Raw genomic sequence first — 57,671 nt, 5'->3', positions numbered from 1 at the left:
CGTGCGCGAAGAAATCGCCCGTGGCCGCGCAATCATCCCGGCCAACATCAACCACACCGAACTGGAACCGATGATCATCGGCCGCAACTTCCTCGTGAAGATCAACGGCAACATCGGCAACAGCGCCCTGGGCTCGTCCATTGAAGAAGAGGTGGCGAAACTGACCTGGGGCATTCGCTGGGGCTCGGACACTGTGATGGACCTGTCCACCGGCAAGCACATCCATGAAACCCGCGAGTGGATCATCCGCAATTCGCCAGTACCGATCGGCACCGTGCCGATCTACCAGGCCCTGGAAAAAGTTGGCGGCGCGGCCGAAGACCTGACTTGGGAGCTGTTCCGCGACACCCTGATCGAACAGGCGGAGCAGGGCGTGGACTACTTCACCATTCACGCCGGCGTACTCCTGCGCTACGTACCGCTGACCGCCAAGCGCGTCACCGGCATCGTGTCCCGTGGCGGTTCGATCATGGCCAAGTGGTGCCTGGCGCATCACAAAGAGAACTTCACCTACACGCATTTCGACGAGATCTGCGAAATCATGAAGGCCTATGACGTCAGTTTCTCCCTCGGCGATGGCCTGCGCCCGGGCTCGATTGCCGACGCCAACGACGCCGCGCAGTTCGGCGAGCTGGAAACCCTCGGCGAGCTGACCAAGACTGCCTGGAAGCACGACGTGCAAACCATGATCGAAGGCCCGGGCCACGTGCCGATGCAGCTGATCAAGGAGAACATGGACAAGCAGCTGGAATGCTGCGACGAAGCACCGTTCTACACCCTCGGCCCGCTGACCACCGACATTGCGCCGGGCTACGACCACATCACCTCCGGCATCGGCGCGGCGATGATCGGCTGGTTCGGTTGCGCCATGCTCTGCTATGTGACGCCCAAGGAGCACCTGGGCCTGCCGAACAAGGATGACGTGAAGACCGGGATCATCACCTACAAGATCGCGGCCCACGCCGCCGACCTCGCCAAGGGCCATCCCGGCGCGCAGATTCGCGATAACGCCCTGAGCAAGGCACGCTTCGAGTTTCGTTGGGAAGACCAGTTCAACCTCGGCCTGGACCCGGACACCGCGCGTTCGTACCACGATGAAACCCTGCCGAAGGACTCGGCCAAGGTCGCGCATTTCTGCTCGATGTGCGGGCCGAAGTTCTGCTCGATGAAGATCACTCAGGAAGTGCGTGAGTACGCGGCCAACCAGCGCATCGACGCGGTGGATGTGGATGTGGCCAAGGGCTTGGCGGAACAGGCGGAGCGGTTCAAGCAGGAAGGCAGCCAGCTTTACAAGAAGGTCTGACCCAGAGTCGGCGCTGATTGTGCCGCCGCCATCGCGGGCTTGCCCGCGATGGCGATCTCCCTAACAACAAAGTGTCCCTCAGAGATACCACCCTTGAGCATTCAACCCAGCACCTACTCCCCTGACATTGCGGTACCGAGTGACAAAAGAGTCTTCGGCGCCCGCGACCTGTTTTCCCTGTGGTTCTCCCTCGGCATCGGCCTGATGGTCCTGCAAACCGGCGCCTTGCTCGCGCCGGGCCTGGGCTTGTCCGGTTCGCTGCTGGCGATATTCCTCGGTACGCTGGTCGGCGTACTGCTACTGGCGGCGGTCGGCGTGATCGGCAGTGACACCGGCTTGTCCGCCATGGCCGCTCTCAAGCTCAGCCTCGGCACCAAGGGCGCGAACCTGCCGGCCCTGTTGAACTTGCTGCAACTGATCGGCTGGGGCTCGTTCGAGATCATCGTGATGCGCGACGCGGCCAGCCTGTTGGGCACGCGGGCGTTCAGTGACGGCAGCCTATTGGCCAGCCCATTGCTATGGACCTTGTTCTTCGGCGGCCTGGCGACCCTGTTGGCGGTCAGTGGGCCGCTAACCTTTGTGCGCCAAATTCTGCGTAAATGGGGTATCTGGCTGCTGCTCGCGGCGTGCCTGTGGCTGACCTGGAACCTGTTCGCCAAGGCCGACCTTGCCGCTTTGTGGGCCCAGGCCGGTGACGGATCGCTGCCGTTTGCAGTGGGTTTTGATATCGCGATCGCCATGCCGCTGTCATGGTTGCCGTTGATCGCCGACTACTCGCGGTTCGGCAAGCGTGCCAGGAGCGTGTTCGGTGGCACGGCGCTGGGGTTCTTCATCGGTAATTTCTGGCTGATGAGCCTGGGCGTGGCCTACACCCTGGCGTTTGCACCGAGCGGTGAAGTGAATGCGCTGCTGTTGGCCCTGGCCGGTGCGGGCCTGGGGATCCCGCTGTTGCTGATCCTGCTGGACGAGTCGGAAAATGCGTTTGCCGATATTCACTCGGCGGCGGTGTCCAGCGGCCTGCTATTGCGCGTCAAGGTCGAACACCTGGCGCTGGCGATCGGCGTGATCTGCACCTTGATTGCCTGCGTCGCGCCGCTGGCCCAGTACCAGAACTTCCTGCTGTTGATCGGCTCGGTGTTCGCGCCATTGTTCGGCGTGGTGCTGGTGGATCACTTCATCCTGCGCCGTCGCACGCCGGGTGTGGTCAGCGCGTTACGCTGGCCGGCGTTGGTGGCCTGGCTGGGGGGCGTCGCCACCTACCATCTGCTGGCCAATGTGTATCCGGATGTCGGCGCAACCCTGCCGGCGCTGGTGCTGGCAGGGCTGTTGCACGTCATCCTTGGCCGGGCCTTCAGCGGCGCGCGGGCACCAGCTCAGGCTTGAGGATACCGTCCAGGCGCGTGTAGGGAATCTGCAGCTCGACGTGGCCCAGGGCATACGGTGCGATGGTGGTGGTGGGGTACTTGAGGACCACGCCGCCGTAGGTCAGCGCCACGTTCGGGGTTTTCTGGAAGGGGTAGGTCTTCACGAACTCCGGCTCCAGGCTCAGGCGGGTGCTGATCAGCCAGCTGTTGTGGGCCACCTGGGCGGCTTTCCAGAACGCGTCTTCCTTGCCAGGCAGCAACATGTCGGTCAGCGTCAGGGCTTTTTGTTGCTGGCGCGAAAAGTTGATGAACGCGCGGCCCGGCTCGCCGTGGGTGGCGCCCTGGTCGAGGTAGCTGGACAGCTCGATGATCACCAGACCGTCATGCTGCTCCCGTAGCTTGGCCTGCAAATACATGCTGTTGCGTGGCGCGGCGGTGCGCAGGAATTGCTCGCGGTAGGTCTCCAGGCTGGTGGGCAGCGTCTCGCCAGGGCTGGTGCGGGTCATTTCCAGCAGGCGCTGTTCGATCAGCGCATCCAGCTTGGGCTCCTTGGCGAAGTGCACGGTGTCGATGTTCACCAGCGGGCAATCGGCGCTGGCGCAGCCCGGCTTGCTTTGCTCGGTGGCATCGCGAGTGGCTTCCAGCGGGGCTTTGTAGCTGGGCTGGAACAGGCTCTGGCAGGCACCGAGGGTTAATGCGATACAGGCCACGGAGGCGATTTTTATAAGCGACATGTAGGGTCTTCGTCCGTCGATAAGCGCGAAATTCGTGGAGCTTCGACTGCCAGCAAGGCAGTCAGTTCGCCACTAAGCTGATTAGAGTGAGTTTGACGCCCGCCGTCTATCCCGGCAACCGGAAAGGGGCTGCACCAACGGGCAGGAGCGCGTTAGGATGGCGCCAATTGCGCAGGGTTAACGAGGAAGGGACATGACGGACATCGCAAAATCGACGCCGAGCACGGTGGAAATTGTTCAGCGCGACAATGCCTACAAGGGCTTCTACCAGCTTGATCGCGTGCAATTGCGCCACGAGAAGTTCGATGGCGGCATGAGCCGGGTGATCAACCGCGAAGTCTTCGTTCGTCATGACGCCGTGTGTGTGTTGCCCTACGATCCGCAGCGCGACGAAGTGGTGTTGATCGAGCAGTTCCGCGTCGGCGCCCTGGGCCGTACCGACAACCCGTGGCTGATCGAGATGGTTGCCGGCCTGATCGACAAGGATGAGCAACCGGAGGAGGTTGCGCACCGCGAGGCCGAAGAGGAAGCTGGGCTGACATTCTCCGCGCTGTGGCCGATCACCCAGTATTTCCCGTCGCCCGGCGGCAGTACCGAATTTGTCCACTTGTTCCTGGGCCGTTGCGACAGCTCGGGCGCCGGTGGTGTCCATGGATTGGAAGAAGAAGCTGAAGACATCCGCGTCACCACCTGGGCGTTCGAAGATGCCCTGCAAGCGGTGCGCGACGGCAAAATTTCCAATGCAGCCAGCATTATCGCCCTGCAATGGCTTGCGCTTAATCGCGCGGAAGTGAGGGGGTTATGGCAGTAAAGGCACGAGAACGATACCGAGTCGACCTGATCGGGCTGCAAGCGGCCTGCGAGGCCAACTATGCGCGGCTGATGCGCCTGTTGCCAGACATGCGCCACGCCCCCGAGGCGCGGCGCATCGGTGTGACCCACGGCGACCAGATGCTTGGCGTGCTGACCCTGGAAGTGATCGTCAATTGCCCGTACACCACCACCCTGCGTGTGCGCCAGGAACACAGCCTGCCCTGGCTGCCGGTGCCGCAACTGGAGGTGCAGGTGTACCACGACGCGCGGATGGCCGAAGTGATCAGCGCCGAACATGCGCGGCGCTTTCGCAGCATCTATCCATACCCGAATGTGTTCATGCACCAGCCCGATGAGAAAGCACAGCTCAATGTGTTCCTCGGTGAATGGTTGAGCCACTGCCTGGCCCTCGGCCATGAGTTCGAAGTCGTGCGGTAGATGTGAACTGTATCTGATTCCTTGTATTTCCTCTTTGGTGTGCTGCCCAGCATAATCACGCCACACGTCCATTCCTGTGATTGCCTTGGGAGAGCGCCTTGCCGAGCGTATCCACTGTGAGTCCCGATGCTGCGGCGTTGCTGGTGCAACTGTCGGACAGCCATCTGTTTGCCGAGGCCGGCGGCACGCTGCTGGGCATGAATACCCGTGAAAGCCTGCAGCGGGTGATCGAGCGGGTGCGCGAGCAGCAGCCGCAGATCGACCTGATATTGGCCACCGGCGATCTGTCCCAGGACGGTACGCTGGCGTCCTACCAGCAGTTTCGCGAGCTGACCGCGTCCATCGGCGCCCCGGCGCGCTGGATTCCGGGCAATCACGACGAGCCGCAAGTGATGGTGAGCGCCGCCGAACACAGCGATTTCCTGGAGCCGGTCGTCGATATCGGCAACTGGCGCGTAACCCTGCTGGATTCGGCCGTGCCGGGTTCCGTGCCGGGCTATCTGCAAGACCAGCAGTTGCAAGTGCTCGCCCGAGCGCTGAGCGAAGCGCCGCACCGTCATCACCTGGTGTGTTTCCACCATCATCCGGTGTCCATCGGCTGTGCGTGGATGGAGCCCATCGGCCTGCGTAACCCCGAGGCCTTGTTCGCCGTGCTGGATCGCTTCCCGCAGGTCAAGGCGGTGCTCTGGGGGCACGTGCACCAGGAGATCGACCGCGAGCGCAACGGCGTGCGGCTGCTGGCATCGCCGTCTACCTGCATCCAGTTCGCACCGGGCAGCGAGGATTTCAAGGTCAGCGAGCAGGCGCCGGGGTATCGCTGGCTGCGGTTGCATGCCGACGGACGGTTGGAGACAGGTGTAGAGAGGGTCCAAGACTTTGCCTTTACGGTGGATTACGGCAGCAACGGCTATTGAGGCTGTGAACCCGGTCAAAATGTGGGAGGGGGCTTGCCCCCTCCCACATTGGTTCTAGGGTGTCCTGTGGATTGAGGTCATCACAGAGGGCTTCGATCCCTGTAAACTGCGCCTCTTTGGCTGAAGTCACGGAGAGCCCGGCATGTCCGCTTCGATCCTGTATATCCACGGTTTCAACAGTGCGCCGGCGTCCACCAAGGCCAGCCAGCTGATCGCCGTGATGGATACTCTCGGCCTGGCCGACCACCTGCGTGTACCGGCCCTGCATCACCACCCGCGTCAGGCAATTCCTCAGTTGGAGGAAGCCATTGCCGAACTGGGTCGGCCATTGCTGGTCGGCAGCTCGCTCGGCGGCTACTATGCAACCCATCTTGCCGAACGCCATGGCCTCAAGGCGCTGCTGGTAAACCCGGCGGTCAGCCCGCACCGGATGTTCGACGGCTACCTGGGCACCCAGAAGAACCTCTACACCGATGAATCCTGGGAATTGACCCACGACCACGTCACGGCATTGGCCGAGCTGGAAGTGGCGGCGCCCCAGGATGCTGCGCGTTATCAGGTGTGGCTGCAGACCGGTGACGAAACCCTGGACTATCGCCTCGCCCAGCAGTATTACCGGGCCTGTGCCTTGCGCATCCAGGCCGGTGGCGACCATGGTTACCAGGGCTTCGCCCGGCAACTGCCGGCGCTGTTGAGTTTTGCCGGCATTGGCGCAGATCAGTATCAATCCTTCGATTTTTCGTCACTGTGAAAATCGCGGGTCATATTTCAATCGAACGACTCACGACGAGACCCCATGGCCACTCCCAGCGCTAGCTCTTATAACGCCGACGCCATCGAAGTCCTCTCGGGCCTCGACCCGGTGCGCAAACGCCCCGGTATGTACACCGACACCAGCCGGCCGAACCACCTTGCCCAGGAAGTCATCGACAACAGTGTCGACGAAGCCTTGGCCGGGCACGCCAAGTCGGTGCACGTCATTCTTCACGCCGACCATTCCCTGGAAGTGTCCGACGATGGTCGCGGCATGCCGGTGGACATCCACCCCGAAGAGGGCGTGCCGGGCGTTGAGCTGATCCTCACCAAGCTCCATGCGGGGGGCAAGTTCTCCAACAAGAACTACCAGTTCTCCGGCGGCCTGCACGGCGTGGGCATTTCCGTGGTCAACGCCCTGTCCACGCTGGTTCGGGTGAAGGTCAAACGTGACGGCAACGAGTACCAGATGACCTTCGCCGATGGCTACAAAGCCACCGACCTGGAAGTGATCGGCACCGTTGGCAAGCGCAACACCGGCACCAGCGTCTACTTTGCGCCGGACCCGAAATACTTCGATTCGCCGAAATTTTCCATCAGCCGCCTCAAGCACGTGCTCAAGGCCAAGGCGGTGTTGTGCCCGGGCCTGTTGGTAACCTTTGAAGACAAAGGCACTGGCGAGAAGGTCGAGTGGCACTATGAAGACGGCCTGCGCTCGTACCTTGAAGACTCAGTCAGCGAGTTCGAACGCCTGCCGAACGAGCCGTTCTGCGGCAGCCTGGCCGGTAATAAAGAAGCCGTGGACTGGGCGCTGCTGTGGTTGCCAGAAGGCGGCGACAGCGTGCAGGAAAGCTACGTCAACCTGATCCCGACGGCCCAGGGCGGCACCCATGTCAACGGTTTGCGCCAAGGCTTGCTGGACGCGATGCGCGAATTCTGCGAATACCGCAGCCTGCTGCCGCGCGGCGTGAAGCTGGCGCCGGAAGACGTGTGGGAGCGCATTGCGTTCGTGCTGTCGATGAAAATGCAGGAGCCGCAATTCTCCGGCCAGACCAAGGAGCGCCTGTCGTCCCGCGAGGCGGCAGCGTTTGTCTCCGGTGTGGTCAAGGACGCGTTCAGCCTGTGGCTCAACGAGCACCCGGAACTGGGGCTGGCCCTGGCGGAGCTGGCGATCAACAACGCGGGGCGGCGCCTGAAGGCCAGCAAGAAGGTCGAGCGCAAGCGCATCACCCAGGGCCCGGCGTTGCCTGGCAAGCTGGCGGACTGCGCCGGGCAGGACCCGATGCGTTCCGAACTGTTCCTGGTGGAAGGTGACTCCGCCGGCGGTTCCGCCAAGCAAGCGCGGGACAAGGAATTCCAGGCGATCCTGCCGTTGCGCGGCAAGATCCTCAATACCTGGGAAGTCGATGGCAGCGAAGTGCTGGCCAGCCAGGAAGTGCACAACATTGCCGTGGCGATTGGTGTGGACCCAGGCGCAGCGGACATGAGCCAACTGCGCTACGGCAAGATCTGCATCCTCGCCGACGCCGACTCTGACGGCCTGCACATTGCCACGCTGCTGTGCGCGCTGTTCGTGCAGCACTTCCGCCCATTGGTGGACGCCGGTCACGTCTATGTCGCCATGCCACCGCTGTATCGCATCGACCTGGGCAAGGAAATCTACTACGCCCTCGACGAAGCCGAGCGCGATGGCATCCTTGACCGCCTGGTGGCCGAGAAGAAACGCGGCAAACCGCAGGTCACGCGATTCAAAGGCCTGGGTGAAATGAACCCGCCGCAACTGCGCGAAACCACCATGGACCCGAACACCCGGCGCCTGGTGCAGTTGACGCTGGGCGAAGACTTCGCCGAAACCTCGGAAATGATGGACATGCTGCTGGCGAAGAAACGCGCGCCAGACCGCAAATCCTGGCTGGAATCCAAAGGCAACCTCGCCGAGGTGCTGGGCTGATGCGCACAGGTTTCGCCCTGGCGATCCTGATGTTGAGCGGGTTGACGACCACCCAGGTGGTGGCCGCGCCCGTGGCTGAGTTGAAGCTCGTGTCTGAACACGCGGTGGACGGCATGCGCGGCGGTAACCTGTCGGGCCTGGCGCTGTGTGGCAAGGCGTTGTGGACGGTTTCCGACCGGGATGACGACCAGATATACCGCCTGGATACCAGCGCGCCGACCTGGCAGGCCGAAACGGTGAAGATCGAGGTGCCGCCGGTGCCGGAGTCCGGGCTGCCCTGGGGGTTGCGTTCGCGCACCAAGGCAGCTTCGTTCATTCGCGGTGGCGACCTGGACTTTGAAGGCATCAGCTGTGATGCGGCCGGCAACCGCTACATCGTCAGCGAAGCGCACGCGGCAGTGTTGAAAGTGCCGGTCAGTGGCGAGCCAGAATGGTTGAAGATCGCCCCCGGCATGGTGCGCGAAGCCCGTGCCAGTGGCATGTTGCTGCATTTCAATGCGTTGTTTGAAGGCCTGGCTGTGAATCCCGAGGGCAATCAGATTTGGCTTGCAGCCGAGCGCGAAAGGCGCGGTTTAATCTCGATCAAGCGTCCGCAAAGCCTGTGGGACTGTGACGGTCCCTGCGTGCTGTTGAGCGAGGCCGGCCAGGAAGTGCAGCCGGCCAAGTTCACCCACGCCAAGGCCGTGTCCAAGGATTTTGCCGACCTGGCCCTGTTCAAGGGCAAGCTGTTTACTCTGGAGCGCAATGCGTTCCAGATTTGCCGGCGCGATGCGCAGACGGCCAAGGTCGAGCTGTGCTGGTCGTTTGCCGACGAAACCCTGACGCCCGAACGCAGTTATCCACAGTCCTATGGGCTGGCCGAAGCCTTGGTGGTGGATGAAAGTGGTGCCTGGCTAGGCATCGACAACAACTTCGGCCCCCGCAACGATGGTGAAAAACGCCCGGTGGTCTATCGTTTCGCCGCCCCGGCCGGTGGCTGGAGTGCCCAGCCATGAACCTGAATTTTCTTGAATTGACCCGGCGCCGCGGCATTTCCGCTGCGTCTTACCAAATGATGAGGCCCGCATGAGTGACATCCTCGCAGACAGCTTAGACGGCGTAGAACGCCGGTCGCTGGCTGACTTCACCGAAAATGCCTACCTCAACTACTCCATGTACGTGATCATGGACCGGGCCTTGCCGCATATCGGCGACGGCCTCAAGCCCGTGCAACGGCGCATCATCTACGCCATGAGTGAGTTGGGGCTGGACGCCGACTCCAAGCACAAGAAGTCGGCGCGTACCGTCGGTGACGTGCTCGGCAAGTTCCACCCCCACGGCGACTCGGCCTGCTACGAAGCCATGGTGCTGATGGCTCAACCGTTCAGCTACCGCTACACCCTGGTGGACGGCCAGGGCAACTGGGGTGCGCCGGATGATCCCAAGTCCTTCGCCGCCATGCGTTACACCGAGGCGCGCCTGTCGCGTTATTCGGAAGTCTTGCTGAGCGAGCTGGGGCAGGGCACCGCCGATTGGGGCCCTAACTTCGACGGTACCCTTGACGAACCGCTGGTGTTGCCCGCACGTTTGCCGAATATCCTGCTCAATGGCACCACCGGTATCGCCGTGGGCATGGCCACCGACGTGCCGCCGCACAACCTGCGGGAAGTGGCTACGGCCTGCGTGCGCTTGCTGGATGAGCCAAAGGCCACGGTCGAGCAGCTCTGTGAGCATATCCAGGGTCCGGATTACCCGACCGAAGCGGAAATCATCACGCCGCGCGCCGACTTGCTGAAGATGTACGAAACCGGCAAGGGTTCGGTGCGCATGCGCGCCGTGTACCACATCGAAGACGGCGACATCATCGTCACCGCACTGCCGCACCAGGTGTCTGGCGCCAAGGTGTTGGAGCAGATTGCTGCGCTGATGCAGGCAAAACCGTCGAAACTGCCGCAGGTCGCCGACCTGCGTGACGAGTCCGACCACGAAAACCCGTGCCGCATCGTGATCATCCCGACCAACAGCCGCGTCGATCACGAAGTGCTGATGCAGCACTTGTTCGCCAGCACCGACCTGGAGTCCAGCTATCGGGTCAACGTCAACATCATCGGCCTGGACGGCAAGCCGCAGCTGAAAAACCTGCGCAACCTGCTGGTGGAGTGGTTGGAGTTCCGTGTACGCACCGTGCGTCGCCGCTTGCAATTCCGCCTCGACAAAGTCGAGCGCCGCCTGCACCTGTTGGACGGTTTGTTGATCGCCTACCTCAACCTCGATGAAGTGATCCACATCATCCGCACCGCCGAGCACCCGAAAACCGAGCTGATCGCGCGTTTCGAGCTGAGTGAGATACAGGCCGACTACATCCTCGACACCCGTTTGCGTCAGTTGGCGCGATTGGAAGAAATGAAGCTGCGTGACGAACAGGACGCGCTGCTCAAGGAGCAAGCCAAGCTGCAGGCCCTGCTGGGCAGCGAAGCCAAGCTGAAGAAGCTGGTGCGCAGCGAGCTGATCAAAGATGCCGAAACCTACGGCGACGACCGCCGTTCGCCTATCGTGCAACGTGCTGAAGCGAAAGCGCTGACAGAAACCGAGCTGCTGCCAAACGAGAAAATTACCGTCGTTCTGTCGGAAAAGGGTTGGGTTCGCTCCGCCAAGGGGCATGATATTGACGCCACCGGTTTGTCGTACAAGGCCGGTGACGGCTTCAAGACGGCTGCGGCCGGGCGTTCGAACCAGTTTGCGGTGTTTATCGACTCGACCGGGCGCAGTTATTCGGTGCCTGCCCATACCTTGCCCTCTGCGCGGGGGCAGGGCGAGCCGTTGACCGGCCGCCTGACGCCGCCGCCAGGGGCGAATTTCGAGTGCGTGCTGCTGCCGGACGATGATGCGCTGTACGTGATTGCGTCGGACGCGGGCTACGGTTTCGTGGTCAAGGGTGAAGACCTGCAGGCCAAGAACAAGGCGGGCAAGGCGCTGTTGAGCTTGCCCAACAATGCCAAGGTGATCCTGCCGCGTCCAGTGGAGGACCGTGAGAGCAACTGGCTGGCCTCGGTGACCACCGAGGGCCGCCTGCTGGTGTTCAAGATCAGTGATCTGCCGCAACTGGGCAAAGGCAAAGGCAACAAGATCATCGGGATTCCCGGTGACCGGGTGGCCAGTCGCGAAGAGTACGTGACCGACATTGCGGTGATTCCAGAGGGCGCCACGTTGGTCTTGCAGGCCGGTAAGCGTACGCTGTCGTTACGGCCTGACGACCTTGAACATTACAAGGGCGAGCGCGGGCGGCGTGGTAACAAACTGCCACGTGGCTTCCAGCGAGTGGATGCTTTGTTGGTGGAAACGCCCGTTTAAGGCGGATTAGAGCCCTCGATCTACGATTTAACGCGTAGATCGACGCTTTGGCGCTGGAGTCATGGCGCATATTCACGGATGATATGGCCTTTCCAGCGCCGGCGTGGCCGAGCGTGTTTAGGTTATTTTTTAGTATTACATTGTGGTTCGCCTTGTGGCAGCCACCTGGATGGGATGATGACTGCTCCACGCCTTCCTTTTATTTTCATGCTCGCTGGCCTTTTGGGGCTGGCGGGTTGCAGCACACACCAGCCGGTGTCGCTGTACCAGCTGGACAGCGGAAGTCCGGCTCAGCCAGTACAAACTGCTGGCATGGCAGTATTGCTGGGCCCGGTAGTCGTCGCTGACTACCTGCAACGCGAAACCCTGCTCCAACGTCAGAACGACGGCAGCCTGCAAGGTTCCACCGACGGCCGTTGGGCGGGTAGCTTGTCCTCCGACATCAACCAACTGATGCTGCGCCAGGTGGCGGGCCAGTTGGACAGCCAGCGCGTGGTGCTGTCGCCTGCACCGGCCGGTTTTTCGCCGGATGTGCAGGTCCTGCTGACCATTACCCGGCTGGATTCCGGCGCTTCGCAACCGGCGATCTTGGATGCGCAATGGCGTTTGATCGACCGTCGTGGCCAGGTGCGCGATAACCGCATCGTGCACCTGCAGGAAGAACATACCGGCACCACCGCGTCCCAGGTCCAGGCCCAGGGTGAGTTGTTGCAGCAACTGGCGCACCAGTTGTCGGTGGCCCTCAAGCCGCTGGCCAACCAGCCGCCGATTGCCGAGGCACCCCGCAAGCCTAGCGCCCCGGTACAGGCCAAGCCGGCAGAGCCACAGAAGCCGAAGATGCCGATGGCCACGCCGATCCGCACGGACATGGAAGTGTTCAGGTTCTGACCTGAATCGCAGCTATAAAAAAGGCCCGCTGACTCAGCGGGCCTTTCTGTTTGTCTGCGATTTGAGCCTTGGCGAAGACCCAATGTGGGAGGGGTGGTGTTCTTCAGGGCTTGGTGCGGGTCTCATGCATGCGCGCCAACTGCCGCTCCAGCATCGACGGATACGGCTCCATCAACCGCTCCACACAGCTTGCGCCTTCTGGGCTGGCAATCGGGCGGATGCGGGCGCGCTGGCGGATCAGCGTGTCTTCGCTGATCTTGCGCTCCACCAGCAGCAGGTTGCGGCTGTGTTGCGACAAGGCCAGGGCGTCCTGGGCAATCTCGGTGAGCAGCAGGTCGATCTGGCTGATGCCGAACAAGTCGTCACCCACCGTCAGGCCCAGTTGCAATTGCAGGGTGATGCCGCTGTCGGCGACTTCAATCTGCAACTCATGGCCCAGGGCGCGCAGCAACTCACCGCAGCAGATGGCGTTGGTCAGGTAGTCTTCGCCGCTGTCTTCGCTGTGGAACAGCATCAGCGTGCTGCCATCGTTGAGGGTGTGCAGCTCGCTCTGGTACAGCGAGGCGGCCTGGTCCAGGCAGTCGCGGTAGCGTTCCAGCAATTCCGTCAGGCGGGTGCGGGGCAGGCGGCGCAGTTGGTCCTGGGACCCCAGTTGCACGGCGAGTACGGCGCTGAACTGCGGCTCGGCGCTCTTCACCGGAGCCGGCTTGGGGGCCACGGCAGGCGTGCTGGCCGAGGTGTCGCGCAGGTCGGCGAAGGGGTCTTCTTCGTCCAGTTCGTCTTCTTCGGCCTGGATCGCCTTGCGGGTCGCGGGCTTGAGGCCTGCAACCGGGGCGCTTTCGGCGAAGCGCGGCTCGTCGGTGTCGAACTCGGGTTCGTCGTCGTAGTCCGGCTCGGGCTCAACGTCACGTACCACCGGCTCTGGCGCGAAGCTGGCGTGCAGTTGGCGGGCGAGGTCACCAATCTCATCCTGGCGGTCGGTGGCCGGGGTGTGTTCGTCGATGTCCCGCAGCCAGATGCGCAGTTGCATCAAGGGCGTGGAGATATGGCGGCCGAGGCGCAGGCTCAGGGCCAGTGCCAATGCCAGCAGGATCGCGCTGAGAATACCCATGCTCTGCAGGCTGATGGTCATCGGCTGCTGGAACTGCTGCATATCGAGGCTGATGCGCAGCTGGCCGGCCTTCACGTCCTGGAACGTGATATTGCTCTGGTATAACCCTTCGGCTTCACCCAGCAGGCCGTTCTTCGGGCGTTGCCCGGCTTCGGCCATGATGCGGTTGTCCACGCTGTAGATGGCCGCGTGGGCCACCAGCGGGTTCTTGGTCAGGTTGTTGAGCAGCACGTTGAGGCTGAGGATGTCGTTGGACACCAACAGCTCGGTCGCCGAGGTGGCGGTTTGCGTGGTCAGGCTCTCGCCCAGGGCGTCGGCTTGCTCGTGCATGGCCTGCTTGAACTGCAAACCCATCACGCAGGCGTAGATGACCAGGGCCAGGGCGACCAGGATCACGTTATGGCTGGCGATGCGTAATGCGATCGGCACACGGCGGTGGCGCAGTGCCCGGAAGATCAGCAGGAAGAAGTTATCGGTTTTTACTGGCGTGGGCCGGTTCACTTGCGCTCGGCTCTTGGTCCGTGAAGTTGACGCGCAGTATAGCGACAGCCCTAGGACCGGCAAAGCGCTGGCTGTGCCCGATGGTCACTGAAAGTGGGTAGAATGCGGTTTTTTTCCAGCCTGGGGGTGCGCCTTGCGCGAAATTGTCCTGATTAACATCACTGGCGAGGACCGTCCGGGTCTGACTGCGGCGATTACCGGTGTTCTGGCCCAGGGTGGTGTGAACATTCTCGACATCGGCCAGGCGGTGATCCACGACACCTTGTCGTTCGGCATCCTGGTAGAAATCCCCAGCACCGAGCAGGCATCCTCGGTACTCAAGGACATCCTGTTCACGGCCTATAAACTGGATCAACAGGTGCGTTTCACGCCGGTGTCCGAAGAGGACTACCAGCACTGGGTCGACGGCCAGGGCAAGAAGCGCCATATCGTCACCCTGTTGACCCGCAAGGTCACCGCCGAGCAGTTGCAGCGCGTCAGCTCCATTACCGCCCACTATGGCTTGAATATCGACCATATCGACCGTCTTTCGGGGCGCATGCCGCTGGATACGCCGGCCGACAAGGGCAAGGGGTGCATCGAATTCTCCGTGCGCGGCGAGCCGGCCGACCCACAAGCCCTGCGCGCTGAATTCCTCAGCGTGGCCCAGGAGCTGAATGTCGATATCGCCTTCCAGGAAGACTCGCTGTTCCGTCGCAACCGCCGCCTGGCAGTGTTCGACATGGACTCCACGCTGATCGAAGCCGAAGTCATCGACGAGCTGGCCAAGGCCGCTGGCGTGGGCGATCAAGTCTCCGAGATCACCGAGCGGGCCATGGCCGGCGAGCTGGACTTCCGCGCCAGCTTCAAGGAGCGCCTGGCGCTGCTCAAGGGCCTGGACGTGAGCGTGCTGGATTCCATCGGTGCGTCCCTGCGCCTGACCGAAGGCGCCGAAACGCTGTTCGCCGAACTCAAGCGTCTGGGCTACAAGACCGCCATCCTGTCCGGCGGCTTCACCTATTTCGCCAAGCAGTTGCAGGCCAAGTTGGGCATCGACTATGTGTTCGCCAACGAGCTGGAAGTGGTGGATGGCAAGGTGACGGGCGTGGCCGTGGAGCCGATTGTCGACGCTCAGCGCAAGGCAGACCTGCTCAAGGAGTTGGCCCACAAGGAAGGTTTGCGTCTGGAGCAGACCATTGCGGTCGGCGATGGCGCGAATGACTTGCCGATGCTGGCGATTGCCGGGTTGGGCGTGGCGTTCCGCGCCAAGCCGCTGGTGAAGCAGTCGGCCAAGCAGGCGATTTCGACGCTGGGGCTGGATGGTGTGCTGTATCTGCTGGGCTTTCGCGACCGTGATGGTCAGCTCTAACTGAACAAATGCGGTCAAAAATGTGGGAGGGGGCTTGCCCCCTCCCACATTTGATCGTCATTTGTTTCTAATTAGGCTTTGGGCAGTGCCATGCCTTGGCCCATCTGCACCGCAGTGCCTGCTGCCAGTTCTTCGGCCCACTTCACCTGATCCGGCCCGAACAGCACGATCGCGGTCGAACCCAGCTTGAAGCGGCCCAGCTCAGCACCTTTCTCCAAATGAATCGGCGCACGTGCCGTTTCGTCGTAGCGGAAGGTTTTCAGCTCGCGTTTCGGCGGTGTCACCAGGCCAGCCCATACGGTCTCGATCGACGCGACAATCATTGCACCCACCAATACGACGGCCATCGGGCCACGTTCGGTGTCGAAAATGCAGGCAACCCGCTCGTTACGTGCAAACAGCTCTGGCACGTTTTCGGCGGTGGTCTGGTTGACCGAGAAGATCCGCCCCGGAATGTAGACCATCTCGCGCAGGGTGCCGGCCAGCGGCATGTGCACGCGGTGGTAATCCTTGGGCGACAGGTAGACGGTGGCGAAATCACCGCCCATGAACGGCGCGGCCACGGCTGCATCACCGCCCAGCAGTTCCAGCACGCTGAAACTGTGGCCCTTGGCCTGGAACACGCGGCCGTGCTCGATCGGGCCCAACTGGCTGATCGCGCCATCGGCCGGGCTCAGTACCGCGCCAGGCGTTGGATCCAGCGGGCGCGCGCCGTCCTTGAGGGCCCGCGTGAAGAAGGCGTTGAAGTGCTCGTAGGCGGTCACGTCTTCCACCAGCGCCTGGGACATGTCCACCTGATAGCGTTTGGCAAACCAGCGGGTGAAGGCATTTTTGAACCAGCGCACACGGCACTCGGCGACGCAGCCGGCCAGGCGCGACAGCAAGTGGTGCGGCAGCACGTATTGGCTGAGGATAAACAACTGCTTTTTCATTAACTGTCCTTAAACCTTAAATCTCGACGGGGGTGTCGGGGTGGTTGCCCCATTCGCCCCAGGAACCGGCATAACCTTTGACTCGCGGATAACCGAGCGCCTTGGCCACCAGGTAGGTGAAGCCAGAGCGGTGGTGAGTCTGGCAGTGGGTGATGATTTCTTTGTCGCGGGTCAGCCCCAGGTCTTCGAGGATCTGCGGCATGTCGCGGCGGATCCGCAGGTTGCGCGCCTTGTCCATGCCCGCCGTCCATTCAAAGTTCACCGCGCCAGGGATGTGCCCACCTTTGGCGGCGAGTACTTTTTCGCCGGAATACTCCAGCGGGCCGCGCGCGTCCCAGATGCCCAGGTCGGCCGCGCCGAGGCGGCTTTGCAGGTACTCGCGGGTGGCGGTGGGGCCGTCATGCAGTGTCAGGCTGACCGGGACGCCAACGGGTGCCGGCACATCGGTGGAGACCGGGTGCTGTTGTTCCAGCCAGGCCAGCAGGCCACCGTCCAGGTAGTGGTATTTCTGGTGGCCGATCACGTCGAGCATCCAGATGAACCGCCCGGCCCAGCCGCCGCCTTCGTCGTCATAGACCACGTAGGTGGCGTCGGGGGTGTGGCCCAGTTCGCCGAAGAGTTTTTCCAGGTCGGCCTTGAGGGGCAGCAGGCCGGGTGCCGGCGGCTGGCCCAGTTGGGTGCGCTTGGGGTCAACGAAATGCGCGCCGGGGATATGCCCTTCGGCGTAGCGGGCGGCACTGGTGAGGTCCACCAGAATCAGGTGTTCGGCATCCAGGCGGCCTTGCAGGTCGCTGGACTCGATCACCAGCGGCAAGCCAGAGAAGTCAGGCATGTGAGGTCTCCTGGGCACAAATGTTGGCGATAAAGGGACCGCGATTGTAACGCAAGCGTCAGGCGCTGCGGTTGGTAAAGCAGTGCAGCGCCTTCTCGATGCATTGGGCGGTCTTGCCGAAGGCTTGCACGGTGGTTTCCGAGAACGGCCCGCCGCCCTGGTCGGCCAGCACCAGCATCACCACCTTGCCGTTGCAGCTCAATGAACGCAGCAGCACGTGTTCGCCGGTGAACAAACGGCGCAGCACCGGCGGCAGCAAGGCCGCGAACTGCGCATGGTTGTCCGGGTTCAGGCGAACCTGGGCGGACTTTTCCAGCAGGCGTTGCAGCAGCGTGCTGTGGGTGACGTCCAGGCTCAGGTTGGCGGCGTCCTTGGGCAAGCCGTCGGCCTGGTGTACGCGCAGGGTGCTCTGGGCGCGATCGGTCATCAGCAGCAAGACTCGCTGCATGCCGCTGGCCACGAGAGCTTCCTTGGCGCAGGTGGTCAGGTGCATGGCATTGGCGAAGCGGCTTGGCTCCACCAGCAGTTCAGTGCAGCGATTGCGCCACACCGCGAGCGCTTCGGCGGTGGGTGGCGGTGCGGGAAGCAAGCCACGATGGATCTTCTGCACATGCCACGGCCAGATCAGCGACAGCGCCGGGTGCCAAAGATCGGGCATCAACGTGGTGCGGGCGCTGGTAACGGCCTGCTGGTGCACCAGTTGCTGCACTTCACCCAGGGGCTGCTGCAGGTACAGCGCGGTCAGGTACTGCCAGCGCTGGGTGTGGGGGCAGGTCCAGGACTCCTGGGCCGACATGGCCAGGCCGTTGGCCAGCAACACGGTGTTGGCCGGCTGGTTCAGCCAGCGGCGCAGATTGGGCTCTGCATCGAGCAGTTGCTGGTGGCGCAGCGGGTCGTCTTCGCGGGCGATATGCAGCGCCTTGACCAGCAAGCGCTGTTCGCCCAGCAGCAGGTTGTAGCCCTGGGACACCCAGATCGGCAGGTGCCAGGCTTCGGTCAAGCCCAGGCACAGGTCCAGCAGGCGCACGCCGAACAATTCCTGCTCGACCTGGCGGGCCGGCTGGCCTTTGTGAATTACCCGCAGCTCCCACTCTTCGAGGAGCTTGGGAAACGCGACTGCCATCGGCCACAGCGGCGACAGAAACAGCAGGCTGCCCCAATGAATGTCTTGCCACAGCCGCGCCAGGCGGCTGCCGAACAAGCCATTGGCTTGCTGCGAAGCGTGCTGGCTCACCAGCAGCAGTTGGCGCAACGCCAGGGGGATTTCGTGGGCCGGCACCGAGGGCAGGCGCGCCAGCAATTCCTCGGCGCGCTTGAGGCCCAGGCGGTTGAGCGCCACTTCGAGGTTTTCCGCCGGTTCCGCTAGGCTGCCCTGGGCGTGGCTGTTGGCCTCACGCATCACGCTCAGCACCAGCGCCGGGCTGCTCTGCATCAGGTCGGCGATGTCTCGCAACGAACTGCGACTGTCACGGATGGCCTTGCACACACGGTCGTGGCTGGCCTGGGGGACGGGCAACAGCACATCGTCCAGGCGCTTGATCCACGCGGCGAGGGAATTGGGTTTTGCAGTGTTTGCTTTCGATTCATTGGCCATGATTGGGGCGCGATCATCACTTGCGGTCAACACGCCCGGAGCGGGCCGAACTGGCTTTTCGCCTTAACGGGCTATAGTCTGGCGCAGTTTTGCCGATAAGTAGAACAAGAGTTTTTCAGTTCCCCCAAATATGTCCATGAACCTGACGGCGCAAGTACTCATCTCCTATGGCTAAAATTATCGGCATCATCGTCGTCTTCGCAAGCGTGCTCGGTGGCTATGTCCTGTCCCACGGTAAAATCGCTGCGCTGATCCAGCCTTTCGAAGTGCTGATCATCGGTGGTGCGGCACTGGGTGCCTTCCTGCAGGCGAACCCCGGCTACATGACCATGCACGTGGTCAAGAAATCCCTGGCCATGTTCGGTTCGCGCTTTACCCACACCTTCTATCTTGAGGTGCTGGGCCTGGTTTACGAGATCCTCAACAAGAGCCGCCGCGAAGGCATGATGGCAATCGAGGCGGACATTGAAGACGCCGCCGCCAGCCCGATTTTCGCCAAATACCCGGCCGTGCTCAAAGACGAGCGCATGACCGCTTACATCTGTGATTACCTGCGCATCATGTCCTCCGGCAACATGGCCCCCCATGAGCTGGAAGGCCTGTTCGACATGGAACTGTTCAGCCTTAAAGAAGAGCTGGAACATCCCTCCCACGCCGTGACCGGCATCGCCGACGGCATGCCTGGTTTCGGTATTGTCGCGGCGGTACTCGGTATCGTGGTGACCATGGCCTCCCTGGGCGAAGGCGACCAGGCGGCCATCGGCATGCACGTGGGTGCAGCACTGGTGGGTACCTTCTTCGGTATTCTCGCCGCCTATGGCTTCTTCGGCCCGCTGGCGACCTCCCTGGCCCACGACGCCAAGGAAGAGATCAACCTGTACGAATCGATCAAGGCCAGCCTGGTCGCCTCGGCGTCCGGCATGCCGCCTTCGCTGGCGGTGGAGTTCGGGCGTAAAGTGCTGTACCCGAAACATCGCCCGAGCTTCGCCGAGCTGGAACAAGCGGTTCGCGGTCGCTAAGCCATGGAAAACAACCAGCCGATAATCATCAAGCGCGTCAAGCGCTTCGCTGCGGGGCACCACGGTGGCGCGTGGAAAATCGCCTTCGCCGACTTTGCGACGGCGATGATGGCGTTCTTCCTGGTGCTGTGGCTGATGTCTACCGCCACGCCGGAACAGAAGATCGCCATTGCTGGCTACTTCAAGGACCCGATTGGCTTCTCGGAGAGTGGCACGCCGTTCGTGATCGACCTGGGCGGCTCGCCGCAACTGGCGCCGGAGCGCACCATCAACCCGGAGGTCAAGACCGAAGCGCCGCAGGAGAATATTCCGATCGAGCGTGAGACGGTCGAATCCATGGCCGAGCAGGTCGAGCAGGAACGTCTTGAATTGTTGCTGCAAGAATTGCAGACCAAGGTCGAGGAAAACCCGCAACTGCTGAAGTTCAAGGACCAGATTTCGTTCGAGATCACCCCTGAAGGCCTGCGCATCCAGATCACCGACGCGGCCAACCGGCCCATGTTCGACTCCGGCAGTGCGCGCTTGAAGTCGTATTTCGAAGACATCCTGCTGGCCATGGCCGACACCATCAAGGCGGTGCCGAACAAGATCAGCATCAGCGGCCACACCGACGCCAAGCCTTACTCGGGCCAGGGCGACTTCGGCAACTGGGAGCTCTCGGCCAACCGCGCCAACGCCGCCCGCCGTGCGCTGGTAGCGGGCAGCTACCCGGACCCGCAAGTGGCGCGGGTGGTGGGGTTTGCATCGTCGCAGCTGTTTGATCACGAAGACCCGTTCAACCCGGTCAACCGCCGCATTGATATCGTGGTGCTGACCAAAAAGGCCCAGCGTGCGATTGAAGGCGACCAGCCTCCGGTTCCGCAACCGACGCCGGGCGCAGGTGCGCCGGGTGAAGTGCCGACCGATCCGAATGCGATTCCGCCAGGGCAGGAGCCGCTGCCGGCGCATGAGCTGCGCCAGAAGCTGAACTTGTTTGATGATGGTGGGGTGAAAGATCCTACGGCGCCTGGTACGGGCTCGTAGGAAACTAGCGGCACATCTCCAATGAAAACGCCCCGATGAGTCGGGGCGTTTTCATTTCTGGTTAGAGCGGGAGATAGGCTTTGACGCCGCTGATCACTCCTCGCATATCGTCAGAGCACAAGCGTGGTACGAAATACTCTCGCCCCTTGGACCGAGTTTTTCTGTGGAGCTTGCTTCGCCCCTCCTGCGCCGCTGGATCAACCCCTAAAGGGATCCAGACTCCTGCCAGCTTGCGCTGGTGACGGAGCGATTATGAGCATCAGGAGTTTCCAATTCAAGCTGGCTTGCGTCGAGGAGCCGCCCAGTTGTGCCGAATTCTTGATGTCAGCGCCCGTTAAATCAATGGACTAGGGCACTTCGTAGTGCCATTTATCTGTATCAAAAAATCGCACGTTAGTAACTGCTCTCCGGCAGGCTCGCAATAATCGACCGATAGCTGTTCATCCGCTGTTGCTGCACGCGGCCATCTTCAAGGGCCTTGAGCAGCGCACAGCCAGGCTCGCGGTCGTGCTTGCAGTCGCGGAAGCGGCAGGTGCCGATCAGGTCGTTGAATTCGATGAAGCCTGCTTCCACATCGCTGCGGCTGACGTGGCCGAGGCCGAATTCGCGGATGCCTGGGGAGTCGATCAGCTCGCCGCCACCGGGGAAGTGGAATAGCCGCGCGGTCGTGGTGGTGTGGGTGCCCTGGCCGGACAGTTCCGACAGCGGGCCCACGCGGGTATCGACTTCCGGCAGCAGGCTGTTGACCAGCGAGGATTTACCCACGCCCGACTGCCCGACGAACACGCTGATACGCCCGTCCAACTGCTGTTGCAGCTGTTCCATGCCGTTGCCGTGGTGGGCCGACACTTCCAGTACCGGGTACCCCAGGGTGCGATACACCGCCAGCAGCGCGTTGAGCGCCGGCGCGTTCTGCTCGTCGATCAGGTCGAATTTGTTCAGCAGCAACAGCGGGCGAATACCGGCATGCTCGGCGGCTACCAGGTAGCGATCGATCAAGTTGGCATGAGGCTCTGGCAGCGGCGCGAACACGATCACGATCATGTCGACGTTGGCCGCTACCGGCTTGAGCTGGCCGCGGCTGTCCGGGCGACGCAGTTCGGTGGTGCGCGGCAGTTGGGCGACGATCACGCCGATACCCTGGTTGCCGGCGCGCCACACGACTTTGTCGCCGGTGACCAGCGCCGGCAGGTTGGCGCGCAGGTGGCAGCGGAAAACCTGGCCGGCCAGTTCGCCTTCCAGCGCCTCGACTTCGACTTGTACGCCAAAGTGCGCGATCACCAGGCCCGTCTGTTCGGGGCCCAGGTCGCCGCCTTCAAGCGCTTCCACGGCGGAGGATTCACGTTTGGCGGCGCGGGCAGCGCGTTCACCCTGAATCTTTTCGATGCGCCAGTTTTGGCGACGATTGAGCTGGCGTTTGGCCATTGGTGTTCCGTGTCGATAATGCAAAGGTTGGGTAAAACGGTCGCGAGTCTAGCACGCCCCCGCCTGCTAAACTGCGCAGCTACGCCAAGGTGCCAAGAGAATCAAGCCATGCAAAACCCACAGAACCTGATTTGGATCGATCTGGAAATGACCGGTCTGGACCCCGACAACGATGTCATCATCGAGATGGCCACCATTGTCACCGACAGCAACCTCAATACCTTGGCCGAAGGTCCGGTGATCGCCATCCACCACAGCGACGAAGTGCTGGCGCGCATGGACGAGTGGAACACCCGCACCCACGGCAACTCCGGCCTGACCCAGCGCGTGCGTGACAGCCGCATCAGCATGTCTGAAGCCGAAGCCGAGACCATCGCCTTCCTGGAAGCGTGGGTGCCGAAGGGAAAGTCGCCGATCTGCGGTAACAGCATCTGCCAGGATCGCCGGTTCCTCTATACCCACATGAAGGGGCTGGAAAGCTACTTCCACTACCGCAACCTGGATGTGTCGACGCTCAAAGAGCTGGCGGCGCGTTGGGCGCCGGAAGTCAAAGACAGCTTCCATAAAGGCAGCACGCATCTGGCGCTGGATGATATTCGCGAGTCGATTGCCGAGTTGCAGCATTACCGCAAACATTTCATCAAGGCGTGATTGAGCGGGGCTTGGTCTGATGCTATCGGGGGCAAGCCCCCTCCCACAGTTGAATGTATTCACTAGTCCAAATGTGGGAGGGGGCTTGCCCCCGATGCAGGCGACTCGGTCTTTCGCCCAGCGCCCTCTTTTGGTGCCATCAGCAAATGATTAGACTGCCGGCCTAATCGCAAGGATCGCCATCATGTTGCTGATGCTCTACCTCATCGCCATCACCGCTGAAGCCATGACCGGCGCCTTGTCTGCCGGGCGGCGCGGCATGGACTGGTTTGGCGTGGTGCTCATCGCCTGTGTGACGGCGTTGGGCGGTGGCTCGGTGCGTGACGTGCTGCTGGGGCATTACCCGCTGACATGGGTCAAGCACCCGGAGTACCTGGTGCTCACCTCGATCGCGGCACTGGTGACGATCTTCATCGCCCCGTTGATGCGCCGCTTGCGCTCGCTGTTCCTGGCGCTGGACGCCGTGGGCCTGGTGGCCTTTACCCTGATCGGCTGCATGACCGCCCTGGAAATGGGCCACGGCATGCTGGTGGCTTCGGTCAGTGGCGTGATCACGGGTGTCTTTGGCGGCATCCTGCGGGACATCTTCTGCAACGACATCCCGCTCATCTTCCGGCGCGAGCTGTACGCCAGCGTGTCCTTCCTGGCGGCGTGGTTCTACATCCTGTGCCTTTACCTGGAATTGCCTGCCGACCAGTCCATCCTGCTGACGCTGTTCAGTGGTTTCCTGTTGCGCCTGCTGGCGATCCGTTTTCACTGGGAAATGCCCAAGTTCGTCTACAACGACGACGTGCATTAACGCGTGGCGTGCTGGTTCAGCGCCCATTCAACGTGTTCGCGCACCAGTTCCGAGGGGTAATCGCGCCGCGCCTTCAAGGCTTCCAGCACGGGAATACTGGATGGCGCGTTGCCCAGCCCCACCGCCAGGTTGCGCAACCAGCGCTCATAACCCGCCCGGCGCAGGGGTGAGCCTTCAGTGCTGCTGAGGAATTTATCCTCGTCCCACAGAAACAGTTCGGCCAGCTCGGCGTTGTCCAGATTGTGGCGTGGCTTGAAATCGCTTTCACCGGTAGGCCGGGCGAAACGATTCCACGGGCAAACGATCTGACAGTCATCGCAACCAAATACCCGATTGCCGATCAGTGGGCGCAAGTTCTCGGGAATCGCGTTCTTGAGCTCGATGGTGAGGTAGGAAATACAGCGTCGCGCGTCCAGCACATAGGGGCCGACGAAAGCATTGGTGGGGCATATGTCCAGGCAGGCGGTGCAGCGGCCGCAATGTTCGGTGCTGTGGGGGGCGTCTACCGGCAAGGGTAGGTCGACGAACAGTTCGCTGAGGAAGAAGTAGCTGCCGGCCTTGCGATTGAGTACCAGGGTGTTCTTGCCGATCCAGCCCAGTCCGGCCTGCTCGGCGATGGCTTTTTCCAGCACCGGCGCGCTGTCGACAAAGGCGCGAAAGCCGAACGGGCCGATCTGCGCCTGAATGCGATCGGCCAGTTGCTGCACGCGCTTGCGGATGAGCTTGTGGTAGTCACGGCCCAGGGCATAGCGGGAGATGTAGGCTTTTTCCGGTTGGGCGAGCAATTGGGCCATCTGGGTGTCGCCGGGCAGGTAGTCCATGCGCAGCGAGACCACGCGCAACGTGCCCGGTACCAGTTCGTCCGGATGGGAGCGTTTGCTGCCGTGGGCGCCCATGTAGTCCATCTCGCCGTGGTAGCCCGCATCGAGCCAACGCTGCAGGTGCTGCTCATGCTCGGCCAGGTCCAGGCCGCTGATGCCGACTTGTTGAAAGCCCAGCTCGCGGCCCCAGTCTTTGATCGATTGGGCGAGGGCGGGCAGATCGGAGGTAATAGCGGGCATGAGACACGGGAAACCACAGGTTAGATGGGTATAATTCTGCCAGACATCGGAGCTTGAAGACGCATGCCGCAGACAAAACACGCAATAACCGACGTACAGCCACTGTTGCACGGCCATTTGCCGCAACTGGCCGAACGTTCCCCGGATGCCCATAAAGGCCAGTTCGGTCAGCTGCTGGTGATCGGCGGCGACCGGGGCGTTGGCGGCGCCGCGCTGCTCAGCGCCGAAAGTGCGCTGCGCGGTGGTGCCGGCATGGTCTCCCTGGCGACGCGCCCGGAGCATGTGCCCGCCGCGTTGGCGCGCTTGCCGGAAGTCATGAGCCTGGGCGTGAGTTCAGCCAACCAACTGATGGGCCTGCTGGAAAAAATCTCGGTGATCGTCATCGGGCCGGGCCTGGGCGAAGCCGCCTGGGGCAAGAGCTTATTGTCCGTGGCGGCCAACGCCGGCCAGCCGCAAGTGTGGGACGCCGACGCGCTGAACCAGTTGGCCAAGGGCGGCGTGAGCCTGCCGGCCAACAGCGTGATCACCCCGCATCCGGGCGAGGCTGCACGGTTGCTGGGGATCTCGACAGCCGAGGTTCAGGCTGATCGGCTTAAGGTGGCGCGCGCGTTGAGCCAGACTTTCAATGCAGTGGCTATTCTCAAGGGCGCCGGCAGTTTGATTGCCAGTCCGGACGGACGTGTTTCCCGATGTGACCAAGGCCATCCGGCGATGGCCACGGCAGGCCTGGGCGATGTCCTCGCCGGGCTGGTGGGCGCCTTGCTCGCGCAGGGCATGCACGCCTACGAAGCCAGTTGCCTGGCCGTGTGGCTGCACGCGACGGCGGGCGATCGCCAGGGCACCTTTGGTCGCGGGCTGGCTGCCAGTGACCTGATACCTGCCATTCGTCAATTGCTCGAGGAACAGTCGCCGTGTCTGAAGTAATTCTGTTGCTGGCCGATGAAGAGGCCATGGTCGCTTTTGGCCACCGCATCGCCCAGGTCACGGATGGGGCGGGGCTGATCTTCCTTGAAGGTGACCTGGGCGCGGGCAAGACCACGCTGTCACGGGGAATCATCCGCGGTCTAGGCCATGCGGGGGCGGTAAAGAGTCCGACGTTTACGCTGGTAGAGCCTTACGAGATTGGTAGCGTGCGAGCGTTCCACTTCGACCTCTATCGCCTGGTGGATCCTGAAGAGCTGGAGTACATGGGCATCCGGGATTACTTCGATGAAGATGCGTTGTGCCTGATCGAGTGGCCAGATAAAGGCACAGGCTTTTTGCCAAAGCCGGACCTGACCATTACCATTACGCCGCATGACACAGGACGTCAGTTGCAGTTGTTGCCCCAGAGCGCGCGAGGCCAGTCGTGGTGCGCCGCTTTGGCACTGGAATTCAAATAATTGGTGGGGTTAGGTATGCGCTTTCGCGCGTTGGTTGCTGTCGTGGGGGTGTTGCTTGCGGCAATGACTGTCAATGCTCTGGCTGCTTCACAGGTAAAGAGTGTGCGCCTGTGGCGAGCGCCGGATAACACGCGACTGGTGTTCGACCTGTCTGGCCCGGTCCAGCACAGCGTCTTTACCTTGACGGCGCCTGATCGCCTGGTGATCGACATCAACGGTGCGACCCTGGCCGGGCCGTTGAACGTGTCCACCGCCAATACGCCCATCACCGCGATGCGTTCGGCCCAGCGCACGCCGACCGATCTGCGCGTGGTGATCGACCTGAAAAAGGTCGTGACCCCCAAAAGCTTCTCGCTGGCGCCCAACGCGCAGTACGGCAACCGGCTGGTGGTCGACCTGTTCGACAACGCCGCCGACGCCAACCCGCCGCCGGCACCGACGCCTAGCGTTGCGACGGTTCCCGCTGTGCCGGTCAACCCAGCGCAGCCGCAGGTCAAGTTGCCACCTCCGCCACCCGCGCCGGCTGGCAAACGCGACATTATCGTGGTGATCGACGCCGGCCACGGCGGTGAAGACCCGGGTGCCTCGGGCTCCCGTGGGCAGCACGAAAAAGACGTGGTACTGGCGATCGCCCGCGAGCTGCAACGCCAGGTCAACGCCATGAAAGGCTACCGCGCCGAGCTGACGCGTACCGGCGATTACTTCATTCCGTTGCGCGGCCGCACCGAGATCGCCCGCAAGAAGGGGGCCGACCTGTTCGTGTCGATTCACGCCGACGCCGCACCGTCCACCGCCGCGTTCGGCGCCTCGGTGTTTGCCCTGTCGGATCGCGGTGCCACGTCCGAGACCGCCCGTTGGCTGGCTGACAGTGAAAACCGTTCGGACTTGATCGGCGGTGCCGGCAACGTGTCCCTGGATGACAAGGACAAGATGCTGGCTGGCGTGCTGCTGGACCTATCGATGACCGCGTCGCTGACCTCCAGCCTGAACGTTGGCCAAAAGGTCTTGAGCAATATCGGCCGGGTGACCTCGCTGCACAAACAGCGCGTGGAGCAGGCCGGGTTCATGGTGTTGAAGTCGCCGGATATCCCGTCGATCCTCGTGGAAACCGGGTTTATCTCCAACGCCAACGAAGCCTCCAAGCTGGCGAGTGCCAGCCATCAACAGGCGCTGGCGCGCTCTATCAGCGCCGGCGTGCGGCAGTTCTTCCAGCAGAACCCACCGCCGGGTACCTACATCGCCTGGCTGCGCGACTCCGGCAAGATCGCCCAGGGGCCGCGCGACCACCGCGTACAGCCCGGCGACACCCTCGCCATGCTGGCGGTCCGTTTCCAGGTCTCGGCGGCTACCTTGCGCAGTGCCAACAACCTGAAGACCGATGAGTTGAAAGTCGGCCAGGTATTGAGCATTCCCGGCACTGAATTGGCGGCGCAGTAATGAGCGAGTCCCTCTTGAGCAACGGCTCGCGCATCGAACTCCTCAGCCCGCGCCTTGCCAACCAGATTGCCGCAGGCGAGGTGGTTGAGCGCCCGGCTTCGGTGATCAAGGAGTTGCTGGAAAACAGCCTCGACTCCGGTGCCAAGCGCATCGATGTCGATGTGGAACAGGGCGGCGTCAAGCTGCTGCGGGTACGGGATGATGGCAGTGGCATCTCTTCCGATGACCTGCCGCTGGCCCTGGCCCGTCACGCCACCAGCAAGATTCGCGACCTGGAAGACCTGGAGCGGGTGATGAGCCTGGGCTTTCGTGGTGAGGCCCTGGCTTCCATCAGCTCGGTGGCGCGCCTGACCCTGACCTCGCGCACCCGCAGCGCCGAACAGGCCTGGCAGGTGGAAACCGAAGGTCGCGACATGGCACCAAGGGTCCAGCCGGCCGCCCACCCGGTGGGCACCTCGGTGGAAGTGCGCGACCTGTTTTTCAACACCCCGGCGCGCCGCAAATTCCTCAAGGCTGAAAAAACCGAATTCGATCACCTGCAGGAAGTCATCAAGCGCCTGGCCCTGGCCCGCTTTGACGTGGCGTTCCACCTGCGGCACAACGGCAAGACCATCCTCAGCCTGCATGAAGCCAACGACGACGCTGCCCGTGCACGTCGTGTGTCGGCCATCTGCGGCGGCGGGTTCCTGGAGCAGGCGTTGCCGATTGAAATCGAGCGCAACGGCCTGCGCCTGTGGGGTTGGGTGGGTTTGCCAACGTTCTCCCGCAGTCAGGCGGACTTGCAATACTTCTTCGTCAACGGCCGTGCGGTGCGCGACAAACTGGTGGCCCACGCGGTGCGCCAGGCGTATCGCGACGTGTTGTTCAACGGTCGCCACCCCACCTTTGTGCTGTTCTTCGAGGTCGACCCGTCGGTGGTGGACGTCAACGTGCACCCGACCAAACACGAAGTGCGCTTCCGTGATGGGCGCATGGTGCATGATTTCCTCTACGGCACCCTGCACCGCACACTGGGCGATGTTCGCCCGGACGATCAGCTGTCTGCGCCGATCGTCACGGCGGTCGTGCGGCCAAGCGGGCCGGAGGCCGGTGAGTTCGGCCCCCAGGGCGAGATGAGCCTAGCCGGCAACCTGCTGCAATCGCCGCAGCCGCAACCCTCGTATGCCGCACCCGGTTCGGGTGCGGGCGCAGGTTATCAGTATCAGTACACCCCGCGTCCGCAATCGGCAGTGCCGGTGGCTGAAGCCCAGGCAGCCTATCGCGAGTTTTTTGCGCCGTTGCCGGGGGCTGAGGGTGCGGCGGTCGCGTTGCCGGAGGGGGGCGGTGATATTCCGCCGCTGGGCTACGCACTGGCGCAGCTCAAGGGTATCTACATCCTGGCGGAAAACGCCCACGGCCTGGTGCTGGTGGACATGCACGCCGCCCACGAGCGGATCATGTACGAACGCCTCAAGGTCGCCATGGCCAGCGAGGGCCTCAGCGGCCAGCCATTGCTGGTGCCCGAGTCCCTGGCGGTGAGCCAGCGTGAGGCCGATTGCGCCGAAGAGCATGTCAGCGTATTCCAGAAACTGGGCTTTGAGCTGCAGCGCCTGGGCCCGGAAACCCTGGCCATCCGCCAGATTCCCGCGCTGCTCAAACAGGCCGAAGCCAACCGCCTGGTGGCTGATGTACTCGCGGACCTGATGGAATACGGCACCAGTGACCGTATCCAGGCCCATATCAATGAACTGCTCGGCACCATGGCCTGTCACGGTGCGATCCGCGCCAATCGGCGCTTGGCCCTGCCGGAAATGAACGGTCTGCTGCGCGACATGGAAAACACCGAGCGCAGCGGCCAATGCAACCATGGCCGACCGACCTGGACCCAGATGGGCCTGGACGATCTGGACAAACTGTTCTTGCGCGGTCGCTGATGAGTGCCTTGCCCCCCGCGATTTTCCTGATGGGCCCCACGGCCGCTGGCAAGACCGACCTGGCCATCGAGCTGACCAAAGTGTTGCCCTGCGAGCTGATCAGCGTCGATTCGGCGCTGGTTTATCGGGACATGGATATCGGCACGGCCAAGCCTTCCAAGGCGCTGCTGGCTGAGTATCCGCACAAACTCATCGATATCATCGATCCGTCAGAGAGCTATTCGGCGGCAGACTTCCGCACCGACGCCCTGGCTGCGATGGCCGACATCACCGCACGGGGCAATATTCCCTTGCTGGTGGGCGGTACAATGCTCTATTACAAGGCTTTGCAGGAAGGTCTGGCAGACATGCCGCCAGCCGATGCCCAGGTGCGCGCCGAACTCGAAGAAGAGGCTGCACGCCTTGGCTGGCAAGCCCTGCACGACCAACTGGCGGCTGTGGACCCGGTGTCCGCCGCGCGCATTCACCCCAACGACCCCCAGCGCCTCACCCGGGCCCTGGAAGTCTGGCGTGTGAGTGGCCAGACCATGACTGAACATCGCCAGCGACAATCTGCGCAAAGTGCTGATGTAGGCGCATCTGGACAGTCACAATTGCCCTATACTGTGGCGAATCTGGCCATTGCCCCGGCGAATCGCCAGGTGTTGCACGAGCGAATTGCACAAAGATTCACAATTATGTTGGAACAGGGGTTTGTGGACGAGGTCGTAGCTCTGCGTTCAAGAGGTGACCTGCATCCGGGGCTGCCTTCGATACGTGCTGTAGGTTACCGCCAAGTCTGGGATCATCTGGATGGCAAGCTGACGTCAGCCGAAATGCAGGAGCGCGGCATCATCGCCACGCGCCAATTGGCGAAGCGCCAGTTCACCTGGTTGCGCAGCTGGAGCGATTTGCACTGGCTGGACAGCCTGGACAGCGACAATCTGTCACGCGCCTTGAAATACTTGGGAACGGTCTCCATATTGAGCTGAGTCCTTGCAATTGCCGTCTATCCTTGGGGGTGTGACGGCCATAAGCTATCTATTTTTCCGATTTTTTATTATTGATCCTTAAAGGAGTGCGACACATGTCAAAAGGGCATTCGCTACAAGACCCTTACCTGAATACTTTACGTAAAGAGAAAGTGGGGGTTTCCATCTACCTGGTCAACGGTATCAAGCTGCAAGGCACGATCGAGTCGTTCGACCAGTTCGTGATCCTGCTGAAAAACACCGTCAGCCAGATGGTTTACAAGCACGCTATCTCGACAGTGGTTCCAGTTCGTCCAATCCGCCTGCCTAGCGCTGCCGGTGACGATGTAGCTGACGCTGAGCCAGGTAACGCCTGATAGGAGTCTCCTTTGTTCTTTGAGCGCCACGGTGGTGGTGAGCGGGTAATTCTCGTTCACTTGGATGGACAGGACCCTGAGGCGCGCGAAGATCCGCAGGAGTTTCAGGAGTTGGCAAATTCGGCCGGCGCCGAGACCGTTGCGTTTTTTAACGTGCCGCGTCATCGGCCAACCGCCAAATACCTGATCGGCAGCGGCAAGGTCGAGGAACTGCGCGACCTGGTCCACGCCGAAGAAGCCGATCTGGTGATCTTCAATCACGTCCTCACGCCCAGTCAGGAACGTAACCTTGAACGTGTGTTCGAGTGTCGCGTGATCGACCGTACCGGCCTGATTCTCGATATTTTCGCCCAGCGCGCCCGTACCCATGAAGGCAAGCTCCAGGTTGAACTGGCCCAGCTTGACCACATGAGCACACGCCTGGTTCGCGGCTGGACTCACCTTGAGCGTCAGGGTGGCGGTATCGGCATGCGTGGCCCGGGTGAAACCCAGCTCGAAACCGACCGGCGCCTGCTGCGGGTTCGCCTGCGCCAGATCAAGGGTCGCCTGGAAAAAGTGCGCAGCCAGCGTGAGCAATCGCGCCGTGGCCGTTCCCGTGCGGATATCCCTACCGTGTCCCTGGTGGGCTATACCAACGCCGGCAAGTCCACGCTGTTCAACAACGTCACCAAGTCTGACGTCTACGCGGCCGACCAACTGTTCGCCACCCTCGATCCGACCCTGCGCCGCCTGGACCTGGCCGACCTGGGGCCGATCGTGCTGGCCGACACCGTGGGCTTCATTCGGCACTTGCCCCACAAGCTGGTCGAGGCATTTCGGTCTACGCTCGAAGAGTCGAGCAATTCCGACTTGCTGTTGCACGTGATCGATGCGGCTGAACCGGATCGCATGTTGCAGATTGAACAGGTGATGTTGGTGCTGGGCGAGATTGGTGCCCAGGACTTGCCGATCCTCGAGGTCTATAACAAACTCGATTTGCTTGAAGGCGTTGAGCCACAAATCCAGCGCGACGAGAACGGCAGGCCCCAACGGGTATGGCTGTCAGCGCGCGATGGCAGTGGCTTGGAACTGCTCGAACAAGCCATCTCCGAGTTACTCGGCGGCGATTTGTTCGTCGGAACCTTGCGCTTGCCGCAGCGTTTTGCTCGACTGCGTGCACAGTTCTTCGAACTGGGCGCGGTACAGAAAGAAGAACACGACGAAGAAGGTGTCAGCTTGCTGGCCGTTCGATTGCCGCGTGCGGAGCTGAATCGGCTGGTCAGCCGTGAAGGCGTTGTTCCGACAGAGTTCATCGAACAACACACTTTGCAATAAAAGCCTCCGAAAGCGGTTGTGCCGCAGTAGCAGGCATTCTGTAGCATTGGTCGGCGCGCCGTGGGTGCGTCTTTGCTTTATCAGATGGAGAGCGCTATGGCTTGGAATGAGCCGGGTGGCAACTCGAATAATCAGGATCCTTGGGGTGGTAAACGCCGCAATAATGGCGACCGCAAGGGGCCACCGGATCTCGACGAGGCCTTCCGAAAGCTGCAGGAAAGCCTGAATGGGTTGTTCGGTGGTGGAAAAAAACGTGGTGGTGACGACGGTGGTCGCACAAGCAAGGGCGGCGGCTACGGCCTGCTGGGCCTGGGTCTTGTCGTGCTCGCAGCCGTTTGGCTGTACAGCGCTGTCTACGTCGTGGACGAGCAGGAGCAGGCCGTGGTGCTGCGCTTCGGCAAGTACTACGAAACTGTCGGCCCGGGCCTGAACATCTATTTCCCGCCGATCGACAAGAAGTACATGGAGAACGTCACGCGTGAGCGTGCCTACACCAAGCAGGGCCAGATGCTGACCGAAGACGAGAACATCGTCGAAGTGCCGCTGACCGTGCAGTACAAGATCAGCAACCTGCAGGACTTCGTGCTGAACGTCGATCAGCCGGAAATCAGCCTGCAACACGCTACCGAAAGCGCCCTGCGCCACGTCGTCGGTTCTACCGCGATGGACCAGGTGCTGACCGAAGGTCGTGAATTGATGGCCAGCGAAATCAAGGAGCGCCTGCAACGGTTCCTCGATACCTATCGCACCGGTATCACCGTCACTCAGGTGAACGTACAGAGCGCAGCTGCACCGCGTGAAGTGCAGGAAGCCTTCGATGACGTGATTCGCGCCCGTGAAGACGAGCAGCGTTCGCGCAACCAGGCTGAAACCTACGCCAACGGCGTGGTGCCGGAAGCCCGTGGTCAGGCCCAGCGTATCCTCGAGGATGCCAACGGTTACCGCGACGAAGTGGTCTCCCGCGCCAAGGGTGAGGCCGACCGCTTTACCAAGCTGGTCGCCGAGTACCGCAAGGCGCCGGAGGTTACGCGTGAGCGTCTGTACCTGGACACCATGCAGGAAGTCTTCAGCAACACCAGCAAGGTCCTCGTGACCGGCAGCAAGGGTGGGCAGAACAACCTGCTGTACCTGCCGCTGGACAAGATGATCGAAGGTGGTCGTAGCGGCACTGGCGCGCCGTCCACCGGTTCGAATGCCGCTGCCAACGAAGCGAGCGCCCGCGCGGCCGCTGACTTGCTGCAACAGCAAACACGTACCAGGGAGAGTCGTTGATGAGCAATAAATCGCTGACCGCCCTGATTGTGGGCGTCGTCGTGGTCATCGCTGCCTGGAACTGCTTCTACATCGTGGCTCAGACCGAGCGTGCGGTGCTGCTGCAATTCGGTCGCGTGGTCCAGGCGGATGTCCAGCCGGGCCTGCATGTGAAAGTCCCCTACGTCAACCAGGTGCGCAAGTTCGACGCCCGCCTGATGACCCTGGATGCTCCGACACAGCGCTTCCTGACCCTGGAAAAGAAAGCCGTGATGGTTGACGCCTACGCCAAGTGGCGCGTCAAGGATGCCGAGCGCTTCTACACTGCGACTTCCGGCCTCAAGCAGATTGCTGACGAGCGTTTGTCGCGCCGTCTGGAATCGGGCCTGCGTGACCAGTTTGGTAAGCGCACCCTGCACGAGGTAGTGTCCGGTGAACGTGATGCGCTGATGGCAGACATCACCCGTTCGCTGAACACCATGGCTGAAAAAGAGCTGGGTATCGAAGTGGTCGATGTCCGGGTCAAGGCCATCGACCTGCCGAAGGAAGTGAACCGCAGCGTGTTCGAACGTATGAGCACCGAGCGTGAGCGTGAGGCTCGTGAGCACCGCGCCAAGGGTAACGAGTTGGCTGAAGGTATCCGTGCGGATGCCGACCGTCAGCGTCGTGTACTGCTGGCAGAAGCCTATCGCGAGTCTGAAGAGGCCCGTGGTGATGGCGACGCTCAAGCCGCTGCGATCTACGCCAAGGCCTACGGCCAGGACCAGGAGTTCTACGCGTTCTACCGTAGCCTGCGCGCCTACCGTGAAAGCTTCGCGAACAAAACCGACGTCATGGTGCTGGACCCAAGCAGCGATTTCTTCCGCTACCTGGAAAAAGCCAAGTAACTCGTAGGACGCACTCCGTCGGGCGGCTAAAACGCCTGGCGGGGTGATCCTTTCAGAAAACGGGTGTATGATGCGGCAGCCGGGAAATTCCCGGCTTTTTTGCGTCTGCATGTTTGATTCGGCAGGCGTGACAGGTTTTTCGAGGAAAGTGCCCGACGAGGCCGGTTACAGGCCGTTCGTCACGTCGCTCTTGCGCGTGGTTTATGCAGGCGACGAGCATTTTCTGCTTCACTCAAGGCTCGGCCGAGGGCTGGCCGCCCGGATCAAAGGGGAATGGCGTAATGGCAACGGTAGACCGCTGGCTGCTGCCAGATGGCATCGAAGAAGTACTGCCACCAGAAGCTGCGCGCATCGAAGTAGCGCGTCGCCAGGTGTTGGATCTGTTCCAGAGCTGGGGTTACGAGTTTGTCGTGACCCCGCATATCGAGTACCTGGAATCCCTGCTGACCGGCGCGGGCCAGGACCTGGATCTGCGCACCTTCAAGGTCATCGACCCGCAATCGGGCCGGCAAATGGGTTTCCGTGCCGACATCACGCCGCAAGTGGCGCGCATTGATGCGCACACCCTGCGCCGCGAAGGACCGAGTCGCCTGTGCTACGCCGGCAGCGTGCTGCATGCGCAACCGCGCGCCTTGTCTTCTTCGCGCAGCCCGATTCAACTGGGCGCCGAGTTGTACGGCGATGCCAGCCCGAGCAGCGACGTCGAAGTGATCAGCTTGATGTTGGCCATGCTGCAACTGGCTGACGTGCCGGATGTCCACATGGACCTGGGTCACGTGGGTATCTACCGCGGCCTCGCCCGTGCGGCCGGTTTGTCCGGTGAAGTGGAACAGCAGTTGTTCGATGCCCTGCAACGCAAGGCCATCGACGAAGTGATCGCGCTGACCGAAGGCGTGCCTGCGGACCTGGCCGAAATGCTGCGTGCCCTGGTCAACCTGTGCGGTGGCCGTGAAGTGCTGGCGGCTGCGCGTGAGCGACTGGCCAAGGCGCCGGCGCCAGTCCGGGCGGCATTGGACGACGTGCTGGCGATTGCCGAGCAGTTGTCGGCGCGTTTCCCTGAGCTGCCGCTGTATTTTGACCTGGGTGAATTGCGCGGTTATCACTACCACACCGGTGTGGTGTTCGCTGTATTTGTACCGGGTGTTGGCCAGGCCATCGCCCAAGGCGGTCGTTATGACGATATTGGTGCCGACTTCGGTCGCGCCCGTCCGGCGACTGGCTTTTCCACCGATTTGAAAACCCTGGTGACCCTGGGGCGTGCTGAGGTCGAGCTGCCGTCTGGTGGCATCTGGATGCCCGACAGTACGGACGCAGCACTCTGGCAGCAGGTTTGCCAGTTGCGCAGTGAGGGTCAGCGTGTTGTCCAGGCGTTGCCTGGCCAGCCATTGGCCGCCGCCCGTGATGCGGACTGCGACCGGCAATTGATTCTGCAGAACGGGCTTTGGCAAGTATCGCCACTGGCTTCTTGAGTTTTCCTGCCGGCCATCGCCGGCACCAAGTTTGCGCGAATGAGGACAAGTGTTATGGGTAAGAATGTCGTAGTCCTGGGCACCCAATGGGGTGATGAGGGCAAAGGCAAGATCGTTGATCTGCTGACCGAACATGCTGCCGCCGTAGTGCGCTACCAAGGTGGCCACAACGCTGGCCACACCTTGGTCATCGATGGCGAAAAAACTGTCTTGCACCTGATTCCGTCGGGTGTACTGCGCGAAGGCGTGCAGTGCCTGATCGGCAACGGCGTGGTGGTTGCCCCCGACGCCCTGCTGCGCGAGATCATCAAGCTGGAAGAGAAAGGCGTACCGGTGCGCGAGCGCCTGCGTATCAGCCCGTCCTGCCCGCTGATCCTGTCCTTCCATGTTGCGCTGGACCAGGCCCGTGAAAAGGCCCGTGGCGAGCTGAAGATCGGCACTACCGGTCGCGGCATCGGCCCTGCGTACGAAGACAAGGTTGCCCGCCGTGGCCTGCGTGTGGGCGACCTGCTCAACATGCCGCGCTTTGAAGACAAGCTGCGTGAACTGGTGGATTACCACAACTTCATGCTGGTCGGTTACTACAAAGAGCCTGCCATCGAGTTTGAAAAGACCCTGGCCGAGTGCAAGGAATACGCTGAGCTGCTCAAGCCGCTGATGCTGGACGTCACGGCCGAGCTGCATGACCTGCGTCGCGCTGGCAAGGACATCATGTTCGAAGGCGCCCAAGGCTCCCTGCTGGACATCGACCACGGCACCTACCCGTACGTGACCAGCTCCAACACCACCGCCGGTGGCGTAGCGACTGGCTCGGGTGTTGGCCCGATGTTCCTGGACTACATCCTGGGCATCACCAAGGCCTACACCACCCGTGTAGGTTCGGGTCCATTCCCGACTGAGCTGTTCGACGAAGTCGGCGCTCACCTGGCCAAGCAAGGTCACGAGTTCGGTGCAACCACCGGCCGTGCCCGTCGTTGCGGCTGGTTCGACGCCGTTATCCTGCGTCGCGCTATCGACGTGAACAGCATCTCGGGCATCTGCCTGACCAAGCTGGACGTGCTCGATGGCCTGGAAACCATCAACATCTGCGTCGGCTACAAAGACGCAAACGGTCAAGATGTTGCCCCGACCGACGCCGACAGCTACGTGGGCCTGCAGCCTGTGTACGAAGAAGTGCCGGGCTGGACTGAATCGACCGTGGGTGCCAAGACCCTGGAAGAGCTGCCGGCCAACGCCCGTGCCTACATCAAGCGTGTTGAGGCGCTGATCGGTGCACCGATCGACATTATTTCGACAGGTCCGGACCGCAACGAAACCATCGTTCTGCGCCACCCGTTCGCTTAATAAGCCGTTGATGTAAAAAGCAAAGGGCTCCTTCGGGAGCCCTTTGTCGTTTCTGCCGTCCGAGCGGCACGCCCCTTGCTTTGAATCTCTCTTTCGCGGTGCTATCAAATTAATGGCACCCGTGGTGGAGGGATTCCCGATGTCTGCCGTTCTTTCGTTGTTACAAAGCCGTCTGTTGCGGCCGGTGTTCGTTACCCTTGGTATCGCTCTTTTGGTGCAGGTGCTGGTGGCCGTTGCCCTTACACGAAGCACGGTCTCGGCGCTGGAGGCTGAATTGGGCAATCGCCTGGGGATCGACAGCCAGAAACTGTCTGGCGAGCTGGCCCAGGCTGGCAAGGAAGTCACGTCCAGTCTCGAGAGCTTGTCGACCAGTACGCGCCAGCGCCTGACGGCGGGGCTTTCTACGCGGTTGCAGGAAGAGCAGAAACAACTGCGTGCGACCCTGGAAAAAGACCTGAAGGACTCTGCCAATGACATGGCCCAGTTGCTGGCCTCGGTCGCGCCCCGTGCCATGTGGGACAGCGATGTGCCGACCCTGTCGGAGTTCGCCCGGCGCGCTCAGCGCAATCCCAACGTGCTGTTCGTGGTGTACGACGACGCGGCCGGTGAGCACCTGACCCGCTACCTGAACCGGGAAAACCCGATCAACAAGGCGCTGCTGGAAAAGGGCCAGGGCGAACGCGCTCTGGACAAGGTCTTGAACGCTGCGAAGAACGATCCGTCGGTGTATTACGTCGAGGCATCCATCAGCCCCAATGGCGTGGAGATCGGCAAGGTGCTCATGGGCGTCTCCACCGCGTCGGTCGAGGCCGACCTGCAAGCGCTGGATAAGCGCTTCGCCGCATTGATCGCCAGCGGTGATGAATTGGTCGGCGACAGCCTCAAGGGCGCCGCAGCCGACAGCGCGACGGCCATGGGTGCGCGCCTGCAGTCCGCGCAAGCCACCGCCACCCAGATGACCGCCAACACTACCCTCGCAGTGCAAGATGCTGCGGGCACCTTGCGCTGGCGCATAGGTATGGGGCTCGCCATCGTCGGCTGTGGCGTGTTGCTGCTGATCGCTGTCGTGTTGGGTCGCCGCGTGGTCAATCGCCTGAAGCTGTTGATTGCCGCCATGGATGACCTGGCCGCGGGCGAAGGCGACCTCACCAAGCGTGTGCAGATCAGCAGCAAGGACGAAATCGGCGACATGGCTTCGGCGGTCAATCGCTTTGTGGATAAGTTGCAGCCGATCGTGCGCGAGGCGGGCGACGTGGCCCAGCGTACCGGCGTGGAAATCGGCGCCATGACCCTGCGCAACGCCGGTGCCGATGCCGCAGCCGGATTACAGCGTGACGAGGTGGCCGAGAGCCTGCGCGCGCTGTCGCAAATGGCCGATGAGGCCCAGGCCGAAAGCCATGCGATGCAGGCCGCGTTGCAGCAGGTGGTGGATATTCGCCAGGCCACGGATGAAAACTCGCGCACCTCGGCGGAGGTCGGCGGTTTGATCGAGGCGCTGGCGGGGCAGGTGCAGGCCGGCTCGAAGGTGATTGAGCGCCTGGCCCAGCAAAGCGAGCAGATCGAAGTGGTGCTCACCGTGATTCATGGTATTGCTGAGCAGACCAACTTGTTGGCGCTCAACGCGGCCATCGAAGCGGCGCGGGCCGGTGAGACCGGACGTGGCTTTGCGGTGGTGGCCGATGAGGTGCGGGCGCTGGCGAGCAAGACCCAGAGCTCCACCGGGGATATTCAGGCGCATATCGTCGCGTTGCAGCAGGGCGCGCGGGAGGCGGTGGAAACCATCGGCAAGGCCGGACGCCAAGCGAATGAAGGCTTGCTGGTGCTGCGCGACAGTGTGCGTTTGCAGCAGACGGTACAGGCGTCGGTGGAGCAAGTGCATGCGGCAATTGGCTTGGCCACGCGTGCGGCTGAGCATCAGGCTCAGGGCGCGCATGCGGTGCGTGGGCGTGTCGAGGTGATCCACGCCCAGGCCGAGCGTGCGGCGCAGGCGGTGGTGGAGACGACGGCCAGTGGCAAGGTGCTGGATGGGTTGGCGGCGCAGTTGAAGGCGAGCCTGGGGCAGTTCAGGGCCTAGTGTTGCCTGTACTGGCCTCATCGGGGGCAAGCCCCCTCCCACATTTCGATCTGTGAACACGTTCAAGTGTGGGAGGGGCGGTGCGACGATTCGACTTGCCCCCGATGACGGACTCAGCGACTCAGGTACATCCGAGTCGTCAGCAAATAAACCGGCAACCCCGACACCAGAATCAACAGCGCTGCATACGGCGCCGCCGCCGCAAACTCAACATTCGAGGTGTGCGCCCACACCGCCGTCGCCAGGGTGTTCAACCCGGTCGGACTCAGCAGCAACGTCGCCGTCAATTCCTTCATCGCGTCCAGAAACACCAGTGCAAACGCCGCCCCCAATGCCGGAAAGATGATCGGCAAGGTCACCCGGCAGAACGCGCTGAACGACGACGCGCCCAAGGTGCGTGCAGCCTCTTCCAATTGCGGTGCCGCCTTGTTCAATGCAGTACGGATCGGCGCTTGGGCCAACGGCAAAAACAACAGCGCATAGGCAATCAGCAGCAGTGCGGATGTCTGATACAGCACGGGCACGTAATGCAGTGCGAAATACACCAGCGTCAACGCAATCACCAGGCCGGGTAGGGCATGCAGCAGGTACGGCAGGCGTTCTGCCCAGATCGCCAGTTGGCCTTTATAACGCACCACCAACAACCCGACTGGCATCGCCAGCACTAGACATAACGCTGCGCCGCCGAGGGACAGCGCCAGGGACGACAGCAGCGCTTCGCTGATCTCGGCCACTGGAAACGCTGCCGACGAACCCACTGCCAGCCAATACCCAAGCATCCCCAGCGGAATACCGCTGCCGATGATCGCCAGCGCGAGGCAATACACCTGGCCCAGTGGCGCCCACCGACCTAATCGAACCTGCTCCGCATGCCGCGCCGCGCCTTGGCCGATACGCACATGCCGGCCCTTGCCGCGCACGCGCAGCTCCAGCCACAGCAAGGTCAGGCACATCACCAGCAGCACCGCCGACAGCATCGCAGCGTTGGCGTTGCTGAATTCCAGTTCGAACTGCTGATAGATCGCGGTGGTGAAGGTCTGCAGGCCGATAATCGACAGCGCGCCGAACTCCACCAGCATATGCAGCGCGATCAGCAGCGCTCCGGCCAGCAGCGAAGGCCAGAGCAGGGGCAGGGTGATGCGGAAAAACACGCCCCAGCGATTCATGCCCAGGGTGCGGGCCGATTCTTCAAGGGACGGGTCGAGATTGCGCAAGGTCGCGGCCACCGGCAAAAAAACCAGTGGGTATTTGGACAAACTCATCACCAGGATCGCGCCGCCCAGCCCTTCGAAACTGGCGCTCAGCGAGACCCAGGTAAAGCTGCTGACAAACGCCGGCACCGCAAACGGCAGGCACAGGATCACCCCCCATATGCGGCGCCCCGGCAGGTTGCTGCGCTCCAGCAGCCAGGCCAGGGACAGCCCGACCACGCAGCATGCCACCGTCACGCCGACCATCAGTGCCAGGGTATTGCGCAGCAGCCCGAACACATACGGCCGCCACAACAGATGCACCGCCTCGGCCCAGCCGGCCTGCCAGGCTTTGAGCCCGACATATGCCAACGGCAGCAGGCTCAAGCCCACCAGAAACAGTACCGGCAGCAGCAGCCAGATCGACGGGCGTTTGCGTCGCGGGCGAAACCCCCCGCGCAGGGCGGGAGCGGGGAGCGATGGGTTCATCAGTTCAGGCCAACGTCACGTTCCAGGTCCAGGGCTTCTTCGGCATTGCCCAGGTCAGCGGGGGTGACTTTCGGCGGTTGCAGCTCGCTGAAAGGCTTGAGGCCACGGTTGGACTCCATGCCCTTGCGCAGCGGGTACTCCGCCGAAGTGTTGGTGATCACGCGCTGGCCTTCTTCACTGGCCATGAACGCCAGCAGTTGCTGGGCTTCTTTCGGGTGCTTGCTGGATTTGAGCGCGGCAGCGGAAGACACGGTGACCAGGCCGCCAGCGTCGCCATTGGTGAAGTAGTGCAACTGGGAGTCCAGGTTGGTTTTTTCTTTCTTCAGGGCGAACCAGTAGTAGTTGTTCACCAGCACGGTGGCCACTTCGCCGTTTTCGACGGCTTTGAGGGCGACCATATTGTTGCTGTATACCTTGCCGAAGGCGCGCAGGCCGGTCAGCCATTCTTCGGCGGCGTCGCGACCGTGCAGCTTGATGATCGCCACAGCTTGTTCTTGAAACGCGCCGCTGGTGGGCACGAAGCCAACTTTGCCTTGCCACTCGGGGCCGGCGAAATCCAGCACGGACTTGGGCAGGTCTTTTTCGGCGATCAGTTTCGGGTTGAACGCCACGACGCGGGTGCGGGCGGTCACGCCCATCCAGTCGCCGTTGGCGCCCACATAATCCTTGGGCAGTACGTCCAGGGTGCTGGCATCGATCTTGGCCAGCATGCCTTGCTCGCCGAGTTTGTTCAGGGGCGGCGATTCTTCCGTATAGATCACGTCGGCGGGTGAGCGGTCGCCTTCTTCCACGACCTGGCTCGCGAGCTGGTTGCTGCTGCCTTTGCGCACGTTGACGTGAATGCCGGTCTTGGCTTCGAACGCCTTGGCGAGTTCATCGCCGACTTCCTTGTGCTGGCCGTTGTACAGGGTCAGGGAGACCTTGTCGGCAGCATGGGCGGCGGGCGAGAGCAGGGTCAGGCCGAGCAGAGTGATGGTCAGGCCACGCAGAAGGGATGTCTTGAGACGGGTATCGCGGATCATCATCCGGGGTGTTCCTCACTTGTATGCAACAAATACTTACAAGGATAAACGATAAAGTTTCTCAGGTGCGGACGAGGAGGTTATTGGCGGGAAAGTTTTCAAACCCCGGAAACGAAAAAACCCGCTTTCGCGGGTTTGATCTGAATTTGGTGCCCAGGAGAAGACTCGAACTTCCACGACCTTGCGATCACCAGCACCTGAAGCTGGCGTGTCTACCAATTTCACCACCTGGGCATTATCAAGCAACGTTGCCGCTGTTGATGGAACGAACTATACGGAGGCCTTTTTGATCTGTAAACCCCTGATTCAAAAAAATAAATCGAGATTCACGTTAAAAATCAAAGACCTGAAACGAAAAAACCCGCTTTCGCGGGTTTGATCTGAATTTGGTGCCCAGGAGAAGACTCGAACTTCCACGACCTTGCGATCACCAGCACCTGAAGCTGGCGTGTCTACCAATTTCACCACCTGGGCATTATCAAACAACGTTGCCGTCGTCGATGGCGCGCACTATACGGAGGCGATTATTGGCTGTAAACCCCTGCCATGAAAAAATCCTGGAATATTTCGCCAATGGTCGTGCAAGGTGCTCGTTGAGGGCTGGAAAAGGCTTTTAAACGCTTGTTGACGCCTGAAATTTCCCGTTTCAATACGCGTATGCCAAACTAACCCGCATATAGACAAGGTGAAAACTCTCTAATGGCCGATTGGCAGTCCCTCGATCCCGAGGCCGCTCGTGAAGCGGAAAAATATGAAAACCCTATTCCTAGCCGCGAACTGATCCTGGCGCATCTCGCCGATCGGGGTTCGCCTGCTAGCCGCGAGCAGTTGGTCGAAGAATTCGGTCTGACCACCGAAGACCAGCTCGAAGCCCTGCGCCGCCGCCTGCGTGCCATGGAGCGCGACGCTCAACTGATCTACACCCGCCGTGGCACTTACGCGCCTGTGGATAAGCTCGACCTGATCCTGGGCCGCATTGCCGGGCACCGTGACGGCTTCGGTTTCCTGATCCCGGACGACGGCAGTGACGACCTGTTCATGAGCCCGGCGCAAATGCGCCTGGTCTTCGACGGCGACCGTGCCCTGGCCCGTGTGTCCGGCCTGGACCGTCGTGGTCGCCGTGAAGGCGTGATCGTCGAAGTGGTGTCCCGTGCCCACGAGTCCATCGTCGGTCGCTATTTCGAGGAAGGCGGCATCGGTTTTGTCGTGCCGGACAACCCGAAGGTGCAGCAGGAAGTGCTGATCACTCCGGGCCGCAATGGCGCCGCCAAGGTCGGTCAGTTCGTCGAAGTGAAGATTACCCACTGGCCCACCGCACGGTTCCAGCCACAGGGCGATATCGTCGAAGTGGTCGGCAACTACATGGCGCCGGGCATGGAGATCGACGTTGCGCTGCGCACCTACGATATTCCTCACGTCTGGCCTGAGGCTGTGCTGAAAGAAGCCGGCAAGCTCAAGCCTGAAGTCGAAGAGAAAGACAAAGAGAAACGCATCGACCTGCGTCATCTGCCGTTCGTCACCATCGACGGCGAAGATGCCCGTGACTTCGACGATGCGGTCTACTGCGAAGCCAGGCCTGGCAAGCTGCGCCTGTTCTCCGGCGGCTGGAAGTTGTTTGTCGCGATTGCCGACGTGTCCAGCTACGTCAAGATCGGTTCGGCCCTGGACAATGAAGCCCAGGTGCGCGGCAACTCGGTGTATTTCCCCGAGCGCGTGATCCCGATGCTGCCTGAGCAGTTGTCCAACGGCCTGTGCTCCCTGAACCCGAAAGTCGACCGTTTGGCCATGGTGTGCGAGATGACCATCTCGAAAACCGGCGAAATGACCGATTATCAGTTCTACGAAGCGGTGATCCACTCCCAGGCGCGTTTGACCTACAACAAGGTCAGCACCATCCTGGAAGCGCCGAAAACCAGCGAAGCCAAGGCCCTGCGTGGCGAATACGCCGGCGTGGTGCCGCACCTCAAGCAGCTGTATTCGCTGTACAAGGTATTGCTGGGCGCTCGTCATACCCGCGGCGCGATCGATTTTGAAACCCAGGAAACCCGGATTGTCTTCGGTTCCGAGCGCAAGATCGCCGCGATCACCCCGACGACCCGTAACGATGCTCACAAGCTGATCGAGGAGTGCATGCTGGCGGCCAACGTGGCCACCGCTGAGTTCCTCAAGAAGCACGAGATTCCTGCGCTTTACCGTGTGCACGACGGCCCGCCGCCGGAGCGCCTGGAAAAACTGCGCGCGTTCCTCGGTGAGCTCGGCCTGTCCCTGCACAAAGGCAAGGACGGCCCGACGCCGAAGGACTACCAGGCGCTGTTGGCCAGCATCAAGGACCGTCCGGATTACCACGTGATCCAGACCGTGATGCTGCGCTCCCTGAGCCAGGCGGTGTACAGCGCCGATAATCAGGGCCACTTCGGCCTGAATTACGAGGCGTACACCCACTTCACGTCGCCGATCCGTCGTTACCCGGACCTGCTCACGCACCGCGCGATCCGCAGCGTGATCCACTCCAAGCAAGACACCCCGCACGTCAAGCGCGCCGGTGCCATGACCATTCCGAAGGCGCGGATCTATCCTTACGACGAAGCGGCCCTGGAACAGTTGGGCGAGCAGTGCTCGATGAGCGAGCGCCGTGCCGACGAAGCCACCCGCGACGTGGTGAACTGGCTCAAGTGCGAGTTCATGAAGGATCGCGTGGGCGAAACCTTCCCGGGCGTGATCACTGCCGTGACCGGCTTTGGCCTGTTCGTCGAGCTGACCGACATCTACGTCGAAGGCCTGGTGCACGTCACGGCCCTGCCGGGTGACTACTACCACTTCGATCCTGTGCATCACCGCCTGGCGGGCGAGCGCACCGGTCGCAGCTTCCGTCTGGGCGATACCGTGGAAGTGCAGGTCATGCGTGTCGACCTCGACGAGCGCAAGATCGACTTCGGTATGTCCGACAAGCCGGCAGAATCGCCGGGTAGCCGTAAAAAGCGTGGTAGCGAACCGACCAGCAAAGGCAAGGCCGCTCCTGCCAAGGCAGCCGCCGCCGAGCCCGCGCCCGCCAAGGCGGGTCGTCGTTCGTCGACCAAGGAAAAGGCCCCCGAAGCCTACCGCCCAAGCGACGCTGCGGCGAAAAACGCTGAGCTGCGTAAAAGCCGCGAGTTGAAGCAACAACTGCTCAACGAAGCCAAAAGCGGTGGTAAAGCGGCGTCTGGGGGAAAGTCCCGCGGGGCGGAAAATCCGTCGAGCAAACCAAGTAAACACCGTAAAGGCCCGCCAAAAGCGGGTTCGGCCCCTGCCAGGAGCGGCGGGTCGCGCAAACCTAAGGCCAAGTCATGAGTCTGGAAAAAATCTACGGCGTCCACGCCGTAGAAGCACTGCTGCGTCACCACCCCAAGCGCGTCAAGCAAGTGTGGTTGGCGGAAGGTCGCAGCGAGCCGCGCGTACAGGCGCTGGTTGAGCTGGCGACGCTAAACAAGGTCGCCATCGGCCAGGCCGAGCGTCGCGAAATGGACGTCTGGGTTGAAGGTGTTCACCAGGGTGTGGTTGCGGACGTAAGTCCGAGCCAGGTCTGGGGTGAAGCCATGCTCGACGAGTTGCTCGACCGCACCGAAGGCGCGCCGCTGCTGCTGGTGCTGGACGGCGTGACCGACCCACACAACCTCGGCGCCTGCCTGCGCTCGGCGGATGCCGCCGGTGCGCTGGCGGTGATCGTGCCCAAGGACAAGTCAGCCACCCTGACGCCGGTTGTGCGTAAAGTGGCGTGTGGCGCAGCGGAAGTGATTCCGCTGGTGGCCGTGACCAACCTGGCGCGTACCCTGGAGAAGCTCCAGCAGCGTGGCCTGTGGGTCGTGGGTACGGCGGGGGAGGCCGAGGTCAGCATTTACGACCAGGACCTTACCGGCCCGACCATCCTGATCATGGGCGCTGAAGGCAAGGGCATGCGTCGCCTGACCCGCGAGCATTGCGATTACCTGGTGCATCTGCCGATGGCCGGTAGCGTCAGCAGCCTCAACGTGTCGGTCGCCACCGGCGTGTGCCTGTTCGAAGCCCAGCGTCAGCGCGGTGCCAAGGCCAAAGCCAAGAAGAAATAAGCGCTGGCGCAGCTCACAATGTGGGAGGGGGCTTGCCCTCGATAGCGGTGTTTCAGTCCCGGATAGGGTGACTGAACCACTGCCATCGGGGGCAAGCCCCCTCCCACAGTCGTTTTGGGGTGTTTAGGAGATTGTTCAAATAATCACCAATCACCTTGCTTCGCACCGTCCCCTTCTCTACAATTGCGCCCCTTGCCTTCCTGGCGGGCACCGATGTGCCTCCCTGCGGCAAGATCCATAAGTGTCATTCACTCCTTGTCTGACCGTTTTTTAGCGGCAGGCTACAACCCGTAAGGAGCATTCATGCGTCATTACGAAATCATCTTTTTGGTCCACCCGGATCAAAGCGAGCAAGTCGGCGGCATGGTTGAGCGTTACACCAAGCTGATCGAAGAAGACGGCGGCAAAATCCACCGTCTGGAAGATTGGGGCCGTCGTCAACTGGCCTACGCAATCAACAATGTTCACAAGGCTCACTACGTGATGCTGAACGTTGAGTGCACTGGCAAGGCCCTGGCCGAGCTGGAAGACAACTTCCGCTACAACGATGCTGTGATCCGTAACCTGGTCATCCGTCGCGAAGAAGCCGTTACCGGCCAATCCGAGATGCTCAAGGCTGAAGAAAACCGCAGTGAGCGCCGTGAGCGTCGCGACCGTCCTGAGCACGAAGGCGCTGATAGCGCTGATAGTGATGACAGCGACAACAGCGATAACGCTGACGAGTAATCCACGGACCTTTTAAGGAGCCTATCAAATGGCACGTTTCTTCCGTCGTCGTAAATTCTGCCGCTTCACCGCTGAAGACGTGAAAGAGATCGATTACAAAGATCTCAACACTCTGAAAGCCTACGTATCCGAGACCGGCAAAATCGTTCCAAGCCGTATCACCGGTACCAAAGCACGTTATCAGCGTCAGCTGGCCACCGCTATCAAGCGCGCCCGCTTCCTGGCCCTGCTGGCCTACACCGACAGCCACGGCCGCTGAGACCGGGCAGTCGACAAGTAGTAAGGGATTGAATGCATGCGCGCCTTAGCTGAGTTCATCATGCGCGGTCGTGTGCAGGCCACTCTGGTAGTGGCTGGCTGTGCGGCATTGCCGTTGCTTTATTGGTTGGGTGCTGCCGCGGGTTGCCTTGTGCTGCTGCGGCGCGGTTTGAAGGACGCCCTTGGCGTTCTTGCCCTGGGTTTGTTGCCGGCCTTGATCTGGTGGCTGCAAATGGGTGATCCACGGGTACTTCTGGTACTGCTGGGGTCATCGAGCCTTGCGTTGGTTCTGCGCGCAAGTGAGTCCTGGGTCCGCACGCTGCTGGTCAGCGTGGCATTGGGGTTGGTGTACTCAGTGATGCTTGGCGCGGCTTTCCGCCCGCAAATCGAGGCGCTGGCGCAGGAGATCGTCAAGATCCTGCCCCTGGCCCTCGGGGATCTCTACCAGCAATTGTCGGTAGATGAGCGAGCGCGGTTTGCGTCACTGATTGCCCCGGTCCTGACCGGCCTGATTGCGGCATTGTTGCAGGTCGTCAGCGTGCTGAGCCTGATTCTTGGGCGTTATTGGCAGGCGTTGTTGTACAACCCGGGTGGTTTTGGTCGCGAGTTTCGCAGTATCAGAATTCCCGCGGGGCCGGCGATGTTGCTGCTGGCGTGCATGGTTGTCGGGCCGAACTTCGGTCCTCAGATGGCCTTGCTGGCGCCGATTTGCAGTGTACCGCTGGTGTTTGCCGGGCTGGCCCTGATTCACGGGCTGGTTGCGCGAAAGCGCCTGGCCAAGTTTTGGCTGGTGGGGTTGTACGTGACGCTGTTGCTGTTCATGCAGCTGATCTATCCGTTACTCGTGGTTTTGGCCATTGTCGACGGCCTGATTGATTTTCGCGGTCGTCTGGCGTCGAAAGACGCCGATAACGCGAACGGTGAAGGTTAAAAGTTAGAGGATTTTCACATGCAACTGATCCTTCTGGAAAAAGTCGCCAACCTGGGCAACCTGGGCGACAAAGTGAACGTTAAGGCCGGTTACGGTCGTAACTACCTGCTGCCATACGGCAAAGCCACCGCTGCAACCGCTGCCAACCTGGCTGCGTTTGAAGAGCGTCGTGCTGAGCTGGAAAAAGCAGCAGCAGACAAAAAAGCTTCGGCCGAAACTCGCGCTGCCCAACTGGCTGAGCTGGAAGTGACTATCACTGCCACCGCCGGTGACGAAGGCAAGCTGTTCGGTTCGATCGGCACCCACGACATCGCTGATGCACTGACCGCCTCCGGCGTTGAAGTGCAGAAGAGCGAAGTTCGTCTGCCGAACGGCACCATCCGCAACGTAGGCGAATTCGACGTAGCCGTGCACCTGCACGCCGAAGTTGAAGCCACCGTACGCGTTGTCGTGGTAGCAGCTTAAGCAACACCCAACTGCTGGCACCTTGCGTGCCACGCAGTTAACATCGGGCACGATCCTGTTTACAGGTCGTGCCTTTTGTTTTTTTACACACCCCTAATTCCAAGTGGCCATGAACGATATTTCAGCTCCTGAGCAATACGATCTGCAAACCGCTGCCCTGAAGGTGCCGCCGCATTCCATCGAGGCCGAACAGGCCGTGCTCGGTGGCTTGATGCTGGACAATAACGCCTGGGAACGCGTGCTGGATCAAGTCTCGGACGGTGACTTCTATCGCCATGACCACCGCCTGATCTTCCGCGCAATCGCCAAGCTGGCCGACCAGAACTCGCCGATCGACGTGGTGACCCTGGCCGAGCAGCTCGACAAGGAAGGCCAGACCTCCCAGGTCGGCGGCCTCGGTTACCTCGGCGAGCTGGCGAAAAACACGCCGTCCGTCGCCAACATCAAGGCCTACGCCCAGATCGTTCGCCAGCGGGCCACGTTGCGCCAACTGATCGGCATCAGCACCGAGATTGCCGACAGCGCCTTCAACCCCGAAGGCCGTACTGCTGAAGAAATCCTGGATGAGGCCGAGCGCCAGATCTTCCAGATTGCCGAGGCGCGGCCCAAGACGGGCGGCCCGGTGGGCGTCAACGAGTTGCTGACCAAGGCCATCGACCGGATCGACACCCTGTTCAACACCGACGCGGCCATCACCGGTATTTCCACCGGCTATGCTGACCTCGACGAGAAAACCAGCGGCCTGCAACCGTCCGACTTGATCATCGTCGCCGGCCGTCCGTCCATGGGCAAGACCACCTTCGCGATGAACCTGGTGGAAAACGCCGTGTTGCGCAGTGACAAGGCCGTCCTGGTGTACTCCCTGGAGATGCCAGGTGAGTCGCTGATCATGCGGATGCTCTCGTCCCTGGGCCGTATCGACCAGACCAAGGTGCGTTCCGGCCAGCTGGAAGATGACGATTGGCCGCGCCTGACCTCGGCGGTCAACCTGCTCAACGACCGCAAGCTGTTCATCGATGACACCGCCGGTATCAGCCCGTCGGAGATGCGCGCGCGCACCCGTCGTCTGGTGCGCGAGCACGGTGACATTGCCCTGATCATGATCGACTACCTGCAATTGATGCAGATTCCGGGCTCCAGCGGCGACAGCCGGACCAACGAGATTTCCGAAATCTCCCGGTCCCTGAAAGCCCTGGCCAAGGAATTCAACTGCCCGGTGGTGGCCCTGTCTCAGCTCAACCGTTCCCTGGAGCAACGCCCCAACAAGCGCCCGGTGAACTCCGACTTGCGTGAGTCCGGAGCGATCGAGCAGGATGCCGACGTCATCATGTTCGTGTACCGCGACGAGGTGTACCACCCCGAGACCGAACACAAGGGCATTGCCGAGATCATCATCGGCAAGCAGCGGAACGGCCCTATCGGTTTTATCCGCCTCGCGTTCATCGGCAAGTACACCCGCTTCGAGAACCTCGCGCCGGGCAGCTACAACTTTGACGACGATGAGTAACGTTCTTCAGGTCGCCTGCTCAAAGATCCTCTGAGCGACCTTGGGGCTGATGACCTCCCGCCAGATCGGTTGATGCGCCCGGCCAGCTTGCTCCTCTTGCTGCTGAAAGGCGCTTCCCTGGCGACTCTGCCTCAGGGTTTTCAAATGGGCGCCCTTTATCGTGTAGTCCTTGGCGGGGCGGTCTTTGCGGTCGTAGTGAAAGTGGGCCTCCCACAGTGGGCTTGCGTCAGTACGGTCATTGATCGAGTAGACATCCAGGAATGAGCGCTGTTTTCCCTTGCCTACCTGTTTGCGCTGCGCTGACCTGGTCACGCTGACCTGAGCGTGTTCCAGCAAGTAGTTCAAGCGCAGCACGTCAAGCACCTCCTTGTTCTTGTACATGCGCACCAAAATCTCATGCCCGCGCACATTCATAGACGCTGCAGCCGCCCTGAGACGGCTCGCGATATCCGTCGCGTCTGTTCGTTTGTCGGCCTCGCGGTTGGCTTCCAGCATCGTGGCCAGGTCATGAAGCCGGTCCTCATGGGTGCCGAGGAATTCCAGGATATTGGTCGGGTTGGTGTTTTGACGCTCCAGGCCCAAGGCGTCCTCCAGGTGTTTGTCGACGCTGGACAGTGCCAGCCCTGCGTCACGAATCAATACGGGCAGTGCAGCCCCGTCGGTCCTGACGGCGATAGGTCGCCACTCACCCTGCGCTTTTTCATAGCGCCGTGGCGCTGCCTCTGGCCGGAAAGGATCCTCGACATTCAGCGTCACGCTGCCGTCAGCCGCGACATGCTTGTCGCCGACCAATAGCCGATAGGTGCCGTGCTGGCGCGTGCGGAACATTTTTTTCGTGATCGGCGGCTGGGTGCTGTCCGCCGCTTGTGGGGGAATGAAGTCGAAGTCAATGTCCTGATCGAAACTGGGTAGCTGCGCGTTGCTGTCCAGTTGCTCGTAGAAATCGGACAGGCGTTTTTCGATGGTGGTTTCGAAGCTGTCCAGCAGCCCGATGATCGCGTTGATTGTCTCAACCCGTGTGGGCGTCTCGGAAGCCAGCAATGCATTGAACGCCTGTTTTTCAGCGATGATCTGCTCCTGCGCCAGTTGCAGGGCGAGGGGGTGGGTCGGCCCAGAAATATTCTTCAGATCATCCATCACGCAATACGCCGCCGTCAGCCCGCGCATGCCGACGGGGGGCGGCTCATGCGGGTTTTCCCATAACAAGTGCAGCAGCACATTGAGCTTGGTGTAGTTGATCTGTGTGAGGCCGGGTACTGCATCGTTGAGCCGGTCCAGTTGCGGCCCTGCGCTGCGATCGGCTTTCTTGATCTGTTCTTCCACGGTCTGGCGGTCCTTGAGCACCTCCAGCTTTTTGTCCAGTTGCACGAGTGCGCGCTTGTAAGCGTCAGCGGTGACCGTCGGCCCTTGAAGAGTGGGCAGGACTCGGCGGTCCATGACGGCTATCAGCTTGTTGAAGTACTCGACGCGAATCATTTGCTGCTCCAACAGTTCCTGTTTATACAAGCCGCCGGCCTTGAGCAAAATCAGCCAGTCTTTTTCGTCGATGTAGCGGTTCACGTAGTCCGCCAGCAACTTCAAGTGTTTGAGAATGTGCACTTCCAAAGTAATAAGCGCTGCTGTTTCAGCGGTACTGCCTTGTGGCAGGTCGTGCGCCTTGTCCCAGAGTTCGCTGTACTTGGCGTTGGAGCTGGCCAGTGTGTCGAAGGCCTGTTTGATCGGCTCATGGCGCTGCAGCAGCAGCATCCTGTTGTCATGCGCGCGGGCATCACGCGGCATGCCACCGGCAAGTCCGGTCTGAATGGATACCCAAACATTGGCGGCATTGCGGCAGACGGCGCGGCTTTGTCCGGCGCGACTGGCGTTGTACGTATTGGCGGTGTCGGAGGCCACCGGGTCAGTAGTCTTGACGATGCGCCATACCTTGCGCAGGGGCGAGGACGCATCGCGGTCCAGCATGACCTGGTAGGCCGTCTGATCAATGTTGATGTACTTGCGCCCACCCAGCTCGTGGATACCGTCCGCATCGGCAAGCCGGGAGACTTGCCTCATGTCAAAGGCGCGAAAATCCTGCAGGCTTTGGCTCGAAAGAGGCGACAGGGGCGAAGGTATCAGGAGTGCTTTCAGGTAGTCATAATGGCGCCGGGCCTGCCCGATGATGTCTTCGGCAAGCCCGCTGATGTCGTGGATATTGCGTCCCAGGGCGTCGCGTTGCGAATCGGTCAGCGCACGCAGTGTCGCGCCTGTCAGGCTGTTTTCATCGGCTGGCGGGGTGCTCAGCTCGCCGCTGTCTTGCAGGTAGCCAGCGTACTGGGTGGCCGACTTGACCAGCATCACAAAGGTATCGGCATCGGGGTGACCAAAGGTATCCAGCAGCGAGCCGCGTCCCTTGGGTCGTCCGGCGTGATCCAGCGTCGCCTGGTAGACCTGAAGGGCAACATCGCTCGGCCAGCTCGGCAGCAAGGTTAACAAATGGCCGAATATGACCTCACTCTGCGGATCCAGCCCTGCGCCGTTCGGCGAACTGATCGCGCCCAATGCCCGGGCGAGCACGCTTTGCTCGATGCTTGCTTGAAGCGCAGTACCAGCCGCCGCATTGACAGGCGTGTACTCGCCTTGACCCAACGGTGGGAACCGGCGCACCAGATCATGTGCCGCCGCCGCAGAGAGTTCCGGGGCGCGGCGGCGCAGCGTCCTTGCGGCCGTGTCCTCGCCCGCACGGGCCAGAGGCGCAAACCGGTGGGCGACCGACTGGCTGGCCACCTGGGCGCGAGGCTGGTCGATCAGCAACGCGGCATGAAGGCCTTGCAGGTGCTGGTCAAAATGGCGCGCGGTTTTTCTGCGCAGCTCCACCACCCGGTTTTCCAAGTGCTGATCCTGGGCGTTGTGCCCGGTCTTGCCCAGCACGCCATCGGGTATCAGGCGTTCATATTCAAGCAACACCCTTGGCAGCAGCGCTTCCGGTGTAGACGTGACCGAGCGTGTCCGATAGCGGTCGGCTCCCAGGTGGAGCAACTCAATCTGCTGCGCCGGCCGCTCATTGGGGCCGGGAACCGGGCTGTAGCTGGACAGCAACGCAGTGCCCGCGGCGTCATACAGGTTGATCGCGCACCGGCTCAAGTCGGCCAGCAGCGCAGGCAAGGCCTGATTGGCGATAGTGGGCAACGGGGTATCGGGCTGGTGGAGTGCCTCTCGCAACGTAGCCAATTGTTCGCGCAAGTGCTGGTCTTCGATGGCTTGCAGCAGCGGCCAGGGCGCCTCCTGCCGACCCGTCCACAGGCTCCGCAACTGCTGGCGCGAGATTCCGGCCATGTCCAGACTAAGCTGGCACCCTTGCAGGGACAGCGACACCTGGTTGGAAGGCAGCATTAATTGCAGCCATTGCGCATTCCCCAGTGGTCGGGTGTCGACCGGATCCAGCATCCAGCGCTGCTGTTGCGGGTAATAGCGCACAGGCGGTTCGTAGCGGGCGCCAGGATGGGTGAGGCGATAACGTTCTGAGCCAGGCTCACGGATGACCCGGGCGATTTTCTCCTGCTCTTCGACGACCAGGCGGATGTACTGCGCGCCATTCTTTTCAAACAGCCCTTCGCTGCTGGGCTGAAGCCCCTGGAGCGAGGCGGGCTCGACCTGCGTGTACTTGTCCAGGAACCACAAGCCGGCACCGCCACGGGCATCGAGTCCGTGGCGGGGATGCCCCAATGCGGTGAGCAACTGGCGTGTCCGACGGTTCGACAGTGTGTGCGCCACCCCTTGCACGCGGGTGCTGACCAGCAGGTCGAAGATGTCGGCGACCGCCTGGATCATATCGGCCTGTCGACCTTGCCGTAGGGCGATTACGGCCTCGAAGCTCTGGTGTGCCAGAGTTCCCAGCATGGCCACCAGCATCACTTTGCTCAGCCCCGTCACGCCTCCCGGCAGCGGCAGAAGGAGCATCGACAGGGTTTCGCTGACCAGGTACTTCAGCAGCTCCAGGGAGGTTTCGCGGTCGGCCACGCGGGTGTTGCGCGCGAGGCGGATCAGGTCCGACTGGATGACCCAGCCTCGGCTGACGGGCAGGGCATGGGCCAATGAGCGAGGGACGACGCCATAGCGTTCGATCCGCAGCTTTTGTGTGTTGGGCGTCTTGCTGGCGAAAAGGTCATAAAGGATTCTGGCGTGCCAGTAGAGTTCGTCCCGATTGACGGTGAGGGGTTTGATGAAGGTTCTGATCTTTTCCTGATTGTTCAGGGATAACGCGCCCATGAACCAAGCAAGTTTCTCAAGGCCGATTTCGTTGCGCACCTCGTCTTGCAGGGTGCTGATGGCGTCGTCGATGGAAAAGTGGCTGCGCAGAGCCCCTGATGGACGTCCCGGGAAGTAGCTGTAGACCCGGGTGCCTTTTTCGCTGTCCACACGGCGGGTGAAAAACGGAATGTCGATTTTTTCACCGCCCGCATCCAACTGATAAGCATCCCATTGAAGCGGAACGTTGAACACCTCGCTTCGAAGAGTATTGAACTCCGACTGGGTGAGGGACGCCGGCCCATCGCTGCGGTAGGCATCCCACACGGCCAGCAACAACTGGTTGCCTTGAACGCCAAACAACGGCCCGGACAACTGATCGTCAAAGTGTTGCTCCAGGTACTTTTCGATGCGATTTCCAATGTCGACCTCGCGGGCGATCTTTACAAAGTCAATCACGCTCAACGCGTCGTCGCTGATGTAGCTGGCACGTTGTTCTTCAGTGGAAAAATACTGGGTAAAGCCGAAATTACGATGCGCCGCCTCCAGCAGCGTGATGGAGCGTTCGTACTCCCGTGCCGTCAGGTCTTCCTTGGAAATTCCCAGGCGCAGGCCGAGCGGATCGTTTGGCGCGACAGTCGGCAGTTCGCTGGCGGGTATGGGCAGTTGCCGGACGCGGGTCTTCAAGTAGGTGGTGCGCGCGTTCACCGGCCTGCCGACTTTGGCTTTCAGGGCGTGCTCCAAGGCTTGGAGCAGTTGTCGGTCGAGAACGTCGTAGAAGCGGCGCAGGGCGTCGGCCAAGATCGTTTCGCGGGTCATCTGCTCTTTGCACAGGCGCAGGTATTCGCTTTGCTCCAGCGGTGCAAGCTTGCCCATGAAGCGGGTGAGATTTTCCTGCATCACTTGCAGGGCCAGAGTTTCGGACCAGTGGTCGCTGGACAGCAACGTATAAGGGACCGCTTGCGGGGAGGTATCGGGTTGGTGGGTCATGGGCTACGCTCGCAGGGATGATCGAGCGATGGTAGGTAGGCGGCAGCGGGTGAATGAGGTAGTTATATTTCGCCAGGCAGCGCGCCGTGCAGTTTTGATCAAGACCGAGCATTACCGTCGGAATTGGTCAAAATTTGTGCTATATTCCGCGCCCGCGATTTTTCATCTCAACACCGGTCACCGTCATGCAAACAGCCAAGCCGTTATTTGACTATCCCAAGTACTGGGCCGAATGTTTCGGTCCAGCGCCATTCCTGCCGATGAGCAGGGAGGAGATGGATCAGCTTGGCTGGGATTCCTGCGACATCATCATCGTCACCGGTGATGCATACGTTGACCATCCGTCGTTCGGCATGGCGATCATCGGCCGGCTGCTGGAGTCCCAGGGCTTTCGCGTCGGGATCATTGCGCAGCCGAACTGGCAGTCCAAAGACGACTTCATGAAGCTGGGCGAGCCGAACCTGTTCTTCGGCGTCGCGGCCGGCAACATGGACTCGATGATCAACCGCTACACCGCCGACAAGAAAATCCGCTCCGACGACGCCTACACCCCTGGCGGCATGGCCGGCAAACGCCCGGACCGCGCCAGCCTGGTGTACAGCCAGCGGTGCAAGGAAGCCTACAAGAACGTGCCGATCGTGCTCGGTGGCATCGAAGCCTCCCTGCGCCGCATCGCCCACTACGACTACTGGCAGGACCGTGTGCGCAACTCGATCCTGATCGACGCCGCCGCCGATATCCTGCTGTACGGCAACGCCGAGCGGGCCATCGTCGAGGTTGCCCAGCGCCTGTCGTGGGGCCACAAGATCGAAGACATCACCGACGTGCGCGGCACCGCGTTCATTCGCCGTGACACGCCAGCGGGCTGGTACGAAGTGGACTCCACCCGTATCGACCGCCCGGGCAAGATCGACAAGATCATCAACCCGTACGTCAACACCCAGGACACCCAGGCTTGCGCCATCGAGCAAGAGAAAGGCCCGGTGGATGATCCTGAGGAGGCCAAGGTCGTACAGATCCTGGCCAGCCCGCGCATGACCCGCGACAAGACCGTGATCCGCCTGCCGTCGGTGGAAAAAGTCCGTGGCGACGCCGTGCTCTACGCCCACGCCAACCGCGTGTTGCACCTGGAAACCAACCCAGGCAACGCCCGCGCCCTGGTGCAAAAGCACGGTGAAGTGGACGTGTGGTTCAACCCGCCGCCCATCCCGATGACCACTGAAGAAATGGACTACGTGTTCGGCATGCCTTACGCACGTATCCCGCACCCGGTGTACGGCAAGGAAAAGATCCCGGCCTACGACATGATCCGCTTCTCGGTGAACATCATGCGGGGCTGCTTCGGTGGCTGCACCTTCTGCTCCATCACCGAGCACGAAGGTCGCATCATTCAGAACCGTTCCGAAGAGTCGATCATTCGCGAAATCGAAGAGATCCGCGACAAGGTGCCGGGCTTCACCGGTGTGATCTCCGACCTCGGCGGCCCGACCGCGAACATGTACCGCATCGCCTGCAAGAGCCCGGAAATCGAATCCGCCTGCCGCAAGCCGTCGTGCGTGTTCCCCGGCATCTGCCCGAACCTGAACACTGACCACTCTTCGTTGATCCAGCTGTACCGCAGCGCCCGTGCGTTGCCGGGGGTGAAGAAGATCCTGATCGCGTCCGGCCTGCGCTACGACCTCGCCGTCGAGTCGCCGGAATACGTGAAAGAGTTGGTCACCCACCACGTCGGTGGCTACCTCAAGATCGCCCCGGAACACACCGAGGAAGGTCCGCTCAACCAGATGATGAAGCCGGGCATTGGCAGCTATGACAAGTTCAAGCGCATGTTCGAGAAGTACACCAAGGAAGCGGGCAAGGAGCAGTACCTGATTCCTTACTTCATCGCCGCCCACCCGGGCACCACCGATGAAGACATGATGAACCTGGCCCTGTGGCTCAAAGGTAACGGCTTCCGTGCCGACCAGGTGCAAGCGTTCTACCCGTCGCCAATGGCCACCGCCACCGCGATGTACCACTCGGGCAAGAATCCGCTGCGCAAGGTCACCTACAAGAGCGACGCGGTGACCATCGTCAAGAGCGAAGACCAGCGCCGACTGCACAAGGCGTTCCTGCGCTACCACGACCCGAAAGGCTGGCCGATGCTGCGTGAGGCCTTGACCCGCATGGGCCGGGCGGACCTGATCGGTTCGGGCAAGGACCAGTTGATTCCCTTGCACCAGCCGAGCACCGACAGCTACCAGAGCGCCCGTCGCAAGAACTCGACGCCGGCGGGCAGCCACAAGGTCGCCAAGGAAACCACCACCAGGATCCTCACCCAGCACACCGGGCTGCCGCCACGAGGCAGTGACGGCAGCAACCCGTGGGACAAGCGCGAGCAAGCCAAGGCCGCCGCGCAGGCACGCAACAAGCAGGCTGCCAAGGAGCGCACCGACGCTGCCAAGGGCAAAGGCAAGAAACCGGCGCGCAAGCCGGTGGTGCCGCGTTGATCGCAGGCTGAACCTGCAAAACGCCAGCCTCGTGCTGGCGTTTTGCTTTCTGTTCACCGGCGAGGCTCTTTGTGAAGCGCCGGTCGTGACGTGGCGATCGGGCGCTCGTTCACCCG

General features: G+C 61.6%; 45 protein-coding genes, 2 tRNA genes and 1 pseudogene (1 of these 48 running past the window's edge). 36 read left to right on the top strand and 12 right to left on the bottom strand.

Going from position 1 to position 57,671, the window contains the following annotated elements:
• Both thiC and cytX read left to right on the top strand, forming a co-directional pair.
• Positions 1 to 1,303, top strand: the 3' portion of a protein-coding gene (gene thiC / locus CQ041_RS11865; RefSeq protein WP_105522023.1) for a phosphomethylpyrimidine synthase ThiC. Its footprint begins 602 nt before the window's first position; the window shows 1,303 of its 1,905 coding nt (coding positions 603–1,905); its start codon lies off the left edge, out of view; its stop codon occupies positions 1,301 to 1,303.
• Between the two features lie 93 nt (positions 1,304 to 1,396).
• Positions 1,397 to 2,686 (top strand): putative hydroxymethylpyrimidine transporter CytX, encoded by a 1,290-nt coding sequence (gene cytX / locus CQ041_RS11860; RefSeq protein ID WP_105522022.1) that lies wholly within the window; start codon positions 1,397 to 1,399, stop codon positions 2,684 to 2,686.
• Here the strand turns inward: cytX and CQ041_RS11855 are convergent.
• Positions 2,655 to 3,401, bottom strand: a complete 747-nt coding sequence (locus CQ041_RS11855) for an RsiV family protein (protein ID WP_105522021.1) — start codon at positions 3,399 to 3,401, stop codon at positions 2,655 to 2,657. The two genes, cytX and CQ041_RS11855, sit on opposite strands and share 32 nt — an antisense overlap.
• A 193-nt stretch (positions 3,402 to 3,594) precedes the next feature.
• On the opposite strand from CQ041_RS11855, the gene CQ041_RS11850 reads away from it, so the two are divergent.
• The 8 genes from CQ041_RS11850 to CQ041_RS11815 all read left to right on the top strand — a co-directional run bounded on the left by CQ041_RS11850 (position 3,595) and on the right by CQ041_RS11815 (position 12,488).
• Positions 3,595 to 4,212, top strand: a complete 618-nt coding sequence (locus CQ041_RS11850) for an NUDIX domain-containing protein (protein ID WP_105522020.1) — start codon at positions 3,595 to 3,597, stop codon at positions 4,210 to 4,212.
• On the top strand, positions 4,203 to 4,652 hold the full coding sequence (locus CQ041_RS11845; protein ID WP_105522019.1) for a DUF1249 domain-containing protein: 450 nt from the start codon (positions 4,203 to 4,205) through the stop codon (positions 4,650 to 4,652). Before CQ041_RS11850 ends, CQ041_RS11845 begins: the two co-directional genes overlap by 10 nt.
• A 98-nt stretch (positions 4,653 to 4,750) precedes the next feature.
• Positions 4,751 to 5,566, top strand: a complete 816-nt coding sequence (gene cpdA, locus CQ041_RS11840; RefSeq protein WP_105522018.1) for a 3',5'-cyclic-AMP phosphodiesterase — start codon at positions 4,751 to 4,753, stop codon at positions 5,564 to 5,566.
• 142 nt (positions 5,567 to 5,708) lie between these two features.
• Entirely contained in the window at positions 5,709 to 6,317 is a 609-nt protein-coding gene (locus CQ041_RS11835; RefSeq protein WP_105522017.1) for a YqiA/YcfP family alpha/beta fold hydrolase, read from the top strand.
• A gap of 45 nt (positions 6,318 to 6,362) precedes the next feature.
• Positions 6,363 to 8,270, top strand: a complete 1,908-nt coding sequence (gene parE / locus CQ041_RS11830; RefSeq protein ID WP_105522016.1) for a DNA topoisomerase IV subunit B — start codon at positions 6,363 to 6,365, stop codon at positions 8,268 to 8,270.
• Positions 8,270 to 9,265: an esterase-like activity of phytase family protein gene (locus tag CQ041_RS11825; protein ID WP_105522015.1), complete on the top strand. Its 996-nt coding sequence runs from the start codon at positions 8,270 to 8,272 to the stop codon at positions 9,263 to 9,265. Before parE ends, CQ041_RS11825 begins: the two co-directional genes overlap by 1 nt.
• A 70-nt stretch (positions 9,266 to 9,335) precedes the next feature.
• Complete coding sequence (gene parC, locus CQ041_RS11820; protein WP_105522014.1) at positions 9,336 to 11,600, top strand: DNA topoisomerase IV subunit A; 2,265 nt, start codon at positions 9,336 to 9,338, stop codon at positions 11,598 to 11,600.
• A 177-nt stretch (positions 11,601 to 11,777) separates the two neighbouring features.
• Positions 11,778 to 12,488 carry a membrane integrity-associated transporter subunit PqiC gene (locus tag CQ041_RS11815; protein ID WP_163002058.1) on the top strand — a complete coding sequence of 237 codons (711 nt, stop codon included), beginning with the start codon at positions 11,778 to 11,780 and terminating at the stop codon, positions 12,486 to 12,488.
• 103 nt (positions 12,489 to 12,591) lie between these two features.
• Here CQ041_RS11815 and CQ041_RS11810 read toward each other — a convergent pair whose 3' ends face one another.
• A complete protein-coding gene (locus CQ041_RS11810; RefSeq protein ID WP_105522012.1) occupies positions 12,592 to 14,100 on the bottom strand; it encodes an AhpA/YtjB family protein in 1,509 nt (502 codons plus the stop codon).
• A 133-nt stretch (positions 14,101 to 14,233) separates the two neighbouring features.
• On the opposite strand from CQ041_RS11810, the gene serB reads away from it, so the two are divergent.
• Entirely contained in the window at positions 14,234 to 15,448 is a 1,215-nt protein-coding gene (gene serB / locus CQ041_RS11805) for a phosphoserine phosphatase SerB (protein WP_105522011.1), read from the top strand.
• A gap of 71 nt (positions 15,449 to 15,519) precedes the next feature.
• Here the strand turns inward: serB and asd are convergent, their stop codons facing one another.
• The 3 genes from asd to CQ041_RS11790 are packed head-to-tail and all read right to left on the bottom strand — an operon-like array spanning position 15,520 to position 18,806.
• Entirely contained in the window at positions 15,520 to 16,380 is an 861-nt protein-coding gene (gene asd, locus CQ041_RS11800; RefSeq protein ID WP_105522010.1) for an archaetidylserine decarboxylase, read from the bottom strand.
• Between the two features lie 16 nt (positions 16,381 to 16,396).
• Complete coding sequence (locus CQ041_RS11795; protein ID WP_105522009.1) at positions 16,397 to 17,212, bottom strand: rhodanese-like domain-containing protein; 816 nt, start codon at positions 17,210 to 17,212, stop codon at positions 16,397 to 16,399.
• A gap of 58 nt (positions 17,213 to 17,270) precedes the next feature.
• The gene (locus CQ041_RS11790) at positions 17,271 to 18,806 is read right to left on the bottom strand and encodes an HDOD domain-containing protein (RefSeq protein WP_105522008.1); all 1,536 of its coding nucleotides are present in this window, start codon (positions 18,804 to 18,806) and stop codon (positions 17,271 to 17,273) included.
• Between the two features lie 167 nt (positions 18,807 to 18,973).
• Here CQ041_RS11790 and motA point away from each other — a divergent pair, with 167 nt between their 5' ends.
• Both motA and motB read left to right on the top strand, forming a co-directional pair.
• Positions 18,974 to 19,825: a flagellar motor stator protein MotA gene (gene motA, locus CQ041_RS11785; protein WP_099583685.1), complete on the top strand. Its 852-nt coding sequence runs from the start codon at positions 18,974 to 18,976 to the stop codon at positions 19,823 to 19,825.
• Between the two features lie 3 nt (positions 19,826 to 19,828).
• Positions 19,829 to 20,848, top strand: coding sequence for a flagellar motor protein MotB (motB, locus tag CQ041_RS11780; protein ID WP_105522007.1), 1,020 nt, complete (start codon positions 19,829 to 19,831; stop codon positions 20,846 to 20,848).
• Positions 20,849 to 21,241: 393 nt separating this feature from the next.
• Here the strand turns inward: motB and rsgA are convergent, their stop codons facing one another.
• Entirely contained in the window at positions 21,242 to 22,273 is a 1,032-nt protein-coding gene (gene rsgA / locus CQ041_RS11775) for a small ribosomal subunit biogenesis GTPase RsgA (RefSeq protein WP_017734951.1), read from the bottom strand.
• 108 nt (positions 22,274 to 22,381) lie between these two features.
• Between rsgA and orn the strand changes: the two genes are divergently transcribed.
• Together orn and CQ041_RS11765 are read left to right on the top strand one after the other, a co-directional pair.
• Positions 22,382 to 22,924, top strand: a complete 543-nt coding sequence (gene orn / locus CQ041_RS11770) for an oligoribonuclease (protein WP_105522006.1) — start codon at positions 22,382 to 22,384, stop codon at positions 22,922 to 22,924.
• Positions 22,925 to 23,105: 181 nt separating this feature from the next.
• Entirely contained in the window at positions 23,106 to 23,723 is a 618-nt protein-coding gene (locus CQ041_RS11765; protein ID WP_177429386.1) for a trimeric intracellular cation channel family protein, read from the top strand.
• Here CQ041_RS11765 and queG read toward each other — a convergent pair.
• On the bottom strand, positions 23,720 to 24,784 hold the full coding sequence (queG, locus tag CQ041_RS11760; protein ID WP_105522004.1) for a tRNA epoxyqueuosine(34) reductase QueG: 1,065 nt from the start codon (positions 24,782 to 24,784) through the stop codon (positions 23,720 to 23,722). The genes CQ041_RS11765 and queG overlap by 4 nt on opposite strands.
• 63 nt (positions 24,785 to 24,847) lie before the next feature.
• Here queG and CQ041_RS11755 point away from each other — a divergent pair, with 63 nt between their 5' ends.
• From CQ041_RS11755 to CQ041_RS26805, 13 genes and pseudogenes are all read left to right on the top strand, one after another.
• On the top strand, positions 24,848 to 25,708 hold the full coding sequence (locus CQ041_RS11755; RefSeq protein WP_105522003.1) for an NAD(P)H-hydrate dehydratase: 861 nt from the start codon (positions 24,848 to 24,850) through the stop codon (positions 25,706 to 25,708).
• The gene (tsaE, locus tag CQ041_RS11750; RefSeq protein ID WP_105522002.1) at positions 25,696 to 26,166 is read left to right on the top strand and encodes a tRNA (adenosine(37)-N6)-threonylcarbamoyltransferase complex ATPase subunit type 1 TsaE; all 471 of its coding nucleotides are present in this window, start codon (positions 25,696 to 25,698) and stop codon (positions 26,164 to 26,166) included. The genes CQ041_RS11755 and tsaE overlap by 13 nt, the downstream gene beginning before the upstream one ends.
• A gap of 15 nt (positions 26,167 to 26,181) precedes the next feature.
• Entirely contained in the window at positions 26,182 to 27,603 is a 1,422-nt protein-coding gene (locus CQ041_RS11745) for an N-acetylmuramoyl-L-alanine amidase (protein ID WP_105522001.1), read from the top strand.
• Positions 27,604 to 27,617: 14 nt separating this feature from the next.
• Complete coding sequence (mutL, locus tag CQ041_RS11740; RefSeq protein ID WP_163002064.1) at positions 27,618 to 29,516, top strand: DNA mismatch repair endonuclease MutL; 1,899 nt, start codon at positions 27,618 to 27,620, stop codon at positions 29,514 to 29,516.
• Positions 29,516 to 30,487 (top strand): tRNA (adenosine(37)-N6)-dimethylallyltransferase MiaA, encoded by a 972-nt coding sequence (gene miaA, locus CQ041_RS11735; protein WP_105521999.1) that lies wholly within the window; start codon positions 29,516 to 29,518, stop codon positions 30,485 to 30,487. Before mutL ends, miaA begins: the two co-directional genes overlap by 1 nt.
• Positions 30,488 to 30,582: 95 nt before the next feature.
• Positions 30,583 to 30,843, top strand: a complete 261-nt coding sequence (gene hfq, locus CQ041_RS11730; RefSeq protein WP_034105706.1) for an RNA chaperone Hfq — start codon at positions 30,583 to 30,585, stop codon at positions 30,841 to 30,843.
• 12 nt (positions 30,844 to 30,855) lie between these two features.
• On the top strand, positions 30,856 to 32,157 hold the full coding sequence (gene hflX, locus CQ041_RS11725; RefSeq protein ID WP_105521998.1) for a ribosome rescue GTPase HflX: 1,302 nt from the start codon (positions 30,856 to 30,858) through the stop codon (positions 32,155 to 32,157).
• Between the two features lie 96 nt (positions 32,158 to 32,253).
• Positions 32,254 to 33,429 carry an FtsH protease activity modulator HflK gene (gene hflK, locus CQ041_RS11720; protein WP_032893838.1) on the top strand — a complete coding sequence of 392 codons (1,176 nt, stop codon included), beginning with the start codon at positions 32,254 to 32,256 and terminating at the stop codon, positions 33,427 to 33,429.
• Positions 33,429 to 34,295, top strand: coding sequence for a protease modulator HflC (hflC, locus tag CQ041_RS11715; protein ID WP_025857365.1), 867 nt, complete (start codon positions 33,429 to 33,431; stop codon positions 34,293 to 34,295). The genes hflK and hflC overlap by 1 nt, the downstream gene beginning before the upstream one ends.
• A gap of 281 nt (positions 34,296 to 34,576) precedes the next feature.
• A complete protein-coding gene (locus CQ041_RS11710) occupies positions 34,577 to 35,764 on the top strand; it encodes an ATP phosphoribosyltransferase regulatory subunit (protein WP_105521997.1) in 1,188 nt (395 codons plus the stop codon).
• 54 nt (positions 35,765 to 35,818) lie between these two features.
• Positions 35,819 to 37,108: an adenylosuccinate synthase gene (locus CQ041_RS11705; RefSeq protein ID WP_105521996.1), complete on the top strand. Its 1,290-nt coding sequence runs from the start codon at positions 35,819 to 35,821 to the stop codon at positions 37,106 to 37,108.
• A gap of 112 nt (positions 37,109 to 37,220) precedes the next feature.
• A pseudogene (locus CQ041_RS26810) lies at positions 37,221 to 38,276 on the top strand (methyl-accepting chemotaxis protein); the annotation flags it as partial.
• A gap of 21 nt (positions 38,277 to 38,297) precedes the next feature.
• On the top strand, positions 38,298 to 39,182 hold the full coding sequence (locus CQ041_RS26805) for a methyl-accepting chemotaxis protein (protein ID WP_371923013.1): 885 nt from the start codon (positions 38,298 to 38,300) through the stop codon (positions 39,180 to 39,182).
• Positions 39,183 to 39,295: 113 nt separating this feature from the next.
• On the opposite strand, the gene CQ041_RS11695 is transcribed toward CQ041_RS26805, so the two are convergent.
• From CQ041_RS11695 to CQ041_RS11680, 4 genes are all read right to left on the bottom strand, one after another.
• Positions 39,296 to 40,861: an iron ABC transporter permease gene (locus CQ041_RS11695; protein ID WP_105521994.1), complete on the bottom strand. Its 1,566-nt coding sequence runs from the start codon at positions 40,859 to 40,861 to the stop codon at positions 39,296 to 39,298.
• The gene (locus CQ041_RS11690; RefSeq protein ID WP_105521993.1) at positions 40,861 to 41,886 is read right to left on the bottom strand and encodes an extracellular solute-binding protein; all 1,026 of its coding nucleotides are present in this window, start codon (positions 41,884 to 41,886) and stop codon (positions 40,861 to 40,863) included. Before CQ041_RS11690 ends, CQ041_RS11695 begins: the two co-directional genes overlap by 1 nt.
• A gap of 144 nt (positions 41,887 to 42,030) precedes the next feature.
• Positions 42,031 to 42,117: transfer RNA gene (locus CQ041_RS11685), tRNA-Leu, on the bottom strand.
• A gap of 153 nt (positions 42,118 to 42,270) precedes the next feature.
• A tRNA-Leu gene (locus tag CQ041_RS11680) sits at positions 42,271 to 42,357 on the bottom strand.
• Positions 42,358 to 42,582: 225 nt separating this feature from the next.
• On the opposite strand from CQ041_RS11680, the gene rnr reads away from it, so the two are divergent.
• From rnr to dnaB, 7 genes are all read left to right on the top strand, one after another.
• A complete protein-coding gene (rnr, locus tag CQ041_RS11675; RefSeq protein WP_105521992.1) occupies positions 42,583 to 45,210 on the top strand; it encodes a ribonuclease R in 2,628 nt (875 codons plus the stop codon).
• Complete coding sequence (gene rlmB, locus CQ041_RS11670; RefSeq protein ID WP_105521991.1) at positions 45,207 to 45,965, top strand: 23S rRNA (guanosine(2251)-2'-O)-methyltransferase RlmB; 759 nt, start codon at positions 45,207 to 45,209, stop codon at positions 45,963 to 45,965. Before rnr ends, rlmB begins: the two co-directional genes overlap by 4 nt.
• 303 nt (positions 45,966 to 46,268) lie before the next feature.
• Entirely contained in the window at positions 46,269 to 46,691 is a 423-nt protein-coding gene (gene rpsF, locus CQ041_RS11665; RefSeq protein WP_003236224.1) for a 30S ribosomal protein S6, read from the top strand.
• Positions 46,692 to 46,719: 28 nt separating this feature from the next.
• On the top strand, positions 46,720 to 46,950 hold the full coding sequence (gene rpsR, locus CQ041_RS11660) for a 30S ribosomal protein S18 (RefSeq protein WP_002551829.1): 231 nt from the start codon (positions 46,720 to 46,722) through the stop codon (positions 46,948 to 46,950).
• A 36-nt stretch (positions 46,951 to 46,986) separates the two neighbouring features.
• On the top strand, positions 46,987 to 47,880 hold the full coding sequence (locus CQ041_RS11655) for a hypothetical protein (RefSeq protein ID WP_105521990.1): 894 nt from the start codon (positions 46,987 to 46,989) through the stop codon (positions 47,878 to 47,880).
• Positions 47,881 to 47,898: 18 nt separating this feature from the next.
• Positions 47,899 to 48,345, top strand: coding sequence for a 50S ribosomal protein L9 (rplI, locus tag CQ041_RS11650; protein ID WP_003171376.1), 447 nt, complete (start codon positions 47,899 to 47,901; stop codon positions 48,343 to 48,345).
• Positions 48,346 to 48,454: 109 nt separating this feature from the next.
• Positions 48,455 to 49,852, top strand: a complete 1,398-nt coding sequence (dnaB, locus tag CQ041_RS11645; RefSeq protein WP_105521989.1) for a replicative DNA helicase — start codon at positions 48,455 to 48,457, stop codon at positions 49,850 to 49,852.
• 6 nt (positions 49,853 to 49,858) lie between these two features.
• Here dnaB and CQ041_RS11640 read toward each other — a convergent pair whose 3' ends face one another.
• Entirely contained in the window at positions 49,859 to 55,066 is a 5,208-nt protein-coding gene (locus tag CQ041_RS11640) for a DUF6543 domain-containing protein (protein WP_105521988.1), read from the bottom strand.
• Between the two features lie 185 nt (positions 55,067 to 55,251).
• Here CQ041_RS11640 and CQ041_RS11635 point away from each other — a divergent pair, with 185 nt between their 5' ends.
• The gene (locus CQ041_RS11635; RefSeq protein WP_105521987.1) at positions 55,252 to 57,555 is read left to right on the top strand and encodes a YgiQ family radical SAM protein; all 2,304 of its coding nucleotides are present in this window, start codon (positions 55,252 to 55,254) and stop codon (positions 57,553 to 57,555) included.
• The last annotated feature ends 116 nt before the right edge of the window (positions 57,556 to 57,671 follow it).

The organism is Pseudomonas sp. MYb60 (genome assembly GCF_002979555.1).
Taxonomy (GTDB): domain Bacteria; phylum Pseudomonadota; class Gammaproteobacteria; order Pseudomonadales; family Pseudomonadaceae; genus Aquipseudomonas.
Note: the sequence above shows the minus strand (reverse complement) of the source record. Positions and strands in the feature narration are given on the sequence as shown.

Bases quoted from the DNA above. Each gene is read 5' to 3' on its own strand.
- motA (WP_099583685.1), top strand. From the start codon at position 18,974: ATGGCTAAAATTATCGGCATCATCGTCGTCTTCGCAAGCGTGCTCGGT.
- CQ041_RS11690 (WP_105521993.1), bottom strand. From the start codon at position 41,886: ATGATGATCCGCGATACCCGTCTCAAGACATCCCTTCTGCGTGGCCTG.
- CQ041_RS11815 (WP_163002058.1), top strand. From the start codon at position 11,778: ATGACTGCTCCACGCCTTCCTTTTATTTTCATGCTCGCTGGCCTTTTG.
- CQ041_RS11825 (WP_105522015.1), top strand. From the start codon at position 8,270: ATGCGCACAGGTTTCGCCCTGGCGATCCTGATGTTGAGCGGGTTGACG.
- CQ041_RS11635 (WP_105521987.1), top strand. From the start codon at position 55,252: ATGCAAACAGCCAAGCCGTTATTTGACTATCCCAAGTACTGGGCCGAA.
- rpsR (WP_002551829.1), top strand. From the start codon at position 46,720: ATGGCACGTTTCTTCCGTCGTCGTAAATTCTGCCGCTTCACCGCTGAA.
- rlmB (WP_105521991.1), top strand. From the start codon at position 45,207: ATGAGTCTGGAAAAAATCTACGGCGTCCACGCCGTAGAAGCACTGCTG.
- queG (WP_105522004.1), bottom strand. From the start codon at position 24,784: ATGCCCGCTATTACCTCCGATCTGCCCGCCCTCGCCCAATCGATCAAA.
- hflK (WP_032893838.1), top strand. From the start codon at position 32,254: ATGGCTTGGAATGAGCCGGGTGGCAACTCGAATAATCAGGATCCTTGG.
- CQ041_RS26805 (WP_371923013.1), top strand. From the start codon at position 38,298: ATGGCTTCGGCGGTCAATCGCTTTGTGGATAAGTTGCAGCCGATCGTG.
- asd (WP_105522010.1), bottom strand. From the start codon at position 16,380: ATGAAAAAGCAGTTGTTTATCCTCAGCCAATACGTGCTGCCGCACCAC.
- motB (WP_105522007.1), top strand. From the start codon at position 19,829: ATGGAAAACAACCAGCCGATAATCATCAAGCGCGTCAAGCGCTTCGCT.
- CQ041_RS11835 (WP_105522017.1), top strand. From the start codon at position 5,709: ATGTCCGCTTCGATCCTGTATATCCACGGTTTCAACAGTGCGCCGGCG.
- parE (WP_105522016.1), top strand. From the start codon at position 6,363: ATGGCCACTCCCAGCGCTAGCTCTTATAACGCCGACGCCATCGAAGTC.
- rpsF (WP_003236224.1), top strand. From the start codon at position 46,269: ATGCGTCATTACGAAATCATCTTTTTGGTCCACCCGGATCAAAGCGAG.
- hflC (WP_025857365.1), top strand. From the start codon at position 33,429: ATGAGCAATAAATCGCTGACCGCCCTGATTGTGGGCGTCGTCGTGGTC.
- CQ041_RS11755 (WP_105522003.1), top strand. From the start codon at position 24,848: ATGCCGCAGACAAAACACGCAATAACCGACGTACAGCCACTGTTGCAC.
- CQ041_RS11640 (WP_105521988.1), bottom strand. From the start codon at position 55,066: ATGACCCACCAACCCGATACCTCCCCGCAAGCGGTCCCTTATACGTTG.
- miaA (WP_105521999.1), top strand. From the start codon at position 29,516: ATGAGTGCCTTGCCCCCCGCGATTTTCCTGATGGGCCCCACGGCCGCT.
- dnaB (WP_105521989.1), top strand. From the start codon at position 48,455: ATGAACGATATTTCAGCTCCTGAGCAATACGATCTGCAAACCGCTGCC.
- CQ041_RS11855 (WP_105522021.1), bottom strand. From the start codon at position 3,401: ATGTCGCTTATAAAAATCGCCTCCGTGGCCTGTATCGCATTAACCCTC.
- CQ041_RS11850 (WP_105522020.1), top strand. From the start codon at position 3,595: ATGACGGACATCGCAAAATCGACGCCGAGCACGGTGGAAATTGTTCAG.
- hfq (WP_034105706.1), top strand. From the start codon at position 30,583: ATGTCAAAAGGGCATTCGCTACAAGACCCTTACCTGAATACTTTACGT.
- parC (WP_105522014.1), top strand. From the start codon at position 9,336: ATGAGTGACATCCTCGCAGACAGCTTAGACGGCGTAGAACGCCGGTCG.
- CQ041_RS11705 (WP_105521996.1), top strand. From the start codon at position 35,819: ATGGGTAAGAATGTCGTAGTCCTGGGCACCCAATGGGGTGATGAGGGC.
- CQ041_RS11745 (WP_105522001.1), top strand. From the start codon at position 26,182: ATGCGCTTTCGCGCGTTGGTTGCTGTCGTGGGGGTGTTGCTTGCGGCA.
- CQ041_RS11845 (WP_105522019.1), top strand. From the start codon at position 4,203: ATGGCAGTAAAGGCACGAGAACGATACCGAGTCGACCTGATCGGGCTG.
- orn (WP_105522006.1), top strand. From the start codon at position 22,382: ATGCAAAACCCACAGAACCTGATTTGGATCGATCTGGAAATGACCGGT.
- rplI (WP_003171376.1), top strand. From the start codon at position 47,899: ATGCAACTGATCCTTCTGGAAAAAGTCGCCAACCTGGGCAACCTGGGC.
- CQ041_RS11710 (WP_105521997.1), top strand. From the start codon at position 34,577: ATGGCAACGGTAGACCGCTGGCTGCTGCCAGATGGCATCGAAGAAGTA.
- CQ041_RS11695 (WP_105521994.1), bottom strand. From the start codon at position 40,861: ATGAACCCATCGCTCCCCGCTCCCGCCCTGCGCGGGGGGTTTCGCCCG.
- rnr (WP_105521992.1), top strand. From the start codon at position 42,583: ATGGCCGATTGGCAGTCCCTCGATCCCGAGGCCGCTCGTGAAGCGGAA.
- CQ041_RS11795 (WP_105522009.1), bottom strand. From the start codon at position 17,212: ATGCCTGACTTCTCTGGCTTGCCGCTGGTGATCGAGTCCAGCGACCTG.
- CQ041_RS11655 (WP_105521990.1), top strand. From the start codon at position 46,987: ATGCGCGCCTTAGCTGAGTTCATCATGCGCGGTCGTGTGCAGGCCACT.
- CQ041_RS11790 (WP_105522008.1), bottom strand. From the start codon at position 18,806: ATGGCCAATGAATCGAAAGCAAACACTGCAAAACCCAATTCCCTCGCC.
- rsgA (WP_017734951.1), bottom strand. From the start codon at position 22,273: ATGGCCAAACGCCAGCTCAATCGTCGCCAAAACTGGCGCATCGAAAAG.